We start from the raw sequence: 55,207 nt of genomic DNA, 5'->3' as shown, positions 1-55,207 counted from the left end.
GGTTGCCTTTTTGGCAAGACACGGACTAAATCATCAGTATAGTCCTTCTTTTGTTCCCTACAGGGCAAATCTTTGGGCTTTGAAAGAAATAGGAGCAAATAGAGTTCTGTCTATTTCTGCAGTAGGAGCCATAAACGAAAGGTTTAGACCGGGAGATTTTGTTATCATAGATGACTTTTTAGACTTTACGAAGGGCAGAGAAGATACTTTTTACCAAGGAGCGTATTCTTTGGATGTGCCTGGAGATGACAAACCAGCTGAGCTTTTGAAAAATAAGAAGGTGGTCCATGTGGATATGTCAGAGGCATACTGTCCTCAGATGAGAAGGTGTTTGATGGATGTTTTGGAAGAGCTAAAGCTGAGCTATCATCCTTCGGGTGTTTATGCTTGCACAGAAGGTCCAAGGTTTGAGACTCCCGCAGAAATAAGAGCTATAAAGATTTTAGGTGGGGATGTGGTAGGTATGACGGGCTATCCGGAAGTAGCCTTAGCAAGAGAGCTTGCAATGTGTTATGCCAGTCTGTGTGTGGTAGCAAACCCAGCGGCAGGAATTGCCAAATACAGATTAACCAGCGACGAGGTAATATCTTTAATGAAAAGCAAGGAAGAGGAAATAAAACTTATACTTAAGCTTTTTGTGGAAAGGCTTGAAGATCAAAGGACTTGCAATTGTCACAGAGCTTTGGAAGGAGCGGAAGTTTAATCTACATTTATCTTATCCTGAATCACGTAAGGCTTCGTATCTTTAGTCTGATAGTATATTCTAATTAAAAGCTCTGCTATTAAACCTGTGGATATAAGTTGAACACCAGCCAGTATGGAAAGAACGCTTAATATAAGCAAAGGTCTTCCACCAATGGGTTCATCCAGAAAGATCTTTAAGAAGAGAAGGTAAAGCAGTGCAAAAAGACCTGCGCTGAGCAGAAAAAAGCCTATACTACCAAACATATAAAGAGGTTTGTTTATGTATTCGTTGAGAAACTTTACAAGCATAATGTCCAAAAGCACTCTAACTGTTCGGCCTATACCATACTTGGACTTTCCGTAGATCCTTGGGTGATGTTTTACTGGAACTTCTGTTATCTTTGCTCCCTTTCTTTTTGTAAGGGCGGGTAAAAACCTGTGCATGTCTCCAAAAAGCTCAAGGTCCTTTACCACTTCAGCCTTATAAGCTTTGAGGGTGCATCCATAATCGTGAAGATGCACACCTGTAATTTTAGATATGAGCCAGTTGGCTATCATAGAGGGCAGTTTTCTTGAAAGGAAGGGGTCCTTTCTGTCCTTTCTCCAACCGCTAACTATGTGATAGCCTTCTTTCAGCTTTTCCAAAAGGGTTGGTATGTCTTCTGGGTCGTTCTGAAGGTCCGCATCTAAGGTTATGATGACCTCACCTTTTGCGTGTTCAAAACCTGCAGACAGGGCAGCAGTTTGTCCGTAGTTTCTTTTAAACCTCAAAACCTTAATCCTTTTGTCTTTCGTTGCCAGCTCCCTTAGTATATCAAAGGTAGAATCTGTAGAGCCGTCATCCACAAAGATAACTTCGTAATCTTCTCCTAAACTGTCCAACACTTTCTTTAGCTTTTCGTAGAGAATAGGGATGTTTTCTTCTTCGTTGTAAGCTGGTATGACAATAGAGAGCATAAAAATAGTTTATCAGATGTAAGCTCCGGCACCTTCAAAAATGATGCGTATTGTCTTCTCTTCTTCTTTTATTTCTTTTACCTGGTAATCGTAAAAGTTGATTTTGTGAAAATCTTCTAAGGGTAGTCTCTTTTCTGCTATATACCTTAAGGCGTAAGCCCTGTGCCTTTGTGGATTTTTTACCTTTTGGCCCTTTTTGTAGAACTCAAACCTAACCAGCTTAGAAACACTCTCAAAGCTTAAAATTTTTTCTTCTTTACTTCCAAGCAAGGATATTACAGTTTTCCCTTTGAAAAGGTCCTTGGAGATTCTTCTTAAATCTTCTTTCCACCAGTCCTTTAGACTTTTTCCGTTGCACTCATCGTCCCAAGATAAGGGAGCGTAAGGCAGTGGAGAGTTTATGCTTATCAAACCAAGGATTGGGGATAAGACCAACGAATGGTCCGATATAAAGTTTTGAACTGCAGGGGGAAGAACCCAAAACTCCAAGCTGTCCCAGAAGTTGTTTTTATACCTTCTCCACGCAGGCAAAAGGTCTTCCATACTGATCCCAAAGCAATTTATCAGCTCAACCCTTTTTGCAGTCAGCTCTTGAAATGGATATACCTCTACTCCCGCACTTATGCTTTCCTTTAGCCTTATTCTTGATTGTCGCTTCGAGGAGCCAAGAAGAAACAGCATAAGAAAAATATTAACAGAAAAGCTTCAGAATATGGGGGACCAAGAACTCTGCAAAGCTCAGCTTGTTTTCAAAAGAAAAGGGAATGGTTTGTCCGTCCTTAAAGATCAAATAACCTTCGTGTGACTCTTGACCCATTATCCCCACAGGATTGGCTACTATAAGGTCTAACCCTTTTCTTATTAGCTTTTCCTTTGCGTTTTGCAAAAGAACATGCCTTTCTTCAAGGGCAAAGCCTAAAACCCTTAGACTGCTCGGTTTTACCTTTGACACTTCTTCAAGAATGTCAGGATTTTTCACAAGTTTAAGGGTCAGTTCCTCCGATTTTTTTATCTTACCTTCTAACTTCTTTAAGGGCCTGTAGTCAGCCACTGCCGAGCTCATCACCAAAAGATCAATCTCTCCGATTCTTTTCATCACTTCCCTTAACATATCTTCTGCAGATACAACTTTTACCAGTTTAACTTCCGGTGGGGGTTTTTCCTCTGTATAAGCACTTATTAGTTCAACCTCCGCACCATACCAGCGTAAAACTCTTGCTATGGCAAAGCCCGTTTTTCCGCTTGAAAGGTTGGATATGAACCTTATACTGTCTATGAACTCCCTGGTAGCACCCACAGTTATTAAAACCCTTTTACCGTAAAGGGGCTTTTCCCTCAGTCCCCACTCTACCCAATCTAAAATTCTTTCCAAGCTTGCCAATTTACCTTTGCCTTCTTCTTCACAAGCCAAAACTCCTTCCTCCGGCTCTATTATTACTACTCCCCTGTCTTTTAGCTTTTTGACGTTTTCTTGAATTGCAGGACTATTCCACATCTCCACATTACACGCAGGTGCGAGCATCAAAGGTCCGCTGTGAGCCAGAGCGCAGTTGGTCAGCAGGTTATCAGCAAGCCCCAAAGCTATTTTTGAGAGTGTGTTTGCACTGCAGGGAGCTATTAGAAAGAGATCAGACCACCTTGGTAGGTTTATATGCAAAAAAGGATCATCTTCCCAATCAGAGTATGCTTTGTTTCCGCTCAAAGCGTAAAATGTTAGCTTGCTTATAAACTCTTCTGCCTTTGGAGTTAGCACTACCCTTACCTGGTGTCCTCTGTGTTTTAACTGTCTTACCAGCTCACAAGCTTTGTGTATTGCAATGGAGGAAGAGACTCCTAAAAGTATTTTTGCCACAAAGTTATTTTAACAGCTTAAAAACTTAAATTTGCCAGCATAGAAAGGCGTCCAGTTGTTAGCAAGACTCCTAAGGCTACAAGCACCAACCCCCCTATGAACTCTACCACCCCAAAGAACTTGCTAAAGCTTTTGACAAAGCTCAAAAAGGCAGACAGCAGTCCGCCCGCAACAATAAAAGGAATGCCAAGACCCATGGAGTAAAAGAAAAGCAGTATAGCACCTTGCAGTGCAGTCTCCTGTTGGGATGCATAAAGAAGAATGCTTCCAAGCACAGGACCTATGCAGGGAGACCAACCAAAGGCAAAGAGCATTCCAACAACGAAAGCACCAAACAAAGATACATTACTTTTCATTTCTATCCTCATTTGCCTGTAAAGTTTTTCATGAAAGCCAAAGGAGTATAAGAAAAGCACTATGAAAATGATCCCCAAAAGGTCAAAGAGCAATTTTTGACTTATGACCCCAAAAAGATGCAGAGAAACTAGCAAAGCAGAAACACCCAGAATTTCTTTAAGGAAATTCTCCCTTAGAAAGACTCCAGCAAAGTGAAGACCAAAGAAAACTATCAGACCTCCACCCACCTTTGAGATGACTTCTTGATAATCTCTTAGTAGTTGTCCCACAGTGGTTGTTCCTGCACCCAATAGGGAAAAAACCAAGGAAAAGCCAAAAACAAAAAGCACTGATGCAAGTAAGATGTTTAGATTAAAACCTTTTGAACTCCCATCAGCCCGACCTATACCAGAAATGTAAGACAGATAACCCGGAATGATTGGAAGAACACAGGGAGACAAAAAGGACAGCAAACCTGCAGTAAAGGCTATAATAAAAGATACTTCAAGCATCAAGATTAAATATAACCATTTTTATTTCCGTATAATCTTCTATGGCGTATTTTGGTCCTTCTTTGCCTACACCTGAAAACTTTACACCTCCGTATGGCATCTGATCTGCCCTAAAGTTAGGACCTTCGTTTATGAGAACTCCACCTGCTTTTATACCCCTTATAAACCTCCACGCTATTTCCAGATCTTTTGTAAATACTCCCACTTGCAAACCGTAGTCCGAGTCATTTACCATCTGAATAGCCTGATCCACATCGCTGTAAGGATTGACTACCACCACAGGAGCAAAGGCTTCTTCTCTGTAGAGTTTTGATTGAGGTGGGACCAAACTAACCACAGTTGGGACTAAAACAGAAGACACTTTGTCACCGCAGGACACTCCCCCAGTAATCAATTTTGACCCATACTGCAAGGCTTCGTCTATCCAACTTTGGATCCTTTCCACTTCACTTATGGATATCATCGGACCCACATCTGTGCTTTCTTCCATTGGATCGCCAACCTTTAACTTTTCTACTTCAGAGGAAAGCCTTTCCAAAAACAGGTCAAATATTGATTCATGCACAAAGACCCTTTGGACGGATATGCAAACCTGTCCCGCTATGGCATAGCCTCCCTGCACTGTTTTTTGCACCGCCCTTTCAATGTCAGCGTCCTTATGGACCACCACCGCTGAGTTTGAACCAAGCTCAAGAACCAGCTTCTTTATACCACACTGCTTAGCTATTATCTCTCCCACCTTTCTGCTTCCTGTAAAGGAAACTACCCTTACGTCAGGATGGGTGGTTATGACCTTACCTACCTCCCCAAACCCTGGGAGCACGGATATGGCAGAGGGTGGAAAACCAGCTTCTAAAAGCAGTTCTCCAAGCATCAAAGGTGTAAGTGGTGTTCTTTCGGATGGTTTTAATATAACCGCATTCCCAGAAGCTAAGGCTGGAGCTACCTTGTGCATGGAAAGGTTCAAAGGAAAGTTAAAGGGAGTTATGGCGCTGACTATTCCAACGGGCTCTCTTACATAAAAGCCAAACTTGCCCTTTCCGTTTGGATGGGCATCTATTGGGATTACTTCTCCCCCAATTCTTCTCGCTTCTTCTGCGGAAAAAAGTAAGGTTTGTATTGCCCTTTGGACTTCCGTTCTTGCTTCCCTTATAGTTTTCCCAACTTCCAAAACCAAAGTCTTTGCGAATTCTTCACTTCTTCTTTCCAAAATTTCCGCAGCCTTCATCAACAGCTTATACCTTTCATAGGGGGTAAGCTTTGCCATCTCTTTGGCTCCTTGCTTGGCGATCTCAACCGCTTGCAAAGCTTCCTTTTCAGTGGCAAAATGTACCTTAGCGATAACTTCTTGAGTGTAGGGATACTTAATTTCTACAAGGTTGTTTGTTTTGACCTTTTGACCACCAAGTATAAGTTCCCTTTCCATAGGTAAAGATTATATCTTCAACCATAAATATTTGCAGGATCTTTCAAGCACAGAAACTAAACTATATGCTTCTGTAAGAGTCTTGCCTGCACTAAAAACTCCGTGGTTTTTCACTATCAAAATCTTAGACCTTTTTAATCCCTGCGCCACTGCTTTGGCAAGTTCTTCGCTACCGGAGGGATAGTCTGGGATAACCTCCACCGCACCTAAGATGGCTTTGCCCTCTGAATCTTTTGGTTCTATTTTGGAGTAGTAATTTGAAAGAAAAACTGTATAAAGGGGGTGGGCATGGACTACCGCTTTGTGGGTGGTTTGTAGATAAATTTCCCTATGCACTATCCACTCAGAGGATGCCCTTTCTTTGAGCGTGTGTTCCCGATAAAGCGGTAGTTCAATAAGGTCTTCAAAGTCTAAGTTCCCAAGGTGGGAACCAGTTCTTGTTATTATGGCTTGATCTCCCAATCTTACAGAAAGGTTGCCTGCCCTTGCATCCACCAATCCTTCCTTATATAACAGCCTTCCTATCTTTACAACCTTTGCCTTATAGTATAGCACTCTAAAAAATATAATATGAGATATGCGCTTCATTCTTACTCTTGATATAGGAAACACAAGCATTGACGCCTGTACTTTTGATGGAAAGGAGCTTAGATTTTTGGGAAAGTTTGCCCATGAAGAGTTAGACAGACTACTTTTGGACTACGATCATATTTTTGTCTCTTCTGTAAAACCTTCTCTGAATTACAAACTAACCAAAGCCTACATCTTCAGCCCAGAAGAGGTGCCAATAAATACTGCCTTTGAGGGAAAGGAAAGGGTTGGTATAGACAGACTTTTAAACCTTTACGGTGCTTTGGAGTTCTATTCAGACTCTTGTCTTTTGATAAGCTGTGGCACCGCTTTGGTTGTGGATGTTATGGTGGATGGTGTGTTTGAAGGTGGATTTATAAACTTGGGATTGGGTGCAAGGCTAAGGTGTTTAAGCGAAAAGGCTGAGCTTATCCCACTTTTTAGTTTAGAAAAGGTAGATGTCCCCTTAGGAAAGGACACAAAATCTGCCATACTTGGAGGTCTAAAAAAGGAAGTTTTTTATTACATTGAAGGGCTTTTGAGAGAGCTAAAAGCACTCTATACGAAAGATTTCACGATTATAATAACAGGCGGTGATGGATGGTTTTTGAAAGACTTTGGACACTACGACCCTTTACTCTTACACAGGGCAATGCTAAGGCTTAAAAAACTCTTATAATTCGGTAATAAGTATCCCTCTGAGCGGGTTTAAAGCCCGCAGACCTTATAGCATTGACCATATCCTCCACCTTTGGAATAGAAACCCTATAGGATGTAGAGGAGATAACGTTTTCTTCTATCATCACACTGCCAAGGTCGTTAGCACCAAAGTGAAGGCCTACTATACCTATTTGCATGGTTTGAGTAACGTGCGAGCTTTGTATGTTCTTGAAGTTGTCCAAATATATTCTGGAAAGGGCAAGAACCTTCAGATAGTATGTTGATGGTGCTTCTTCAAGGTAGTCCAGTTGAGTATTTCCCTTTTTAAAGGTCCAAGGAATAAAAGCGGTAAATCCACCCGTATCATCTTGAATTCTTCTTATTCTTTCCAAATGCTCCACTATGTGCCTGGGTTCTTCTATATGCCCAAACATCATAGTTGCAGTGGAAGTCATACCAAGTTTGTGGGCGGTTCTGTGCACCTCTTCCCACTCTTCCACAGAGCATTTGCCCGGGCTTAAAAATGCTCTAACTTCCGAAGAGAGTATTTCTGCACCACCGCCGGGTAGAGAATCCAGCCCAGCCTTTTTTAATTCTCTTAGAACCTCTTCTATGGTCATTCTTTCAATCTTTGCAAGATATACTATTTCGGGTGCAGAGAAAGAGTGTATCTGAACCTGTGGAAAATGTTTTTTTATTGTCCTTAAAAGCTCTGTGTAGAACTCAAGGGGTAGGTTTGGGTTCAATCCTCCCTGCATGAGTAAAGTGGTTCCACCCCAATCTACAAGTTCCTTAACCTTGTTTAAAATCTGTTCTACGTCCAAGACGTAAGCGTCGGGAGAGTTTATTTTCCTCTGAAAGGCACAGAATTTACAACCTGCCACGCACACATTTGTATAATTTACGTTTCTATCTATGACGAAAGTTACCAAATCCTCTGGATGATGGAGCTTTCTTACCTCGTTAGCCAGATAGCCCAGCGTAGCTAAGTCTGCTTTTTCTAAAAGCTCTAAGGCTTCCTCTTGGCTTATTCTTGCTCCTTCCAGTATATGCTCAAACTTCAGAAGTCCTTTCATAGGATGTATTAATTTATTCCTGTGGGTTTAATAGGTCCATGAATATCTTTGATGGTGTAGCTCCCCTTTGCCTAAAGTATTTGCCTCGGTAAGGCTTTTCCGCAGGTTTATCCAGCTTGGCTAAAACTATCTGACATATCCTCATGCCTTTATAGAGCCTTATGGGACAGCTGTTTGCGTTGTAAAGCTCTAAGGTTATTTGACCCTCAAAGCCCGCATCCACCCAGCCAGCGTTTTCTATAAAAAGACCCAGTCTTCCCAAAGAGGATCTACCTTCCACAAAGGCTGTTATATGCCCGGGAAGCTTTATGTACTCTAAGGTTGTAGCAAGGAGAAAGGACTTGGGCTTTATAACCAAACCCTCCTCTGGAATCTGCAATCTTTGAATTGGAATACTCTCCTGTTTGACATCTATAAAGTCTGTAACATAAAAAATCACATCTTCTCCAAGTCTTAGGTCTATGGATGAGCTTTGTATGTTTTTTTCATCTAAAGGCTCTATGCTTAGCTCACCCTTTTGTATAAGTTCCTTTATGCTCCTATCCGAAAGGATCATAGCTTTCTTTTACAATGGGGGTGGAGGGACTCGAACCCTCACGGGGGATTACCCCTGGGGATTTTAAGTCCCCTGCGTCTGCCAGTTCCGCCACACCCCCAACACAATATTTATTTTAAGTTATTAAGACCTCAACCAGAATATCTGAATAAGGTTCTTTTTGATAAACATTTACTTTACCATCCTGATACAAAAACATCAAACTCAAAAGATAGGGCACAGGGTTTCTGTTTCCCACAAAGTCCAAAAAGGAGAAGACTTTGATCCCCTGACTTATCAACTTTTCAAGTTCTTCAAGAGCCTTCTCAAACTTTGACACGTGTATAGGTATAGTTTTCCTTTTTTCACTTTTTTTCTTATATCCTTTTACCTTTTTCTTAATTTCCTTTATCCGATCAACTACAAGGCTTGTTGTCTCCACACTTTGAAGATTGCTTTTTTCTTCCTCTTCAAACATCTGAACAATCTCTTCTAAGGTGTATTTCTTCTCCCTTCTTCTTTTTGGTTCAGGAAACAGCACATCCACCTGTTTTTTTAGCAAAAAGACTGCGGCATAAACCGCTCTCGCAGGTATGCGCAAGTCTAAAAGTTCCATTTTCTTTATTTCTTCTATATACATGCGCGCCAGCTGGGCTATGTCAACGTTCCATGGGTCTAAACGGCCCTCTTCCACCAATCTGTAAGCTATTGCAAAAGGATGCTCCTCTTCATATAGCACCGCAACCTCTCCTCGAGGAGGCTATATTAATTAGTTTGTTAAGCGTGTCCTTAAGCTCTTTTCTATGAACTATTAAATCTATCATGCCCTTTTCAAGAAGAAATTCTGCGGTTTGAAATCCTTCGGGAAGCTGTTGTTTTATTGTCTGTTCTATAACCCTTGGACCTGCAAAGCCAATTAAAGAGCCAGGCTCAGCCAAAATAATGTCTCCAAGAAAGGCAAAGCTGGCAGAAACACCGCCCATAGTGGGATTTGTCAAAACCGTTATGTAAGGGATTTTCTTTTCTTTTAGAAAACCCACGCCAATGGATGTTTTTGCCATCTGCATAAGGGAGATGATACCTTCCTGCATCCTTGCTCCACCGGAGGTTATGATGGCTATCAAAGGAAGTTTATGCTCTGCACTATATAGGCACGCTCTGTAGAATCTTTCGCCCACCACAGAACCCATACTGCCTCCTATAAAGCTAAAATCCATAACACAAAGCACAACTTCTTTATCTCCCAAGCTTCCCTTGGCAACTACTAAAGCTTCTGTAAGATTGGTTTCCTTTTGAGCCTGCTTAATTCTTTCTTTGTAAGGTTTAGAGTCTTTAAAATTTAAAGGATCAGAGGGGAGTATGTTTTCAAACATCAAGGAATGGTTGGACAATAGAGATTGAACTCTTTCTAAGGAACCCATTGGAAAGTGGTAATTGCATTTAGGACATACATTTAAGTTTTCCTTCAGCTCTGGCACATAAATTATAGCCTTGCAGGAGGGACATTTGGTCCATAAGGTTTCCTTTTGCTCTTTTTTTCTAAATCTGTCTAAAAGGCCCATTCGTAAAATTTTACTATAATAGTTTTTTGTGATTCTTTATATTCTTGCTGTAGCAAGCGCGATTCTTTACTTTTACAATCTTGGCAGTTTTCAGGTGTGGCAACCTAATGAAGCCTTTTATGCAGAAGCAAGTAGACGTATGCTATTTACAGGAGATTACATAACTCCTTACTACAACGATGAACTGAGGTTTCAAAAACCACCCCTTACCTATTGGCTTGTTGCCATTGGTTATTGGTTGTTTGGTGTGAATGAATTTGGACTTAGGTTTTTTCATGCAATCTTAGGTCTGGGCACCGGTTTTACAACTTTCCTATTGGCTTGGCTTCTAACAAAGGACTTAAAAATCTCTGTTTTTTCTTTCTTGATATTGGTTTTGTCCTTGCAGTTTTTTGTTAATGCCCATTATGCTTCCCCTGAGGTGCCTTTAGCTTTTTTTGTGTGTGTTAGCCTAACCTCTTGGTATGCTTATTACAAAACTAAACGCCTTCCCTTTCTGCTAATAGCCTTTTTAAGCTCCTCCTTGGGTATGTTGGTAAAGGGACCAGTAGCCTTTGTCATGCCTGCACTTATAGTTTTTACTTTCTTGATTTTGGAAAAGCCAAGGGAGCTTTTGGATATAAAGTATTACCTTCTGACAGCCTTTACACTTATGCTCGGGCTTTGGTGGCACATTTACCACTTCCTTGTATACAGAGAAACTTTTCTAAGGGTCTTTTTTGCGGAAAACATTAAAAGGATTTATGCAGGTAAAGAACCGATATACTTTTACTTTTTAGACACATTGGTAAGCTTTATGCCTTACTCTTTTCTGTTCTTTCCTGCTCTTTTTTGGTCTTTAATAAAGGTAAGGAAAGAGCTAAAATTTGTCATTCTTTGGGTAGTATCCTTTTTTGTAGTGTTTAGTTTGATAAAGAAAAAAATACCCTTATACATAATGCCCGCTTATCCCGCTATGGCAATAATAACCGCATACTTTTTGATAAAAAGCCCATGGGAGAAAATAAAAAAATGGAATGAAATTTTTATTTCCGTTTTACTCTTTGCTCTTACAACTGCGGGAGTCCTATACTTTGACCTAAATAAAGCTTTCATAGTAATTTCCCTTATCCCCCTAATTTTTCTTAAGTTTGACATCAAATATGCCCCTGCGATAGGAATGTTGATCTTTTATGTATTCCTTGCAACCGCCATACTTCCCTACTTGGAAACCTATAGACAAACGAAAAACTTAGGGCAATTTATAAAAGAACTTGACCCTAAGGGGGAATACAAAACCTATCAGGTGGGTCACTTCCACCACAGCCTTCCCTTCTATGCAGAAAGGAAAATAATAAGGGATCAGACGCCGGAGAAAAACTCTTTGGTAATCTTTGAGATAGGAAAGTTTGACGGATGCGAACCAATTAAAAGGTTTTACCTCTATAAAGGTTCTGAATCAAGACTTTTTAAATTCCTCATGGACTCCAAAAAAGGTAGAAACTTTTCAGAATTTGGGGTTTGTGTTTATCTTTAGAATTTATGAAAGAAAGGTGGAAGGCTATTGCAAGCATACTGCGGAAAGAAAGTGGTTTAGAAGTCATACCTTCTTATGAAGGATGGGGTGCAGGTTATGATCCTGTTTATATACCTGTGCTTGAAATGTGGGCAAGGGGCGAGCTGGAGGATATTCCCCCAATAGCTAAGGTTCCAAAGGGTATTGTGTTTGACGCTCGGGAGTTTTTAAAAAAAGACGACGAATATACACTAAACGCTGTAAGACACGAGTTAGCTTATCTTTTGAACACAGACCTTTTCTTGTGGAGGTTAGGTCAAAGGGAGTTTTTTAAGTTTGGCTATCCACCCACTTCTTTTGTGGTTTTGTACTCTGTGCTGGAGTCAATAAAGACAGATGAAAGCATCATCCAAGCCCATCCATCGGCAGAAAGAATCCTAAGGCTTCAGTGGAGAGAAAGGCTAAAAGCTATAGATTCCTTATACCCCCATCATCGGTTTGCCTTGGCTTTTGTTGAGGAGTGGTTAGGTTCATCAGTCCTTCCCAAAGACCTTCGTAAAGCCTTTGTAGATTACATAAAGGCTCAAAACAAAGAAGCTTACTTAATTCTTGCGGATGAAATATTCGGAAAGTATATTTCAGCGTTGGAGCGCTCTAAGGCTCTAAATCAAATAGACCTGCTTTTGGAGGAAGCAAAAGGTAGAGTAAGACGAGATGCTCACAGAGGAAGGATAATGACGGATGTTCTGAAAAAACTACCTCAAGATATGCAAAACCTACTTTTTAGCCACAAAGACGAAAATTCGGAAAGTTTGGAAACAAGGGATAGGGAAAGGATTTTGGATTATCTAAAAAGCTTGCCTGAGTGGATGAGGGAATACCTAAGGCAGATGTCTTACTTGGATATGGTGGAAAGGGACGTAAGGTTTTTTAGCCATTTTCTTCCAAAGACTTTGGAAACGGATTTGGAACACAAAGGCTTTCTTATGTTTATTCTAAAACCTTGGAGCAATAGTGGTTCAACGGAAAGCACAAGCACAAGCCCAACGCAGAGAACTCTCTCGGAAAAGGACAAAAGATACCTTAAGGAATATGGACTAAGCGAGGAGGAGTTTAAAACCTTTCATCGCATCTTGAAGGACGTTAGGGTTTATGTAGAGTCCTTTAAGAGAAAATTTGAAAAGCTTATTCCAAAGGAAGAAGAGGAGTGGGACGGTGCATATTCCTCCGGAAGGCGCATAGACTTTAAAAGGCTCCAAAGAGAGGTGCCCATAAAGAGAGGGCTTTTCTACAAAAGAAGGGAAACGCCACAAGATAAGGTATTGGCCTTTAAACTGCTTATAGATCTATCTTCATCCATGAAGAAAGAAAACAAGGCTGAAAATGCCTTCAAAGCCTTAATTCTATTTTCTGAAACTTTGAATGCCTTAGGTATGCCCTTTTCTGTATCTGCTTTTAACGATAAGGTCTATAGCCTTAAGACCTTTGAGGAAGAGTATAAGAATGCGAGGGCAAACATAATAAACGCTTTTAACCTTTTAGGTGGCGGAACAAACTTAGAAAAGGTCTTGATCGAAGGTATGGATGAGTTACAGCTTTTTTGTAAAAAACATAACATAAAGGGGGTGCTCATAGTCTTTTCTGATGGTGAGCCTACTAAGGGGCTTAAAGGGGAAGCACTTAGAACACTAATAAGAGAACTTAAGGGCAAACTACCTGTGGTAGGCATAGGAGTTGGTAAAGAAAGAAACTTTGTGGAGGAATACTTTGAAAAATCGGGAATAAGGATCTCGGAAATATCAAAGATTCCACAGGCTTTTTCTAAGGTGGTGGAAAACTACCTAAGAAGGTTGATTTCTGTTTAAATTATTATCCATGAAAGTTGTTGAATACAGTCAAATAGTGGAGGCAGTTAAAGAGATTGCTCTGCAAGCAAATTACACGCTACCGCAGGACGTAGTGGTGGCTTTCAAAGAAGCTTTAAATAGAGAGGAGTCGGAGTTGGGAAGGGAAGTCCTAAGGCAGATACTTTTGAATGCAGAGGTAGCAGAGCAGGAGCAGATGGCATACTGTCAGGACACTGGAGTAGCTGTTGTTTTTGTAGAGATAGGTCAGGATGTGCATGTGGTAGGTGGGTCTTTAACGGATGCCATAAACGAGGGGGTGCGCAGGGCTTACACGGAAGGGTATTTGAGGGCTTCTATGGTTTATGATCCTGTTTTTGAAAGAAAAAACACAAGGGACAACACTCCCGCCATAATACACTACGAGGTAGTGCCTGGAGACAAGCTAAGGATAGTTTTTGCTCCAAAGGGTGCAGGGTCTGAGAATACTTCACGCTTGGCTATGCTAAAGCCTGCGGATGGTTGGGAAGGTGTAAAGAGATTTGTTTTGGAAACGGTAAAGTTAGCTGGTCCAAATGCGTGTCCGCCATTTACTGTTGGAGTAGGGATAGGTGGAAACTTTGAGTATTGTGCATTGCTGGCTAAAAAAGCCTTGCTAAGACCGGTGGGAGAAAGAAGCAAGGATCCAATAGCAAGGAGAATAGAGGAGGAGCTTTTGGAAGATATAAACAAACTCGGGTGGGGACCTATGGGATTTGGGGGAACAACAACAGCCATAGATGTAAAGGTGGAGCTATACCCTTGCCACATAGCTTCCTTACCTGTGGCGGTCAATATTCAGTGCCATGCGTCAAGGCATGCGGAGGTAGAGCTTTGAAGTGGCTTTTTATCTTAACCTTCATAGGCCTTATAACCGTACTCTTTCTATCTGGTTTTGCCTTCAGATTGCTAAGGAGTCACTTAAGCAAGTATCTATGACCTTTTCCAAAGCTTTTCTTTGTATTTTTCTTTCATCTCCAACTCAAGCAGGAATAAATACTTCAGAAAAGTGTAGATAAAGGAAGATACCGCCACAGAAAACCCCCTTAGACCATCCAAAAAGCCCCTTTGGAGAATAAACACTTTGAAGAAGCTCCACAAAGGGTTAAAAACTAAGTTATATACCCTAAACCTTCTACCTTCTTTTTGGTATGCTTCGGCCATAATTTTTGCATACCTTATAGTTTTTTCGTATTGCTCGTAAAGACTGCCATAGGAGTAGTGGTATAGATCACCCTTTAGCTTTTTAGCTTTGCCCTTAAAGATGGTTTTTTCGTGCAGTTCTCCCTCAAAGCGCACCGTGCCTTTTTTAAAAAGCCTTACTCTCCATTCTGGATACCAAGCGTGTTTTAAAAATCCACCAAGATAGTAAGTCCTTCTGCATACCATAAAAACGTCAGCTTTTTTTGAACGTAATGCTTCTGCTATGGAGTGCTTAAGCTCTTTTGAGACCTCTTCGTCTGCATCCAAAACAAGTATCCAATCCTTAGAACAGAGTTCAATTCCCCTGTTTAACTGATTGGCGTATCCATCCCAAGGATGATAAAAGACCTTTGCACCCAAGCTTTTGGCTAACTCTACGGTGTTGTCTGTGGAACCGCTGTCCAACACCACGATCTCATCCGCTATATCTTTTACACTGTTTATTGCCCTTGGCAGGTTTCTCTCTTCGTTTTTAGTCAGTATTAAAACAGACAAACTCATCGTGCCATTAAAATTTCCCTGAGCAATGGATTAAAAACCTTTTCCCTTCCTATGGTTGTTCCTTCTCCGTGTCCGCACACTACCGATGTATCTTCTGGAATTTCTGAGATTACTCTTTGGAGAGATCTTTTTAGCTGTTGGAGGTCTCCGCCGGGCAGGTCCCACCTTCCAACAGAACCTCTAAAGAGCAAGTCTCCCGCTATGAGAACCCTTTGATCTTCAATGTAAAAACAGCAATGCCCCGGTGTGTGTCCTGGTGTGTGCAAAACTTTAAGCCTTAGCTTACCTACGCAGATCTCCTGATGATCTTCCAAAAAACCATCTGGCTCTGGACAAGGAAGATCCGCACCTACGTATTTATCAAAACCGTTCCATATTGGATCATTCAACAAAAACACATCCGCTTTGTGCATAAGGAAAGGAATTTTTAGCTGTTCTTTTAGCTTTTTTACCTGCCCCACGTGGTCTATGTGTCCGTGAGTTGCCAATATTAGCTTAGGTTCTGTGTTTTCTAAGGCTTTGAAAATGGCTTCAGCGTCCGCTCCTGGGTCTATTACCACAGATTGCCTGCTTTCCTTGTCTATGACTACAGAGCAGTTCATACTTAAGGGTCCCACAGGCAAAACTTTTAGTATCATTTTTTAAACAGCTCCGGTAATTTAAGAAGATATATGTAAATTCTCTTCCACTTACTCCACTCTATGGCCGGCAGGTTTGCTCCATAGGTTTTGTTTGGTTCCAAGTCTTTGGAAACACCCGATTTGGCAGCAACCTGCACGTTATCTCCAATATGCACATGATCTGCCACACCCACCTGCCCAGCTAAGACCACATTTTTACCAGTTTTTACACTTCCAGACAATCCTACTTGACTGACTATTATGTTCCTTTCCCCTATTTGGCAGTTGTGAGCTATCATAACCAAGTTGTCTATCTTTGTTTCTTTGCCTATAACTGTGCTGTCAATCATGGCCCTGTCTATGGTGGTGTTTGCCCCTATCTCTACGTCATCCTCTATGATCACGTTACCGATATGGTTTAGTTTAAAAATACCTTCCTTTGTTATGTGATAGCCAAAACCGTCTGCACCTATAACCGCTCCGCTATGTACCCTTACCCTTTTACCTATAACGGACCTTGGATACACCTTTACCCCGCTGAAAAGTATGCTTCCCTCCCCTACGTGAGTATAGTCTCCTACATAACAAAAAGGATAGACCTTTACTCCGTCTTCTAAAACCACATGTTTTCCAACGTAAGCAAAGGGTCCCACATAAACATCCTTTCCTATGACCGCAGATTCTTCTACGTAGGCCTTAGGAGAAATTCCAGAAGGATGCTCCTCCTTAAAGTAGAAGTCAAGAAACTTTGCCAGAGAAAGCTTTACATCCTCTACAAGTATATAGCTTTCGTGATTGACTTTTTGAGAAACCACCACCGTTATTTCTCTCTTTTCCTTTACGTTTTCAAAATCTTTAGGAGAGGGACAAAAAATTATAGTGCCTTCCTTTGGTCTTTGGACGGAGGAGATCCCTTTTAGCCTTAAGTCCTTTCCAAATAGCTTACCGCCTATACGCTGGGCTACTTCGGACGCAGTAAAGTTCATACTCACTCCTTCTTAGGAACCAGCCTATAAAACCTCTTCTTCCCTAACTGTATTTTAAGCTCTTGGAGAACCTCAATTTCCTGAAAAGGATCTTCTATTTTCCTTCCGTTTACCCTAAAACCTCCACCTTCTATAACCCTTCTTGCAGAGTTCTTTGAAGGTTCCAAGCCAAGCTCAAATAAAAGTTCGTAAGCTCTCTTTCTGTAGCCCTGTGGCAGTTCTATAACCGGTGCGTCTTGTGGAAATTCTTTTTCCGAGAAGGTTTTTACAAAAAATTCAAGCGCTCTTTCCGCTTTCTCTTTTCCGTGAAAACGCTCCACTATAGTGTAAGCAAGTTTTTTCTTTGCCTCCATGGGGTGCATATCTCTTTTGAAACTTTCTATTTCTTCCCTGCTGTAGTCCGTAAGCAAAAGGTAATAATCCCACATAAGCTCGTCAGATATTGACATGATTTTACCAAACATAATTTCTGGTTCTTCTGTTATACCTACGTAGTTTCCATAAGATTTAGACATCTTCCTAACGCCATCTAAACCTACCAGTAGGGGAAGGGTGATGCATACCTGAGGTTCCTGACCGTAAGCCCTCTGAAGGTCTCTTCCCACCAAAAGGTTAAACTTCTGATCTGTGCCCCCAAGCTCCACATCCGCTTTCAAAAACACAGAATCATAGCCCTGAAGCAAGGGGTATATAAACTCGTGAATGTAAATAGGGTTTCCTTCTTTAAACCGCTTGGAAAAGTCATCCCTTTCCAACATTCTTGCGACCGTGTATTTGCCTGCAAGTCTTATTACGCCTTCCGTTCCCAGTGTAGAAAGCCAGCTACTGTTAAAAACTACGTTTGTTTTCTCCGGATCGAGGATCTTAAAAACTTGGTGTTCGTAAGTTTTGGCATTCTCTAAGATCTCTTCCCTTGAAAGCGGTGGTCTGGTTTCGCTTCTGCCCGTTGGGTCCCCTATCATAGCGGTAAAATCACCTATTACAAAATAGACCTCATGTCCGAGCTGTTGAAACTGCCTAAGTTTTTGAAGCAAAACGGTATGTCCAAGATGTAGGTCTGGAGCTGTTGGATCAAAACCAGCCTTTATCCGAAGGGGCTTACCTCTTTTTAGTTTCTCTATAAGCTCTTCTTCCTCTATGATCTCTGATACACCCTCCTTTATCAGATTGAGCTGTTTTTCCCAATTCAGCATAGCTTCTATTTTAAGCCAAACTCGTGGTTGATGATAATTGATAAATCATTTATTCATTTTTTTATCAGTAATTATTTTTATTGATTTTTGTGAAAAATTAGCTATAAACAGATAAAAAAGTTAGCAAATCTTTTAGTTTTAACTTGACAAACCAAGAAAAATGATTTATATCATTAATAAATCTCATAAGGAGGTGCAAAGATGGCACATGAGGGGACGCACACAGCCCATCACGAAACGAGCCTTTGGGGCTTACCGGTAGGTTTAGTGCCACTTGTCCTTTCTTTAGCAGCGGTTGCTTACTTTGGTTGGGGGTGGAGCCTTGTAGGTCTCATCTTAGCAGGCGTAGCCCTCGTCCTCTTGGTCATAGGTGTAATTGGATGGGCTAACGAGCACTTCTCCAAAGAGCCTGACCAGGGACTTGGCTTTCAGGGAGTAGTTTGGTTCGTCTTCGCAGAGATCGTCATATTCGGTTCTATCTTTGCAGGCTTTTGGATGGCAAGGGTTACGCATGCTACCGAATGGGTAACTAAGTGGATCCCTGAAGGTGGAATGAACTTACCTCTTGTTGGGCTTCTTACCCTAATTCTTTGGGCATCCAGCTACACCATCTACAAAGCAGAACACTCTTTAGAACACAACGACCTGGGCGGATACCGCATGTGGCTGATAGCAACCATTGTTCTTGGAACACTGTTTTTGGTACTCCACGCGTGGGAATGGATGCACCTTTGGGCTAAAGGCTTTACCATAAGCGCCAACATGTATGGCACAGGCTTTTACATGCTAACAGGTGTGCATGCTTCTCACGTTATCGTAGGTATAGGCATGCAGTTGGTTCTTTTATTGACCAGTGGTAAAGCCTTAGGAAAGGTGACGCCCATAAAGGCAGCAAGCTTTTACTGGCACTTTGTGGATTTGGCTTGGCTTTTGGTAGCAGGCACCGCTTACATAGTAGGTTCTTATGGGACTTTTTAAGCCATGAGGTGGGTTTTAGCCCTGATTGTCCTGTTGGGGTCCGTTTGGGCTATTCCTGCGCCTAAGAGCCATGAAGGCTTCTTTGACCCGAGCATCTTACAGATAGAGGAAGAGAAATATTTGGGCAATCGTGTTGCGGATGTGGAGTTTGTAGATGAAAGAGGAAATACCCATAGGCTTTTGGACTACATCAAAGGACATCCTACCGCTCTGATCTTGGGTTACTACACCTGCGATTCTGCGTGCCCTCTTATAATCAAAAACGCCATAGAGGCTTCTAAAAACATAAATAAGGATTTCAGAGGTATTGTGCTCTCCTTTGACAAGGAGGACACTCTGAGAGACTTGCAGGAGTTCAAAAGAAAACTCGGAATCTCCTCCGACAAGTGGACCTTTGGTATTATGAAGGAGGAGGACATTAAAAAACTTTCTGAGTCCGTAGGCTATAGGTTCTTCTACTCAAGGCAAGACAGAGTCTTTGTCCATCCAAATGTGGTTATGTTCTTAGACCCAGAGGGAAAGGTATCAAGATACTTGTATGGTATATCCCCAAGGGAGATAGACTTTAGAATCGCTTTGGCAGAGGCGGAAACCTTTAGGATCACAAAAAACACCATAGTGGATGTAGCCTTCATGGTTTGCTACAAATACGACCCCAACACGGGCAAGTATGGGCTAAACCCAATAGTTTTGTTTGCTATAGCTGGTTTAAGCTTGGGTGGTTTTACCTTAGCTTACGCAATAATTAAAAGGACAAAGGAGGTGCAGCCATGAAGTATCTTTTGGCTTTGCTGGCTCTTGTGGGGTCAGTGTTTGCAGAAGAAGTGCTTGCTTATCCCAGAGTCTATTGGGAAAACTCCGTAAAGGTTTGGTTCTGGATAGCAGTGCTTATTTACCTCATAGTCGCTATTCCAGCCATCTACTTTGCCATTAAGTATCGTTACAAAAAGGGAGAGCGTGAGGAAGGAGATCACATTGAAGGAAACACAGCCCTTGAGATAGTCTGGACAGTTATACCCATCATAATAGTGCTCTTTCTTGGCACATACTCCTTTGCAAACTTTGTAAAGCAAAGGAATGCTCCGGAAGGTGCTATGGAGATCAAACTGGTTGCCTTTATGTGGGGATGGGAATTTGAATATCCCAATGGAAAGAAGGTCTACGCTTTCTTTAACCCAGAAGGCTACACCGCACCAGAAGAGCAGAAGGCATACATTCCCGCAGGAAAACCCATTAAGGTTTATCTAACCTCAAGGGATGTGATCCATTCCTTCTTTGTCCATCCCGCAAAAATCACAGAAGATGCGGTGCCCGGAAGGATCACAAAGATGTGGTTCCAGATCAACAAGCCAGGTGAATACTTCGTATTCTGCAGAGAATACTGCGGAACCTGGCACTCCCGTATGTTTGCCATCCTAAAGGTGGTGCCAGAGGAGGAGTTTAACAGGTGGCTTGGAGAAGGACAAGCTGTAGAACAAACTTCTCAGCAAATAATTCAATAAAATAAAGGAGGTGCAACCATGGCGGTAGCTAAGGCTCCTTCAATTCCATGGTATGGAGCCACTTTAAAAGAGTGGCTCTTTACCACAGACCACAAGAAGGTAGGTATGCTCTACCTTGTAACTTCACTGCTTTACTTTGCAGTAGCCGGGCTCTTTGGTTTGCTCGTAAGGTTTGAACAAACTGTACCCGGCATACAACTGCCAGACATGTTTGGCAGAACGGGAACGGACCTCTACAACTACCTGCTAACAGGACACGGTGCGGTCATACTGCTTTGGTGGGCGGTTAACGTATGGATGGGTGGATTTGCAAATATACTGGTGCCCTTGATGATAGGAGCTAAGGATGTTGCTTTTCCAAGGCTCAATGCCTTTGGATACTGGGCATTCTTTGGCGCAAGCGTTTTGGTGCTTTTGACCCTCATTCCTCAAAACTGGATCATGATGCTCTGGACAGGATATCCTCCTTACTCTCTAAACGAAAATGCAGGTTCTACAGTTCTTTACGTAATGATAGTTGCACTTTACGGTATTTCCTCTACTGCGGGTTCTGTGAATATGATCACTACCATAGTTAGCCTTAGAGCCAAAGGATTGGGATGGACAAAACTCAACCTGTTTGTGCATACCATAATGGCAGCAAGCCTTATAAACCTCTTTGGAGTTCCCGCACTGCTTGGTGCAGTTGTGCTACTGTTCACTGACAAATACCTCGGAACCAACTTCTACAATCCAGCCTTAGGTGGAGATCCACTACTGTATTAGCACCTTCTTTGGTTCTACTCCCACCCAGTTGTTTACATCATGATCTTGCCAGCCTTTGGAGTGTTTTCTGAGGTAATATCCACTATGTCCAGAAAGCCCATCTTTGGATACATATCCATGATGCTTGCCATATACGGCATAGCCTTGGTTGGGTTCTTCACATGGGTTCATCACATGTTCGTTTCTGGTGTGCCAGACTGGCTTAGAGTTATCTTTTCATACACCACACTGTTTGTTGCAGTGCCCACCGGTATTAAGATCTTCAACTGGGTCGCAACCTTGTACAAGGGAGCCATAAGGTTCAACTCTCCAATGCTCTTTACCTTGGGTGGAATTCTTATGTTCCTAATAGGAGGTCTTACAGGTATTCCAAACGCTATGGTTTCCATAGACTTGGGTGTATCTGACTCTTTGTTCGTCGTAGGACACTTCCACTACGTGCTTGGTATGGCTCTAACCTTTGGAGCCTTCAGCGGTATGTATTACTGGTATCCAAAGATCATAGGAAAAATGTATTCAGAAGGCCTTGCAAAGCTTAGCTTTTGGCTGATGCTGATAGGTGCTAACATCTTCTACTTCTTCCAAATGTATATGGGTATGGTTCATGGTATGCCAAGAAGGTATCCAGACTATCCACCTATACCAGAGTGGATTAGCCTGATGCAAATTCAAACGGTGGGTGCGGTAATACTTGGAATAGGTGTGCTCTTGAGCTTTATTAACTGGATAAAGAGCCTGTGGGGTCCAAAGGCGCCAGACAACCCTTGGGGTTCTCCATCCCTTGAGTGGACCAAGACGGACACACCCGTAGGTCCTCACAACTTCAAAGAGTATCCAATAGAAGTGCCAGAAGACTGGCATCCTTATGCTTACTACAAAGGCTATCACACTCACATATAGGCTTTATGGTGCGCCTCGTGCTGTGGCTACTTCTCCCGCCCACATCGGGCGGGGTTAACAGCTGTTCTTTGATTTTCTACTCAAACCGTGTTATGTTTATCTATGTGGATAGGAGTTAAAGAATGAAGGAGCAAATCCTTAGCTATGAGCTAACTCTTCCACAAAGAATTTATCCCCACCTTGACAGGCTTTTCTCCGTCTTTAAAAACCAAGTTAATTCCTACATCCCAAAACTTTGGAACGAAAAAGGTTTTAAGCTTTTGTCCCAAAAAGGCTCTGCTGTGGGAATTTTGAAAAAAGAATTTCCTACTCCTGAAGGTCTCCCTTCAAGAGTTTTTAGAAACGTCCTTGAGCTAACAGGACAAATCATCAGAAGTCAGATAGAAAGAAAAGAAGTGTTTGAGAAGTTGTTAAAGGGAGAAGAAATCAAAGGTTACAGCAAAAACTTTGTTTTAAACATCCAAAGACAGATAGAAAACCTTAGAAAGAAAGGAAAAGAGGTTAGTTGCTACTTTGACCTTCCACATCCAAGGTTTAACGGTCAAATAGTTATTACTTCTGCAGACGACAACCTTGAAAAAGGACAGTTTAGAAGGTTAAAAATTTCAGGAAACTTTTTGGAGTTCAGCATAAAGGTTCCTACACAAAAAGGTTGGGAGTGGATAAGTGTTAAGAAGCTTATTCCAGAAAGACTTAGAAGAGCTTTAACGAAAGCTAAGGAAGTTAAAGCGGTGTTGATAAAAAAGGTCTTGTTAAAAAGTGGATACAGCATATACAGGCTTGTTATTCCCTTAAGTTTTGAAGTAAAAGAGCCTGAAAACATAGAAAGAGTGTTAGCCTTAGACCTTTCACCTTCAGAAAAAAGGCTTGGAGTTGCGGTATTGGTAGAAGGAGAGAAAGTTTCCAAACCTTTGTTCTTTAAAACGCAGATGTTAAGAAAGATAGAAAGACTACACTTTGAAGTATCAGCCCTTGAGAGAAAGATAGACAACATCTACAATAGCATAGAAAATACAGCTTGTAAGCGAGAAAAAGAAAGGCTTTGGGAAAGGTTAAGACACTTGTTTGTTGAGCAGAAACTAAGGCAGAGGAAGATAAAGCAGTTAAGAAAAGAAATACTTGAGACTTTTACCAATTTTGTCATAGCACACGCAAAGGTTTATGATTGTCAAGCCATAGTGGTAGAGGACCTAAGCTTCAAAGAAGTTCCCGATTGGAAGGACAAGAAAGCTTTAAGAAGATTTAGCCAATGGTTTTATTCAAGGTTTGCAAGCAGGCTTGAAGAGAAGGCAAGGCTTTACAACTTAAAAGTCATAAAAGTAAATCCCGCACATACGTCAAGAATTTGTCATAAGTGTGGTAAGGAAGGTAAGACAGAAAGGTTAGTTTTTAAGTGTTCTTGTGGGAAATATGATAGAGATTACAATGCAAGTGTTAATATAGCATTTCGCCTGACAAAACCCAAAGCCCAGAGGGCAGAGGGTATTCCAGGCAGGTTTCCGTCCCGCCTGGTGCAGGTGGAATGGAAAGCTATTTTAAGCTTTATCTCTTTCTCAAAACTTCTTGCTTGGTTAAGGATAGTTGAAACTTCTCAGCTCAAACTCAAGAAACTACTCAAATGGGTAGGTTCGGATAAGTATGGTTAAGGAAAAATGGAACGGACGGCTTTGTAAAGGAGGAATCCTATGGATGAATCAAGGCAAAGAAGGGTTAGGATAGTTGGAACGCTTGTGGGACTTTTTGTTCTTGCCAGTTTTCTAACTGGACTTCTTGGTATGGCTCTTTCAGAGAAAAATAGGGAGTATTTCATGTACAGGCTCAAAAATATAAGAAAACTTCCTTTATTTAAGCCTACAGAACTACCAAAGGAAAACCGATGAGTGAAGTCGGTCATCTTTTGATATTTGCTTCAAGGCTCTTTGAGGTCTTTGGTTTTCTTATGGTAATCCTTTTTATCTTCAAAGGTATAGCTCTTAAATACGTGTTCATTACCGCAGGAATCACCACCTCTGGCATTCTTTTTTCTTTGTTTGGTTTTTTGAGCGGAAGGATTTCTGCCCTTCAGTCCTTTGCGATAGAGGGTGTTTTTGCTGTGTTTATATTAGCTTTGGCTTTCCACGCCTTTATGGAAAAGAGGGAAGAGAGGCGGAGACTTCCCAAACCACCAGAAAAGGTTAGGTGTCCAGTTTGTATGGGTTTTGTAAAAAAAGAAGATCAATACTGCGTAGCCAGAGAAGGAAAAGACTTACTCTACTTTGACACAGAAGAGCACTTAAGGAGATTTTTAGAAGACTTAGCAGAATACAAAAAACTTAGAAAGCTAAACATTAAAAAAATAGAGGACGTCTATGTTAAAGGTTGGAGCCAGTGGAAAAAAGTTGAAGAATACTTAAATGGCAATTAAAATACAAGGGGGGAGGTTAAGCTATGAGGAGGTTTTTGATCCTTTTACCTATGGTTCCAGCCTTTGCCCAACCTGTTATTGAACCAAAGTTTGCGGATAGGATTTTCCCTTACGTGAGCTATTCGGAAGTATGGACTGGCACCCCTGCAATGCTAAAAGATGTAGCAGTTCCAAACGTGCTGATTGTATATGGAGTGAATGAAGACACAGATGTGGTAGCTCAAGCAGGGAAAATAGCCTTTTATCTTGGTCAATGGGTAGAGGACATAGGCTTTGGGGCGGAAGAGGTAAAGCAGTCCAAAATTCCACCTCTTTTGGTAAGCGACAAACAGCTAAAAAACGTGCAGTGGAAGAACATCATAGTGGTTGGAACAAACAACGACATAGTTAAAGAGCTTGGGCTTAGCTTTGAAAAGCCAACCATAAAGTTAGTGGAAAAAGACGAAAAGAAAATGTTGATAGTGGGTGGGCAAAATAAAGAACAGGTCCTGCAGGCTATCAAATACCTTGCGGACGTTAGACTAAACTTCAAAGCTGGAGCATACAGGACTTTCTTTTCCTTTGTAGCCCTTAGAGGCCACATAGAAAAGGGAGAATTTGATACTGCTCTAAGGCTTGTTAGGAGTCCCATGGGGCTTTCTGCCTGTGGCAAAAACATGGCTTTGGCTGGACCTATGATAGCCCAATGGCCTGATGAGCTAAAGGCTGTAGTCAAGAAAAGAAACGCCATTCTTTACGTAGAGCTACCAAAGGCACTGGAAGAAAGAAACAAGGATAAAGCGGTAGAACTTTGGAAAGAGGCTATGTTCACCTGTTATCAGTGTCACCAAGGCATAGGCATACCTCAGGTAAGAAAGTTTAAGCCTGTGGAAGAAATACACGCAAAGCATCAAAGAATAGCAGAAGCCTTTGGTTTGGTAAAGGTAGTAGGGAACGAAAAGTCCTGTGTAGCCTGCCATGCTGGACAAACTCAAATAAAAGGCTACAAATGAAGAGAGTAATAGCTCTGTCCTTTTTCTTTCCCTTTCTTTTAATCTTTTTGTGCGTCAGGCTTGCCTTTACTGAGTTTTTTGTAGAGCTAAACTACAGGTTTGGAAACCTTCCACCAGACAGATGGGGGATGGACCAAGAAAGAAGACTTGAAATAGCCAAGCTGGGGCTTAGGTCCGTTCTTTCCGATAAAGGTATGGAAGAGTTTATAAGCTCTGGACTATTTAGGGAGAAGGAAATAAAGCACATGCAGGATGTTAAGAGACTGCTTTCTGTGATATTCAAGGTTCTTTACTTTGGTCTTCCCCTTTGGCTTTTCCTTTTTTTCAGCCTAAGGGATAAAAAGAAAATGGGGCTTGTCCTCTTTTCTGGCGCGCTTCTTACGGAGATTTTGGTAATTTTCGTTCTGGTGTTTTCTCTTTTAAACTACGACTTACTCTTTGAGGTTTTCCACAACTTCTTTTTTGACCCACATTCATGGAGGTTTTTTGACCAGGACATGCTACTCAGGGTTTATCCTATGAAATTCTGGTATAATGCTACCCTTTGGGTATGTGTCTTTTCCCTTCTTTTAAATTCTTCTTTCCAGGCCCTCGGACTTATTCTTTGGAAGAAAGTTTCTTGAGCTTTTCTTCCAAAGGTTCTGGCTTTCCAAAGTAATAACCCTGTGCGTAGTCTATGTCCAACTCCTTAACTACCTCCAAGACCTCATCGTTTTCTACAAATTCCGCAACGACTTTGATCCCCATTTCCTTTGCCACATTCACAATGCCTTTGATGAAGATTCTGTCTGTGCGTGAGTGGGTAAGATGTCTTATGAACTCACCTTCAATTTTCAAAAAGTCTGTGGGCAGGTATTTCAGGTAATAAAAGGAGGAATAACCAGAGCCAAAGTCGTCTATGGCAAAACGAAAACCCTCCTTTTTTAATTCCCTAACAAAGTCGGCAACTTGCATAATATCTTCAATGGCTTTTCTTTCTGTAATCTCAAATACAATATTGCTGATGGGAACAGAATACTTATCCGCAAGGGCTCTGACCTTCTCCGCAAACTCCACTGTGGCGTTGTCTGGCACCATGTTAATAAATATGAAAATGTTATACTGGTTTCCAAAAAATTTATAACTTTCAAAAACCTTTTCCATAAGCAAAAGGTCAAGCTTTGGCATGACACCGAGCCTTTCTGCCACATCCACAAATTCTCCCGTACTCAAAATCCTACCGTTAAACTTTATCCTCATAAGCACCTCAAAACCAAAGACAGACATCCTTCTGAGGTCTATGATCTCGTGATAGTAGGGTATGACAGAGGACTTTTCTATACTTTCCACAAGGGACCTTTCGAGCTCCTTTACCACAGAGAACTTGTGAGGAATATCACCTGAGCTTAGAATTATACCTTTTCCTTTCCTTTTTACTTCCCTCATTAAGTACTCCGCATAGGTTATAAGCTCCTCTGCGCTGGTTCCGTCTTGGGGGTAAGATACTACAACCGCACTTACGCTTAAAGAAATGTTTCTGTCTTCTATCTTCAGGGGCTCGGAGGAGAGTTTGCTTATAAGTCTTTGTGCTATAGCATGGGCGGTATCCTTTGAAATGTATGGCAAAAGCACTGCAAACTCATCTCCCCCAAACCTTGCGGGTATATCCATCTTCCTGACGCTCCTTTTCAATCTTTCGCTTAGCTCCTTTAAGACCATGTCTGCAGTTTGGTGTCCATAAACGTCGTTTATAAGCTTGAAATTGTCAATGTCTATGAGCACCATGGAAAGCAAGGAACCAGTCCTCGAGACTATTTGGATGTTATCTTTAAGATACCTTTCAAAGGTTCTTCTGTTATACAGCATAGTAAGTGGGTCATACTCGGAGAGAAACTTAATGCTAAATTGGGCATTTTGTAAATCCTCTATAATCTTCATCAATCTTATTACGTGGAACAGTTGGTTGGAAATAGTTTTGAAGAAAGCAAGGTCTCCCTTATCAAAGGGTTCCTTTAGCCTAACGCCCACAACTCCAACTTGATACTGACCATACTCAAACTTGGCAAAACAAAGGTTATTTTTTGTATCAAAAATGTTTGGGTTAGCTCGAACCTCAGCAAGGAGCAATTTAGGGTCTTCCTCCCTAAAGTTCTTTAAAAACATAGAGGAGATGACGAGTTTTTCCACCTTTTCTGCGTTTTTATCAAGCATGTAAAATAAGCTACCGTCCATACGGAGGACTTGGTCCAACCTATCCAGCACTTGCTTTGAAAAGGTCTCTATGTTATTGTATGCTTGAACTACATATTCGGAAGTTTCAAGCATAGCCTGTAGTATCTCAATTTCCCTTAATTTCTCTTTGAGTAGCTCCTCATAGTTTTTGTGCTGTAGGAAATAGGAAAAGAGATGGCTTTCTATGTTCATTATGTGGGTAATTATTAGGGGATTGTCTATGTCCGTATGAACCCTGCTGAGCAATAGATAACCCTCTTCAACACGAAAGCGCCGTCCATCCTTGGTAAAGCCCATTTTTTTTTTCTGAAAGCTTATCCCAGTCCTCAGGCGGTTTTAGGTCCTCCTCCCTTTCCTTTAGCCCATAAAAGTATGCCCTCAGCTCCTTAGTTTTTAGGTCGTATATGCACAAGCTTTTTATGTAACCCTCTTCAAAGGAATTGCCCAGCGCAACCTTTAGTACATCACTCTCCCATCTGGGCACAGCTTTTGCCAAAGAGATCAAAAAAAGCCTTGATCGCCTTAATATATCTTTGCTTACATCCACAATTTCTACCTTGATAACACCATAGGCAAACAGTGCATAAGCCAAAACCCTGTAAAAGGAAACAGCTACCAAAATTATGTCCCTGAAGTGTGTGTAAAAGATGGGAAGGACACTGCCAATGCCATAAAAGAACATCCCTAAGCTTACGTATTTGCTTACCTTCTCTCCATAAACCTTTTTCTTTAATATAAGGTAAAGAAGCCAAAAGTTCCAAAGAGAAAGACCAGCCCAAAGCACATCGGAAAAAATAGTTGATCCTACACCTTTTATGTAAGTCTTTGGAAGCAACGGGTAGTAAAGCACTATAAAAAAGGAAACCGCAAGAGAAGAAAGAAGCAAAGCAAAAAACTTAGGGTATGGAGCGGTGCCTCTTTTGTGGAATATTCCAAAAGTTATGCCAAGCAGTGTGTATGCTACAAAGATTATGTGTAGCCAAAAGACCTTATCTCTATGATTTGGTGTTATAAAGTCAGGGAAGAACACAAAGGAAAGTATGTGAAAAGCTTGTGGGATCAAAGAAGGGACAACAAAGAGGGCGGTATAGTAAAATGTCCTTTTAATAAGGTGAGGACCTACAAGAAGCGGGGCAAGCACAGTACTTGCAAACAGAAAGAAAGCAGGGATGCGGGTTATGGCAATAAGATAAGAAAAGGACCCCGGATCTAAGATAATTTTGTCGTGTATGAGAATTATAAAGAGAGCGGACAAAGCCCCAAGGATCATAAGAATCATCGCTCTAAGATCCATAATCTATACTCACCCCTCCTGGCTTGTTTTTCACTATTTCTATTAGAAACTCTGCTACCTTTTCGGGTGGTTTTAAGGTGAGGGGATCCTCCTGTGGGTAAGCCTTTGCCCTCATCTGGGTCCTTGTGGCACCCGGATTTAGGGCATATACCTTTATACCTTTTTGTTTTAGCTCTTCCGCCAAAAGCAATGAAAACCCTTCTATCCCAAACTTAGATACCGCATACGCTCCCCAGTAAGGTGCAGGTCTTTTGCCAGCACCCGAAGATAGGTTTATTATAACTCCTCCCGCTTTCATGTAAGGAATGGCATACTTTGTTATATAAAAAACACCGTTTAGGTTTATCCTTATCACTTCCTCCCAAATATCCTCTGGGTAGTGTTCTATGCTTGTTCTTTCTCCCAATATGCTTGCATTGTTTATAAGCAAGTCAAAACTCTTAAGGTTTTCTTGGCAAAATTCTACAAAGGCTTTGGCAGATTCCCTGTCTCCTACGTTGCACACTTTTGTATATAGGTTTTTTGGATGTTTTAGCTCTTCCTTAAGTCTTTTTAGACCTTCTTCGGACCTTGCGCAGGTGCATACGTTCCACCCTTCCCTTAGAAAAAGCTCAACTACCGCCCTCCCTATACCCTTTGTTCCACCCGTTATTACCAAGTTGGGCATTATAATAAATATATGGAAAACATAGAAGTTTTTGAAGGGCTTACCTTTGACGATATACTACTGATCCCTCAGTATTCCGAAGTGCTTCCTCATGAGGTAGATGTCTCTACCCAACTAACCAAAAGGATCAAGCTAAACATTCCTATAGTTTCCGCTGCAATGGACACGGTCACGGACCATAGAATGGCAATAGCCATAGCAAGGGAAGGAGGCATAGGCATAATCCACAGGAACATGAGAATAGAAGATCAAGCTAAGGAAGTGGAGAGGGTTAAAAAATCTGAGAGTGGGATGATCGTCAATCCGGTTACGGTAAGACCGGACACCAGTGTTAAAAGTGCGTTGGAAATCATGGAAAGATATAAGATCTCCGGCGTGCCTGTAGTTTCTGACGGAAACAAGCTTGTGGGAATTTTAACCAACAGGGACCTCAGGTTTATAAAACCTACCGATTATAACAAACCAGTATCCATGTTTATGACCAAGGAAAACCTGATAGTAGCCAAAGAAAGGATCACCTTAGAGGAAGCTAAGGAGATCCTACACAGACACAAAATAGAAAAGCTTCCCATAGTAGATAAAGAGGGGAATCTTGTGGGACTTATAACCATAAAGGACATTGTCAAAAGGCAAAAATATCCCAATGCGTGCAAGGATGAGATGGGTAGGTTAAGGGTGGGCGCAGCGGTTGGAACTGGACCGGATACAAAGGAAAGGGTTTCTGCGCTTGTTTCCGTCGGTGTGGATGTGATCGTGGTGGATACAGCTCACGGCCATTCAAAAAGAGTTTTGGATACGGTCCAAGAAATAAAGTCTTTATATCCAGACGTGGATGTTATAGCTGGAAACGTGGCAACCGCAGAGGCAACAAAGGATCTGATAAAAGCTGGTGCGGATGCGGTTAAGGTAGGGGTAGGACCAGGTTCCATATGCACCACCCGGATAGTGGCAGGGGTGGGTGTGCCCCAAGTGAGCGCCATAATGTGGGCTTACAGCGTGGCAAAAGAGTATGGAGTGCCCATAATAGCGGACGGTGGGATAAGGTATTCGGGGGACATAGTCAAGGCTTTAGCGGTGGGCGCTAGTGCGGTTATGCTGGGCAATCTGCTTGCTGGAACAGAGGAAGCTCCGGGTGAAATAATATACTATCAGGGAAGGGCATACAAAGCATACAGAGGCATGGGCTCTTTGGGTGCGATGATGAGTAGAATGTCTGCGGATAGATACGGACAAGAAAGGGCAGAGAAGTTCGTTCCCGAAGGTATAGAGGGAAGGGTGCCATACAGAGGAAGGCTTTCGGATGTGCTCTTTCAACTTGTGGGAGGTATAAGGTCCGGTATGGGATACTTAGGTGCAAGAAACATAGAAGAGCTAAGAAAAAAAGCAAAGATAGTTAAGATAACTTGGGCAGGATACAAAGAATCCCACGTGCATGACGTGATAATAACTAAGGAAGCACCCAACTACTGGATAGAATGAAGTTTTTTCTTATCCTTCTTGCCTTTCTCTCTCTTCTGCCAAACTTAAGCGATTACGTTTTTAGAGTAGAGGAGCCTTTAAGGGTATACGTTGCCTACCATATGGCAAAGACGGGCAACTATCTACAGCCTTATGTCCTTGGAGAGCCATACTACAACAAGCCACCCCTTTTTAACTGGCTAATAGCTCTATACTCCAACTTTATACCCTGGAGTGAGCTTACTGGAAGGGCAGTTAGTCTAACCTCTCTCATGCTTTGCGTGTTAGTTGTCTTTTTATTTTCTCGGCGTCTTTTTGGGGACTTTTCCCTTTCCGTTCTATCCTCTTTGGTCTTTCTAACCTTTGGTAACGTGCTGTTCTTTTACGGCTACTTAGCGGAAATAGACACCACTTACACTCTATTTGTTTTTATAACTGTATCCTCCCTTTACATTTGGTCTTTTGGGGGTGGTTTTATTTTTGGGATTTTAGCTGCGGTCTTTGCAGGTCTTTCTGCCCTTCTGAAAGGTTTTCCTTCTTATGCCTTTTATTCCCTTACCTTGCTTGCTCTCAGCCTTTATCACAAAAGACTTGATCTACTTTTTGGTAAAAAAGCTATGCTTATGCACTTTATCACCTTGGCTATACCACTTTTGTGGATTGTAAATACAGAAAATCCAATAGTCTATATAAGGACGCTTTTTTACGAATCTTTCAGCAGGGTAAAAGACCAAGAGTTTTCAAGGCTTATGCACCTGTTTACTTATCCCCTTGAGAACTTTAAAGACCTCATGCCCCACAGTATGTTTTTTTTGATTTCTGTTTATGCTCTTTTTAAGGAAAGAAAACTGCATCTGCCAAGCCCGATAAAGGCTCTTTTGCTTATCTTTTTACTTAACTACCTTCCCTATCTCTTTGCCAAATCTGCAGGAAGATACATAATGCCCCTGTATCCTTTGCTTGCCCTTGTTTTTTCTTACTACATACACAGCGCATTCAGTTTCAAATGGTTCAAAAAAGCTTTTTATGTGGTGCTAATAATTGCCATCGGCCTAAGATTTGCCTATGGACTTGTTTATATGCCCTACAAAACCAACAGGGAGAACTCCAAAAAATTTATAGCGCAAAAAATCATAAAGAGTATAGACTTAAACTCCAACGTAGAGTGCAACTGTAGGCAAGAGTTGGCTGTTTGCTTGTATGTTAGCTTTGCAAAGGATGAGCCTTTAAGGAAAAAACTGCCAAAGGCAGACTACTCAATCACTTGTAACGATGAGGAAAAGGGAGAGGAAATACTGAGCTTTGACGTGAAAAAGCCATACAAGATAAGAGTTTTGAAGTTAAATCAAAGTATGAGCATTCCATCTCCATAGCTGTAAAACCTGTATCTTTCCCTTACTGCTATTTGGTAAGCCTCCATTATAAAGTCCTTTCCACCAAAGGCGCATACCAAAAACAAAAGGGAAGATTTTGGAAGGTGAAAGTTTGTGATCAGGGCATCCACCACCTTAAACTCATACCCTGGGTATATGTAAAGCTCGGTCCAACCTTCGTAAGGTTCAAAGGGTTTTGTCTCCAAAGCTCTTACCACAGTGGTGCCTACCGCAACGACCCTATTACCCCGTTCTTTGGTTTCCTTTATGAGCTTTACCGTTTCCTCGGGAACCTTTATATACTCTGGATCTACCTTATGCTCTTCTATCCTTTGGGTTTTTACAGGCTTAAAGGTGCCGTAAGATACATGAAGAGTTATAAAGGCTATGTTTATGCCCCTATTCTGAAGTTTTTCCAAAAGTTCCTCCGAAAAGTGTAAGGATGCTGTAGGGGAAGCTACAGAGCCTTCCTCCTTTGCAAACACTGTTTGGTAATAAACCCTATCTATCTCTTCTTCCTCTCTTTCTAAGTATGGTGGTATTGGGATTTTTCCCCATTTGTCCAAAGCTTTTAGAGGATCCTGAGAATGGAGATAAACTTTAAACTTTCCACCTTCTATGTGCTCTAAGATCTCCACTTGCAAGTCTTCTCCGATGAATATTTTTAAACCGCTCTTTATGTTTTTCCCTCCCACCAAGGCATACCATACGTGCTTTTCTATGTAGTCCGTAAGAAGGATCTCCACTTTACCGCCTGTTGGTTTCCTTCCATAGAGCCTTGCAGGCAAAACCTTTGAGTTGTTAAAAACCAAAAGGTCACCTTTTTTTAAGTAATCCGGTAGGTTCCAAAATACATCGTGCCTTATGGACCTATCCTTCCTGTTCAACACCATAAGCCTTGCGTTGTGTCTTGGAATAGTTGGATACTGAGCTATGAGCTCTTTTGGAAGATGGTAGTCAAACTCGTTCAAAGTTAGACCTTGCTCTTCTGCGCACATACTCCTTTCTGAGGTTTAAAGATATTATAGCAACCATCGGGACGTTCCCAAACCCCCTTGACAAATGAGAAAAATTTGCATATAATATCTATTAACTAAAACCTTATAAGGAGGTAAGAGCCATGAGCAAGAGCTTGGTAGGCACCAAAACTTTGGAATGCCTCAAGGAAGCCTTTGCAGGCGAGTCTCAAGCCAACAGAAGGTACCTTTACTTTGCCAGAAAGGCAGACATAGAAGGGTACCCAGACATAGCCAACGTGTTCAGAGAAACCGCAGAAGGTGAAACCGGACACGCCTTTGGACACTTGGAGTTCTTGGAAAAGTACGGCGGTGGAGACCCAGCCACAGGAAAGCCCATAGGAACCATGGAAAAGAACTTGGAAGCTGCCATAGCAGGAGAAACCTACGAGTACACTGAGATGTATCCGGGATTTGCAAGGATAGCAAGGGAAGAAGGCTTTGACGACATAGCTGAGTGGTTTGAGACCCTTGCAAGGGCTGAGAAGTCCCACGCAGGAAGGTTCCAAAAGGCTTTAGAAAGCCTAAAAGCCTGAAAACCTTCCGCGCCCCGCTAACCGCGGGGTGGAAAATAAAAAAAAAATAAGGAGCGGAACATGAAAAAGATAGAAAGAAGCGAAATTCTAAACATTTACGAATACGAGAAAGTCCGGGAACAAAAACGGAAAGAAATAATAGAGCTTAAGAAAAACAGGAGGGTTTTTGTTGGAGATTTAGTTCATTTAGTTTTTGAAAACAGAGAAACCGTATGGTTTCAAATTCAGGAGATGATAAGGGCTGAAAGAATGGTAAAGGAAGAAGAAATAAACCAAGAGATAGACATTTACAACGAACTAATACCGGACAAAAACGAGCTTTCCATAACTATGTTTATAGAAATCCCCGATGAGCAGGAGAGGAAGAGATTATTACCCCAACTTGTGGGTATTCACGACCACCTGTGGTTCCATATAGGCAACAAATACAGCGTAAGAGCCATCGCTGACGAAAGAAGTCAAAAAGATTATCAGTATGGCAAAGCAGCAGTGGTGCATTTTCTAAAATTACCGCTTACTCCAGAGCAGGTGGAGGCCTTTATTAATTCACCTGTAAAGATAGAAATAAACCATCCCAACTATAAAGCTATTGTGGATGTGCCAGAGGAAGTAAAAAAAGAGCTTATAAAAGACCTTGAAAGCGATTAATTTTCTAAAGCTTAGCTCTTTTTTAGCCTTTGTGCTGACTTATTCTTGCGGAATAAAGGCAAATACAAAACCCTTAGAAAGTCCGGTGGTAGAACTAAAGCGTATAGGCAGTAAGGTGTTTCTTAGAAGCTTAGAGGGAGAGGTTGTTCCGGAGGGATTTATTAAAATAGAAAACTACTGGCTTAGAGAGCAAGCTCAACCTTTTTGCTTTGCGGTCAAAAGGATAGAAGGTAAGGAAAGGACGGAGTGCGTTGGAGGACTTACAGAGGAAAGGGTTAGCTTAGATTTAACTTATTACGAAAACAGAGTAAGGCTAAACCTAAAAGGTTTTGACACTTACGAAGTTTATGAGTTAGAGGGAGAAAGACTAAACCCATGGACCGGAAAGAAAGCGGTAGATGGGCTTGAGCTCAACAGAGATTATATCAAAAGATGTTATCTTGTGGTGGGTAAAAGGCAAAATGCTTATTCAGAACCTACCGAGTTTTGCGTAGAAGCCCTCCCTCATCCACCTATAAAAGAAGTGGAAAGATTGGATTATAGAGTTTTTGGAGACAAGCTATACCTCATATGGTCCTACGAACCGGACAATTTCTTTAAAGAATTTGTAGTGCTTGAAGATGACAGAGAGATTGGAACTACAAGGACCCACATATTTGAGCTAAAGAGAAAAGATAAAAAGGTTACTTACAAGGTAAAAGTCAGAAGCATTTACGGAAAGGAAAGTGACGGCGTTAGCCTATCCTATAGTCCGTAATAGGCAGCTATGGCTGTTGATATAGCCAAAGCTATGCTTTCTGGATCGGCCTTACCTTCTATCTCAAAATCGTAAGTTGGTAGTTTTTCTTCTAAAAACTTTATACCAAAGTATCCACTTCTAAAGTCTGGGTCCCTGATGATTTCCCTGTGAAGGGGGATATTTGTTGGAATCCCCCTTATAATAAACTCGTCTATAGCCCTTTTAGCCCTTGCCAACACCCTCTCCCAAGTCAAAGCCCACACACTAAGCTTTGCTATCATAGAATCATAATAAGGAGGAATTACGTAGTCTTTGTAAACGCCCGCATCCATTCTAACTCCTGGACCACCAGGAGAGTAATAGGCAGTAATCTTTCCTGGAGCAGGAGCGAAATTTTTTCTTGGGTCTTCTGCGTTTATCCTAAACTCAATGGCATAACCTCTGAAAGTTATCTCGTTCTGAGTGAAGGGAAGGGGCTCACCCATGGCTATCCTTATCATAGTCTCCACTATGTCTATTCCAGAAACCATTTCAGTTATGGTGTGCTCTACCTGAAGTCTTGTGTTCATCTCTATAAAGTAAAACTCGCCTGTCTTTAGATCAACAAGAAATTCAAGAGTTCCTGCACTTTCGTATCCCACATGCATCATTGCCCTTACAGAAAGACCCAACATCTTGTTCCTTATGTGGTTTGGCAAAACGGGACAGGGAGTAATCTCTATGATCTTTTGGTGCTTTCTCTGCACTGAACAATCCCTTTCTCCCAAATGCACCACGTTACCATACTTGTCTCCCAGTATTTGCACTTCTATATGTTTTGGATTTTCCAGGTATTTTTCTACAAATAAATCACCTTTTCCGAAAAAGGTTTCCGCCTCTCTGTATCCAGATTCAAAAAGTCTGGGAAGCTCTTCTGCAGACCTAACCACCCTCATTCCCCTACCACCTCCTCCGTAGGCGGATTTCAAGATCACAGGAAATCCTATTTCTCTTGCGTAGTGCAGGGCATCCTCGTAGTTTCTTAGTGGTTCTGGAGAACCTGGTATGATGGGTATGCCCAGTTCAGCCATCTTCTGCTTAGCCTTCACTTTATCTCCAAATAGCTCTATGTGTTCCGGTGAAGGACCTATAAAGGTTATTCCCTTTTTCCTGCAGTATCTTGCAAAGTCTGCGTTTTCAGCAAGAAATCCATATCCCGGATGTATGGCGTCTGCCCCAACTGATTTAGCAAGATCCACTATTCTTTTGTAGTCCAGGTAAGCTTTTACAGGATCACCGGGTATGAGGTATGCTTCGTCTGCTTTCTTTACATACAAAGACCTGGCATCTGCCTCTGAATAGATAGCGACGCTCTTTATTCCGAGCTCCTCACAAGCCCTTATTATTCTGAGCGCTACTTCCCCTCTGTTTGCAACTAAAATCTTTTTAAACATAAAAAATATTTTAAGGCCTCAGAGCCTCAGACCAATCTGCGAAAAAGCCAAGCCAAAAACTAATTTTCATCATACAGTATGCCAACCTTCGTTTTAAATTCTATAGAAAAATTCACTCATAAGGAGGTAACTTATGCTTAGGGCAGAGTGGGTAGAAGCAAGGAAGAAGTTTAAGAACAAAACCCAAATGCATCTTGCCCGGCAGGGCATTATAACCGAGGAGATGGTTTATGTAGCCAAAAGGGAAGGTCTGCATCCTGAATTTGTTCGCCGGGAAGTGGCAAGGGGTAGGATGATCATTCCTGCAAACATAAACCATCTACACCTTGAACCTATGTGCATTGGTATAAACTCAAGGGTTAAGGTAAATGCCAACATAGGAAATTCTGGTCTTGCATCGGACATACCCACTGAATTGGAAAAGCTAAGGACTGCTATAAAGTACGGTGCAGATACTGTGATGGATCTTTCTACGGGAGAGGCGATAAAGGAAACGAGGGAAGCCATCATAAGGGAAAGCACCGTGCCGGTGGGAACTGTCCCCATATACGAAGCGCTAAAAAGGGCTAAGGGTCAAGTCAAAAACATGACCGTGGATCTAATCTTGGACGTGATAGAAGAGCAGGCTCAGCAGGGTGTTTCTTACATGACCATTCACGCTGGCATTTTAAGGGAGTTTTTGCCCTTGGTTCAGCACAGGGTAATGGGCATAGTTTCCCGTGGTGGTGCCATCATCGCTCAGTGGATGATTGAACACGGAAAACAAAATCCGCTTTATGAACACTTTGATAAGATATGCGAAATATTTAAAAAATACGATGTGTCCTTTTCTTTGGGAGACGCCCTAAGGCCGGGTGCTATAGCGGATGCGTCGGACGAAGCTCAACTGTCAGAGCTCAGAGTCTTAGGTGAGCTGACAGAAAGGGCTTGGAAACACGACGTGCAGGTGATGGTAGAAGGTCCAGGTCACGTGCCATTGGATCAGATAGAGTTCAATATGAAAATACAACAAAAGCTGTGTCATGAAGCACCCTTTTATGTGCTTGGTCCGTTGGTAATTGATGTAGCAGCAGGATACGACCACATAGCGTCCGCCATAGGTGCAGCCCTTGCTGGATACTACGGTGCAGCTATGCTGTGCTATGTCACACCCAAAGAACACCTTGGACTTCCCAACGTGGAAGACGTAAAGCAGGGTGTAATAGCTTACAAGATTGCAGCGCACGCAGCGGACGTAGCAAAACACTTTCCCGGTGCAAGGGAGTGGGACCTTGAAATGTCCAAGGCTCGCTTTGCCTTTGATTGGAACAGGCAATTTGAGCTTGCCATTGACCCAGAAACCGCAAGGGCCTATCACGACGAAACATTGCCACAGGAAGGATACAAAACCGCCAAGTTCTGCTCCATGTGTGGTCCCGAGTTTTGTGCTTACAAGATCTCCCAAAACGTATCTGACAAGATGGAAGAACTCCTTCAGCAGGAAAACTGGATAGCCCCTTAACTTATATACTTTTCTATCTCCTGCTTTATGGAGGGGTTTATGCCAAGTCTTCTGAGATACCCCTCCTCTGCCTTTAAAAGCTCATAGAGGTTTTCAAAGTTGTTGTAAATGATCCTCCTTTTTACCTCCCCTATACCTTTTATTTTACTAAGCACGTCCTTTAGTCCTTCTTTTAGTCTCAGCTTTCTGTTGTAGGAAAGGGCAAAGCGGTGGGCTTCGTCCCTAATTTGCCCAAAAACTCTATAAAGGATCGGATGGTCTTTTAAGGGTATCTTGTCTCCAAACTCTGTATATAGGATCTCCTCTCCCTTTGCCAAAGATAAAACTTTAATGGGAAGATTGTATCTATCCCTTACTTTTGTTGCTACTGTAAGATGTGCCAAGCCTCCGTCTATAAGCCACAGGTCTGGCATAGGATCTTTCCCTTCCTTCAACCTTATCGCCCTTCTGGTTAAAACCTCCTCTAAGGAAGCATAATCATCTATTTTTTCAACGGTTTTTATACGGTACCTTCTGTATCTTCTTTTGTTCATTGCTCCCTCTTCCCACACCACACAGGAAGCTACAGTGTAGTTCCCATAAAAGTGGGAAACATCAAAACCCTCTATCCTACTGGGGGCAGTAATTCTTAACACCTTTACAAACTCCTCTCTCAGAACTTCGTAGGGGACAAAGTGTCCGAGGTTTTCTTTAATAAGCTTTTCAAGGTTCTCCTCTATGCCAAACAGGAAGGTGGGCTTACCCTTTTGCAAAAGCCAGTTTTGAACTTCTTCCGATAACTCAAAGTTCAGAAGGATGGTTTCTGGAATAGGGTTGGAGTAATAAAAGCCGACTATTACCTCCTCTACCTCTTCCTCTCCTTCCAGTATAAGAACATCTTTATCCACAAGCTTAGAGGACCTTATTAAGAACAGTCCTAACATTCTCCCCATTTTGTAAAACACGTCTGCATTTTTGTAAGTCAAACCGCTGACGTTTTGACCTAAGGAAAGCTTTTCTAAGGACCTTATTTGGTCTCTTAAAACTGCACACTTTTCAAATTCAAGATTTCTCATATATTCTTCCAACTTTTGGTAAAGCTCTGGAAGGACCTCAGAAACTTGTCCAGAGAGCAAAGATTGGGCAGACCTAACGGAAAGCATGTAATCCTTTTCTTTTATCAAACCTGCACAAGGTCCACTGCAAAGTCCTAAGTGGTAATCCATACAGGGTTCCTTCCTTGTGGGCATAGGATCGCATGTGCGAAGTTTAAAAAGTTTGTGGATCAGTCTTTTTACCTTGTAAGCCTTTTTGGCTGTAAAGAAGGGACCAAAGGCCTTCCCCTCACACTGCGCACCTCTAACCACCTTTACCGTAGGAAATCGGTCTTCTGTAATAACTATTAGTGGATAACCTCCACCGTATTTATGAAGCACATTATACTTTGGTTTATGAAGCTGGATTAGGTCAACCTCCAAGACTAAAGCTTCGTATTCGTTTTTTGTTATTATCCAATCCACGCTGTCAGAATTGCTGACTATGGACCTTTCCTTTAGGTTTTCTTGAGCTTGCTTGTAGTGTTGCAAAAGTCTTTCTCTTATGTTTTTAGCCTTTCCTACATAAAGGACCTTGTTGCCCTTTTTGAACAGATAAACACCACAAGCTTGTGGCGCACTTCTTATAAGCTCAAGCATAGCTTTATAATATATTACGCAAATGAAATGGTTTAAGCGGTTTTTTATTGTTCTTATAATGCTACTGATGCTTGGCCTTTTAGCAAACTTATTTTCTCGCATACCCGTAGGAGACAGAATAGCCATCTTAAGGATAGATGGGATAATTTTAAATGCGGAACCTATAGTTCGTAAGCTGGAAGCTTTAAGAAAAGATAAAAGTGTTAAAGCCTTAGTAATCAGAGCAGAAAGTCCGGGCGGTTCAGTGGGCGCTTCCCAAGAAATATACAGAGCGCTGGAACGCTTCAAAGAAACGGGCAAACCCGTAGTGGTCTCTATGGGAAACGTGTGTGCCTCTGGATGCTTTTACATATCAATGGTAGGAGACTACATCTATGCTAACCCCGGCACCATAACTGGAAGCATAGGCGTTATAGTTCAGCACACCAGTTTAAAGGACTTGCTCAGCAAGTTAGGAATAAAAACCACATCCATAAAAACGGGAAAGTTCAAAGATACCCTATCTCCCACAAAAGAGCTGACAGAAGAAGAAATAGCATACCTTCAGGCACTTATAAACAAAGCCTACGAGCAGTTTATACAGGCTATACTAAAGTACAGGAAAGAAATTGACCCCTCCAAACTGAGGGAAGTTGCAGACGGTAGAGTCTTTAACGGAGAGGATGCTTATAACCTAAGGCTGGTGGATGGAATAGGAGGATTGCAAGATGCCATAGACAAAGCGCAAGCTTTGGCAAAGATTGAAAAGCCAAGGATATTTTACATAGAAGAGTCCAAAAGCCTTTTAAGGAGACTCTTTGAAAATCGCCTAAGCTTAGAATTTGAATCTCAGTCTCCTCTGATGATCTACTACATTCTCCAATGAAAAGGAAGAGCGTGCTGATTACCGCCACAGACACCGGAGTGGGAAAAACCTTTATATCTTACAACATCGTGCTTACGCTAAAAGAAATGGGTATTAGGGTAGGTTATTTTAAGCCTGTGGAGACGGATGTAAAGGATGTGCCTGCAGATGGTTCTCTTTTGTGCAGTATTACCGGCCAGGATTTGGAGGAAGCGGTTCCCATAAGATACAGCTTGCCCCTTTCCCCCTACGCCGGCATACTGGAGGAGGGTAAGGACTTTTCCTTAGATGCTTTGAAAGAACAATATTTAAAACTTTTGGAAAGGTATGATTTTTTGGTGGTGGAAGGTGCTGGTGGTATAGCTGTGCCCATAAAGAGGGATTATAACTACGCGGATTTAGCTAAGGATTGGGGGCTTGACATAATAATAGTTTCCCGTGCAGGCCTTGGCACCATAAATCACACTTATCTTACTTACTTCTATGCGATAAGCAAAGGCTTAAATGTTTTGGGTATTGTGATGAACGGTTTTGAAGGTAGGGATGTGTCCGAAAGAACTAACCCCATTATAGTGGAAGAGCTAACCGGTATAAAACCTATCAAAGTTCCCAAAGTGGAAGGTTTAGTTCTTGACCGCTCTGTCAGAGAAAAGCTTGTTACCCTTGCAACTAATCTTTAGTCTAAATTAAAGCGTTGAGTTGGCTTAGCTTATTAACGTCCCTAACCTCTACCAAAGAAGGTTTTTGTGGTAAAATATAACTTTTAAAATCCAATTTGAGAGGTGAGAAAAATGAAGACATACAGGATAAGACCTGAAGATGTGGTGCGGAATTGGTGGGTTGTGGATGCAGAAGGAAAAATATTGGGTAGGCTTGCGAGCCAGATTGCAAAGATCTTGATAGGGAAGCACAAGCCCTACTACCAACCGGACGTAGATTGCGGGGATTTTGTGGTAGTTGTAAATGCAGAAAAGATTAGAGTTACTGGGAATAAGCTGGAAAAGAAGGTGTATAACTTTCACACCAACTACCCTGGGGGGCATAAAGTAAGGACCTTGAAATGGATGCTGGAAAACAAACCAGAGGAAGTTATCAGGTTGGCGGTTAAAAGAATGTTACCAAAAAACAAACTTGGACATAGGATGCTCAAAAGACTAAAGATAGTCATAGGACCCGATCATCCATACCAAGCTCAAAAACCGCAAAAGTTGGAGGTTGAAGGATGATAAGGCAGTTAAAAGACTTTAAAATAACTCCTGACAACTCTTTTTACGGCACAGGAAGAAGGAAAGAAAGCATTGCAAGGGTTTGGTTGGTAAAGGACACAGACAAACAGATAGTAAAGGCAAAAAACAGTCAAAAGGAATTCTATTTGAAAGACTACGTTCAAAGGGAGACCCTATACTACAAAGTGCTGTATCCTTTAAGACTTACGGGTCTTGAAGGAAAGTTTGGTATATACGCTACGGTAGAAGGCGGTGGTATATCCTCTCAAGCTGAAGCCATAATGTATGGTATAGCCAAAGCTATTCTAAAATACAATCCAGAGTTGAGGCAAACGCTTAAGAAAGCTGGTCTCTTAACAAGAGATGCAAGGGAAAAAGAACGCAAGAAGTATGGCTTGATGAAAGCAAGAAAAGGATATAGATGGAGCAAGAGATAAGGGTTGCGGTCTATGGAGCTACCGGATACACCGGTATAGAGCTAATAAAGATTCTTCTTAGGCATCCGAAGGTAAAGATAGTTGCCCTTACCTCCCACTCTCACGCAGGAAAGAAAATAGCAGAGGTCTTTCCTTTTTTTGAAGAATCCTTAGGTAATTTAGTGCTTACTCAAGATGTTGAAGAAGAATACGACTTGGCTTTTCTATGTTTGCCACACGAAAATTCCCTTGAACTTGTGCCAAAGCTTTTAAATCAAGGTAAAAAGGTTATAGACCTCTCGGGTGCTTATAGAGTAAAGCGCCCGGAAATATATCCAGAATACTATGGCTTTGAGCATGGATATCCGGATATTTTGAAAAAAGCTGTGTATGGACTGCCAGAAATATACAGAAAACTTATAAAAGACGCTCAGCTAATAGCAAATCCTGGATGTTATCCTACCTCTGTTCTGTTGGCACTGTATCCCCTCCTCAAGGAGAAGATAAAGGTTGAAAAAGTAGTTGTTACGTCCCTTTCTGGTGTCTCTGGTGCTGGAAGAAAACCAGTTCAGCATTTTCACTTTCCCGAAATGTTTGGCGATTTTTTTGCTTACTCTTTACACAAGCACCGACACGTGCCAGAAATGGAAGCCGTGATTCAGGAAATTGGGGGAGTAAGTATCTTTTTAAGGTTCTCTCCCGTAGTTGTACCCGTCTCAAGAGGAATGCTATCGAGTATCTCTATCTTTTGTGAGAAGGTTGAACCAAAAGAACTCTACACAGAAGTGTATAAGGATGAAAAGTTTGTAAAGATAGTTTCTGAACCCCCTCATATAAAGTATGTCTTGGGCACAAACCTATGTCTTATACACCCAATCTGGGACAGTAGGTCTAACTGTCTGCAGGTTATATCCGTTATAGACAATTTGGGTAAAGGTGCATCATCACAAGCGGTGCAAAACTTTAACATCATGATGGGCTTGGAGGAGGATATAGCCTTAGACTCAATGCCAAATTTTCCATAACTAACTAGTCAAATTAGATTTAACTATTTCAAGCAAAGTTAAAAGAGCCTTTTTTACGCTTTCTTTATCTATAGCCGATACGGGAATAACGGGAATGCCTTCTTCTTCGCTTATGTCCAATGCGATCATAACATCCCTTGGGCTCCAGGCGTTGGGTAGATCCTGCTTGTTAGCTCCTACAACCATAGGCACGGGAAACCTGGACTGGAAGAAGTTTATTATTTTTCTAGCTTCGTGGAACGTAGACGGATCTGTGCTGTCCACTAAGATAATTATTCCAAGTGCTCCTTCCCCTAAGATCTCCCACATAAAGTCAAATCTGAATTGACCAGGCGTTCCAAAAAGATACAGTTCGTGCTCATCATCTATGCGTATTTTACCAAAGTCCATCGCAACTGTAGTATAATCCTTAACAGACTTCTCACTTGGTTGCTGGGTCCTTCTTTCAGTCTTTACAGTCTTTATCTCACTTACTGTGTTTATAAACTGAGTTTTTCCTGCGGCAAAAGGCCCAGCTACAACTATTTTTATCTTCTTTATTGTCTTCATCACAAGCCCTTTATTCTCTCTATTATTTTTGTGAGAAGCTCAAGGGTTATGTTAGCCTGTTTTGGCTTAACTTCTTTTTTCTTACGCCTTATAAGACCAAGGGCTAGAAAAGCATACAAAGCTCTATCTACCACCAAACTTTCCAACCCTGCGGATTGTCTTATTTCGAAAACAGTTTTATTACCGTTTACGAGCGAAAGAACGCGCTCTTCAAACTTGTTTATTTTAGCCTTAGACAGAATCTCCTCTGTGCCCGGGATCCTTTCAAAAAGCAGCATGTCGTCAGATATTTTACGTTGAACCTCCTGCGGAGCCAGATGCCTAGAGGCAAGAACAATAAGGTGTTCTATAGGATACTCAACAGGATAGTCCGAGCCATACTTTATAAATCCCGGTGTAAAAGAAAATATACCTTCTTTCATACCAAGCCTGGATATTAAGAACCGCTCCACAGTCCTGGGTAAGCTTTCTGGACCCATACGCAGTTTGTTCAGCAATAGGTCAAAGTCTTTGTCTGCATATACTCTGTAAACCTTATCCACAGGTCTGGAAAAGATAAACTCACCGTCCTTTACGTAATATGCACAGGTTAGGTCTTTCCATTCTACGAAAAGAATACCACTCTTTTTATCTCTTCCAATGATTTGGAATATATCCACAAAGTTAAAAGTGCTTAGATCTCCGGTTAGGGCCATTACCCATCAAACTTATAGCAAGGCTTTTATTTTTTCTTGAGCTTTTTTTATTTCCATTAACAAAAGCCCCAATTTAGCATTATTGTCCGCTAACACCACCATAACCGCATCTGAACCAACTCCGGTCATTATTACATACCCATTCTGCCCCTTTATGGTTATCTGCTCAAGATGTCCCTTAGCCAGCTCTTCTGCCACCCTTTCACCTAAGGATAGAATAGCGGCGCTCATAGCAGCTATCCTATCTTCTTCCATACCAGGTTTTAGAACTGAAGATATAGGCAAACCGTCTGCGGAAACTAAGGAAGCACCTTCAAGCCCCGTGTTTCTTATTAGCTCCTGAAGAACTTGTGAATATCTGTCCATTGTTCCCTCCTTTTAAGTATTTTAATGCTTATTTATAGAAAAGTATATCGTAAGCAAAACCGGTCACGATAGAAAACAAAAACCATCCTGTGGTATAGAGCACAACTATTCTCTTTGGGAGAAAAGACATAACCGCAAAGATTGTTGGTAAACAAACACCACTGCTTGATAGCATAAAGGTCATAGCTTGGCCTGTGGTAAATCCTACATCTAAGATAGCTTTCCCCAAAACTACATCCTCTCCAGAGCACACGTAGATCGGTATTGCTACTAAGGATATAAGAGGATAAACAAGCGGACTTTGGGAGATGCTGGCAGTAAGCTGGGGAGGTATGTAAGTTTTCATGATTGAGGCTATGAATATTCCAATGAGCAGATACTTAACCACGGGTAGTTGGTCCTTCAAACCTTCAAAAAACGTAGATATCTTTTTAGGTTTTTCAGTGTGGCTACTTAGCCTTAAAGTTATGGGTTTTTTATGCACATAATCTGCAATTAAGCCCAAAGACAGAGCAAAAAAGAGGGAAGCAAACAGCCTGTAAAGGGACACCTCCCATCCAAACAAACCGTAAGTTAAGAGTAATATAACAGGCGAAAGGGTTGGAGCGGTTACAAGAAAGGCAATAACCGGCCCATAACCCTTAGAATAGCTGTTTATAAAATTTGCCAAGGGTATCATAGAGCAAGAGCACAAAGGCATAACTCCACCCAATAGGGCAGTCAATACGGGAGCATACACTCTGTTGGACAGGATCTTCAAAAACAAAGAAGGTTTTACTGTGGTTTTAAGTAGGGCACTTATGAAGACAGCCAGTATGAAAAAGGGGATTATTTCAGCCAAGTAGGAGTAAAAATTTTTTAAAAGTTCCATAAGTAAGATAATATTCCTACTTACGCAGAGAGTTTATGACAACGCTTAAAGAAGAGAGAGCCATAAGCAAGCCTGCAAACTCAGGCTTTATAAAAAAGTGTGGATAAAATACACCGCTTGCGATAGGAATAGCCAGTATGTTGTATCCGAAAGCCCAAAGGAGGTTTTCCTTTATTCTTTTTCTTACCACCTCACTTAGTGCAAAAAATTCTTTTAAACCCACAAAGCCTGAGTTTAGCACTATGTCTGTGGAAAACTTTGCCACATCTGTACCAGAACCTATTGCAAAAGACAGGTCAGCCTTTGCAAGCACAGGGGCATCGTTTATACCATCTCCCACCATACCTACCTTGTATCCCTTGCTTTGTAGTTCAGAAAGTATGCTAAGCTTTTGTTCGGGCTTCATCTTAGCATACCATTTTTCTATTCCAAGAAGCTCTGACACCTTTTTTACCCTTTCCTCCTCATCCCCACTTACCAGAATTACCTCAATTTTTCTCTTCTTCAGAAATTCCAAAACTTCCCTTACCCCTTCCCTTATGTTTTCCTCAAAGTGAAATTCCGCTAAGGTTTTGCCATCTTTGGCTAACACAGTTTTTCCTCCTTCCCCTCTTCCAAGCATGTATCCATCACACAAGACCCCCACGCCCACTTCTTCTTTGCAGTTTTGCAAGGGAACCTCCTTAGCTCCCAAGCTTTTACAATACTCCCTTATGGCTACCGAGTATGGATGATTAGACTTTAAAGATAGGCTGTATGCAATGTCTAAATGCTCTTGGGAAATGTTTGTTTTGCTTACCTTTGGTTTCCCTTCGGTAATGGTTCCGGTTTTGTCCATAAGAAGTATGTCTATCCTTTTTTCAAAGGCTTCTGGCTTTTTGATGAGCACACCTTTCCTGTAAGCTCTGTTTAACCCAACTGTTATCGCAAGAGGCACCGCTATGCCAAAGGCACAGGGGCAAGAAATTACCAAAACCGCTAAGGAAAAGGTTATAGCCTTCTGAAAGTCACCAGTTTTCAAAAACCAAAACAAAAATACAAGAAAAGAAAGACCAATAACAAACTGGACAAAGTAATGTGAAACCTTATCCGCTATTCGGTGTATTCTTGGTTTTTCCAAAAGGGCCTTTTCCAAGAGCTTTATCAAAAGAGAGGCGTAACTTCTTGAAAAGGTCTTTTCTACTCTCGCAATACAGTATCCATTTATCACAAGACTACCAGAGATTAACTCATCTCCTACCTCTTTCACAACGGGCATACTTTCTCCGGTTATCATTGACTCATCAACGCTTAGCTTTCCTTCCACGAGCCTGCTGTCCAAAGGAATCATGTCCCCACTTCTGAGCACTATCCTGTCCCCTACAAACACTTCATACACACTCTTTTCCTCTTCTTTCTCTTTTAGCACCCTCACTTTAAGAGTTTGCAAGCCAAAAAGCTTCCTCAAACTTTCTGTAGCCTTCTTCTTTGCCCTCCCTTCCAAAAATTTTCCAGTTCTAACAAAGGTAATAAGTAGCATGGAAGTTTCAAAAAGAGGCTCTTCCGGTATTATGTTTAAAAGGGCTAAATAGCTGTAAAAGAGGGCAGCAGTGCTTCCAAGGGATATGAGCAAGTCCATGTTTCCGATCTTTGCTTTCAAAGAGTGATAGGCGGATCTGTAAAGTCCGTATCCCCCAACTATTTGCACAAGGGTTGAAAGCAGTGCTTGTAAAGGATAGTTAAATTCTGTTTGGAAAAACATAAGAAACATTACTACCGCACTTGCTGTCCAACAAAAAGCAAGTATGATTAGACTGTAATCTTTTATTTTCTCTTTTTCCACTTGATAGCCAAGAGATTCTATGGTTTCTTTTATGCTCTCCAAGCTCAAAATATCCTCGTCAAACTCTACCCAAACCCTACCAAGTTCAAAGGACACTTTAACGTCCAAAACACCGTGAAGTCTTTTAAGAGATAGCTCTATGGCCTTCGCACAGTTGGCACATGTCATACCAGAAACAGTCAAACTGGCTTTCATAAAGGTGAATTCTAAACTTAGAACCATGTTAATTCAAGCGGTTAAATTTATGATGTTTGTAATGTAAAATAATAAAAAACAGATGAATAAAGACATAAAAAAAGAACTCGTATTAAAGTATTTGCCTTTGGTAAAATCCTTAGCGCACAGAATACACAGGCATTTACCAGATACTGTTGATGTAAATGACCTCATAGGGCAGGGTATTCTGGCAGTTTTAGAATCTGCCCAAAGGCTGGATAATACCAAAAATCCAGAGGCCTATTTAAAGCTTAGGATTAAAGGAGCCATATACGATTACTTGCGAAGCTTAGATTTTGGGAGTAAGTCGCTTAGAAAAAGGGAAAAGGAAATAAAACAAACCTTAGAAAGACTCACGCAGGAGTTGGGTAGAGAGCCCACGGATGATGAGCTTATAAGTGCTTTGGGAGAAAAACCAGAAACCTTTTACTCTGACCTTCAGAAAATATCCGCATCATACATTCTATCCTTAGATGATATATTCAGGGAAGGAAGAAGTTACGAAGAGGTGCTTTCTGCAAAATTAGGATCTCCGGAAGAGAATGTAATGGAAGCGGACCTAAAGGAAAAGATAATTTCTGCAATAAAACGCTTGGAACAAAGGGAACAGCTTGTTCTACAACTTCTATTCTACGAAGAAATTCCAGCCAAAGAGGTGGCAAAGCTTTTAGGTGTATCTACTGCCAGAATATCTCAAATAAAGGAGAGTGCCATAAACAAGCTTAGGGAAATGTTGAAAGATGTGGTATAATGTAGCTTGGAGGTAAAGGAAGATGGCAAAGGTGAAGATGAAATCTAACAGGTCCGCAAAGAAGAGGTTTAAGATAACTGCCACGGGCAAGATAAAAAGGTGGAAGTCCGGAGGAGCCCACTACAACACAAAAAAGTCAAAGAAGAGGAAAAGAAGTCTAAGAAAGCCAGATTTTGTGCATCCAGGTTGGGAAGACAAAGTTAAGGGAATGCTAAAAGAATTTTAAACCCTAACCAAAAAGCTCTCTCCACAAACCTTTAGCCCACTCTTCGTATCTTTTGGCCGTTGTCTCCTTTCTCTTGTTGTCCTCTCTGTGTGAAGGAATAAATCTTTTATTGATGTTATCATACCTAAAGCTCGTCTCCACCATAATAGCTTCTCTATCGCTTACCGTTGCATAGCATACCATCTGCATATACTCTTCTTCAACCTTTTTACCTTTTATTCTTGCGTTTATTATCTTTGCTACCAATTTGCCTTCAGAATAGGCCACATATCCGCTCTTTGGAAGGTAGCTTTGGGCTGCATCCCCTATCACAAACACGTTTGGTATTTTCGTTTCAAAAGTCAAAGGATTTACATCAACCCACTTTTCGCCCTTTTTCAAGAGTCCTATGTGTTCTAACAGAGAGCTTGCTTTCATGGGTGGAATGATGCACGCCAAATCGTAGTTAAAATCTCCATGAGTGGTTCTCACAAACCTCTACTGTCCCCTTTATAAGGTCCCTTCTGTTAACAGTAAATGACTTGTCCAACATACTTGCTTACCTCCATCACTTTGCACGACTCCACTAATTCTTTTGCCTTCGCAGTTGATCCGTAAGCTTCTCTCAATTCTCTTTTGTAATTATCAAAGAACTTATCAAATTGATCCACTCCAAGTATGCCTATGGCGTAAAACTTTCCACCTTCCTCCTGTATAACCACAGAGGCTAACGGAAACTCTGCTGGACCATCAATTACCTTTGCTCCTTCCTTTGGGTCATAAAGGGCCAAATGGGCACAGCATTGAATTATTCCTGCCTTTTTTGTAATCTCAGAGGGCTTTTCTGGAGGATAGTAGTTTATGAAAGAATACTTCTTGGTTGGATAGCTCCATTGATGGGCACAGATAGCAGAGTATGCAACTATACTTTTTTTGCTTCCCACCCCACCTTGCCAGTTGTATTTCTTACCGTTCCTTAGTGTAACCTCCACAGGTTTAACCTCTTCTCCAAGATTAATAATATAACAAGGTGTGCTTGCGTAGGGATAGAAAAATATGTAGTTTGTGTGCGGTTTTAGGTCCTCTTCTGTGAGGGGAGAGCCATCCTCTTTTAACAGAATGGCTTTTTTGTATGCTTTGAACATTCCCTCTTGGGCTGAGATAAGCCCAGAAAATACAGATGGGTCTATCATAGAAGCTACCGCTATGGTACTGCATGCTTTTATAAAACTCCGCCTGTTCATGATGTTTCCTCTATATTTTTGTGCCCCCGGTAAAGGGGGCTTGGAATATTAAGCGAACATGTCCCTATACATAGACTTTGCCCATTCGTAGGTGGCTTTCGCCAACGCCTGTGAGCGCTCGTTTATAGCTTTTGGCTTTGGAACTATCTTTTTCTCCTTTTCGTTGTATTCGTAGGTCACATTAATGACTATTGCCTCTTGAGGACTGCCGTTTACCATAGAATAGCATGTGTTGTCCGGTAAAGTAGGCTTAACTTCTTTACCCGCTATCCTTCCCGCTATTATCTTTGCGACTATCTTTCCTTGGGAGTTTGCCATGTGTCCGCTCTTTGGATAGGGAACACCGCTTACCACATCTCCCACCAAGAATACGTAGGGGTCCGCCTTAGCTTGGAAGGTTAATGGATCCTGGTCTGCCCATCCTGTGGGTTTGCCTTCTTTGTCCTTTGCTATCAGGTCTGCCATCCAAACCAGGCTACCTGCTTGATGGGGTGGAACCAAGTTAGCATCATCAAACTTAAAGTCTCCGGCGGTGGTCTTAATTACCTTCTTGACTGGATCCACTTCCTTTATGGTCGCATTGGGCACATACTCCACTAAACCAAGATAAACTTGCTCATACGCAGCTCTAAATCCAGGACCCTTTGGCGCTATATCTGGCTTTGGATCAAGGATTATAACTCTACCATTTACTTTATTTCTTTTGAACACTTCCGCTATCATACAAGCTCTTTCGTAAGGTGCGGGCGGACATCTGTAGGCTCCTGGTGGAACTGTAATTATAAAGTCTCCCTTCTCAAACTCCTCAATCTTTCTCTTTAGAGCTAAATGTTCAGAACCGGGTATGAAAGCGGGCGGATAGTTGATTCTGGCATAATTTGCCATCTCCTTGTCATCCTTAAACCAAGCGGAGTAGTTATACCTTATTCCAGGTGCCAAAACCAAGTAGTTGTATTCTATATAACCGTAGTTGGTATAAACCCTCTTTCTGTCCCTTTCTATTCCCAAAACCACAGCGTTTATAAACCTATAACCATACTTTGCCGCAGGTTGGTTGTAATCATGAGATATAAAGTCAAGGCTTACCAAACCAGCTAACCAAGGGTTGGATATGGGACAGGAGAAGAAGTTTGGCCTCTTTTCAATAAGGACCACATCAATGTTGGGGTTTTCTTTCTTGAGATACTTTGCTACAGTAAGTCCAGCCCATCCCCCACCGCATATTACTACCCTATTGCCTTTTGGTGGCGGAAGCATAGCTTCCATTTTTCCCACCTTTTCTGCAGCTGCAAAGGTGGGCTTAGAGGATAGACCAACCGCTATGGCACCTACACCTGCCAGTTTAAAAAGATCCCTTCTGCTTACGCTCATGCTTTTACCTCCCTATTTTGTTGAAATGATATTTTAAACTCAAACTCTTTATAAGCAACTAAAAAGTTTTTAAAACTGTATAAGTTAGCTTTATATAGAATTTTTTGTAATATTTACATATACTTATTTGCTACCGCAAACGTAACATACGCCGCTTTCAGTCTTAGCCCAATGGAGGGTTCCTGCCTTTATTTCCAAACTATCTCCTTCCTTCAACTCGTAAATACCCTCCTTTGTGCCTATTACTATGGATCCTTTATAGACCACTCTTATTTCATCCTCGCTGTGCATGTGCCAATCGTAGAATGTTCCTGGTGGATCACACCAAGTATATATGTTTTTGTATCCCTTTCTTTTCAGTTCTTCAATTATTGGCTTTGGGTCCATAAGGTTAAAATTTTAACATGAACGGGAAAAGCTTTTTGGCTTTAACTATAGGCTTTAACATAGTTGGTGGTGTAATAGCTGGGCTTTTTGTGGGCTATGCTTTTGATAAATGGCTTATGGAAAAGTTGTTTAAGATAGAGACCTTTCCTTTTGGATTGCTGTTTTTCTTTTTTATAGGCATCATCTCTGGATTTAGGAATGCGATAAAGGACTTGAAGAAGTTGGAATAAAGTTTAAAATTTACCAACTCAACTGGAGGTAAGTCATGGACAGATGGGAAAAGTTTTTGATAGATGTTTCCAATAAAGTTGTTGAAGGTGAAAAGCTAAGTAGAGAGGAAGCCCTAAAAATTTTGCGCACACCGGATGAATACATAGCCTTGCTGGTGTATTGTGCCCAAAAGGTTAAGAGCAAGTTTCATGAGGCAAACAAAATAGAACTATGTTCCATCATAAACGCAAAGAGCGGGGCTTGTTCTGAAGACTGTAGTTTTTGCGCCCAATCCAAGTTTTACAAAACACCCATCAATGTGTATCCACTGGTGCCTGAGGAAGAGATAGTAGAAGGGGCTTACAGGGCAGTGGAATTTGGGGCTAACAGATACTGTGTAGTTTTGAGTGGAAAGTCTGCGACACAGGAAGAGGTGGAAAGAATAAAGCAAAGCGTGGAGAGGATAAAGCAAGTGGAAAAGCTTCCCATAAACGTGTGCGTGTCTGCAGGAACTTTGGATGAGGAATCCCTCAAAAAACTAAAGGAAGCTGGAGTAAAGAGAGTAAATCACAATCTGGAAGCTTCTAAGAGCTTTTTCCCAAAGATTGTAAGCACCCACAGTTGGGAAGAAAGATACGAAACTATAAAAAGAATAAAGGCTTTGGGACTATCCACCTGCTGTGGGGGTATATTTGGAATGGGAGAGTCGGACGAAGACAGAGTGGATTTAGCCTTAACATACCAAGAGCTTGAAGTAGATTCCATCCCTCTGAACTTTTTAATGCCCATTGAAGGCACGCCACTGGAAAAGGCTCCGGGGGTATCACCCTTAGAAGCACTGAGGATCATTGCCATGTTTAGGCTAACAAACCCTAAGGCAGAGCTAAGGCTGTGTGGAGGAAGGGAACAAACTTTGAGGGACTTTTACGGTATGGCTGTTCTTATGGCAAACGCCATGATGGTGGGAGGCTATTTAACCAGAGCGGGAAGGGACATAAAGAAGGACTACCAGCTTTTAAAAGACCTAAAGCTTGAAAAACTTCAGGTGGTTTTTGAATGATTGAAGTGTTAAGTGGCACTGAAAACATGAAAAGGGACTTTCAGAATCTTTTGAAGGCTGAGGAGGGTATGGGACCCCTTTTTAGGCTTTACGCTTGGAAAGAGCCTACGGTAAGCGTTGGGCTTTTTCAAGAACTTAGGGAATTTCCCGTTTGTGTGGTTAGAAGGCCCACAGGTGGGGGTGCCTTACTGCACGGATGGGATATATCCTTCTCTGTCGCGGACCTTAAGGAAAGGTGGGGGAAAAATTACAAAGTTATTTACCTAAGCTTTATGAACTCTTTAAAGAAACATCTTGAAAAGTTTGGGATAACATTAGAAATTTCCAAGTATAGCGGTGCATACGATGGATACTTTTGCTTTTACCATCCTACCTTTGGTGAATTAACCTACGGGGGAAAGAAGATCGTAGCCTGCGCTATGAGGGGTCTAAAGAGGAGTTTTTTGTTACACGGAAGCCTTTTTTTAAGATTTGATTACGATTTTGCTCAAAGAATAACGGGTGTGCCAAAGGAGGTTCTCAAGGATAGACTGATAAGTTTTGAAGAGTTAGGAATAGGTCAAAAGGAACTGTTGAATGTGCTCGGCGATTTTTTCGCAAGCTTGAGGCTCCGCAAAACTTCTGATTCCCTTTGAAAACTTTTCTCTATCCGACAATAGTTTATCCATAAGCTTTAGCGCTTTTGTAAGGTCTGCGTCCTCTTGTCTGAGGACAAAACCTCCCCCAAGCTCTTCTATCTCTTTTGCGTTGTAATATTGATGGTTCTTTACCGCGTAAGGATACGGAATGAAGAGGGATGGAACGCCGTAAAGAGAAAGCTCAGCAATAGAGCTTGCACCAGCCCTACTTATGGCAATACTACAAGCTCTGTATATCAAATCCATCCTTTCTGTAAAAGGAAGCACCAGCACGGGCATACCCTCATAAGCCCGCTTTAAACTTTCGTATTCCTTTTCTCCCGTTATGTGTATGCCCTGAAGTCCAGTTTTTTTGAAAATATCCACCGCCAAATTGTTTAAAAAGGATGCCCCTTGACTTCCACCAATAACAAGGAGAGTTTCCCTATCTTCCAAGTTAAGCTTTTCTCTGGCTTCCCTTTGAGAAAGCTTTAAACCTTCCAACAAAGACTTTCTAACAGGTATGCCCGCTTTCACCGTTTTTTCCGAAGGAAAAAATCTTTTGGAGTGTTCAAAGGATAAAAAGATCAACCTTGCAAACTTGCTTAAAACTTGGTTGGTAGTGCTCGGAATGGAATTCTGCTCGTGTAAAAAAAGAGGGATTCCCTTTAAAACAGAGGCAATGCCTAAGGGGAGGCTCGCGTAACCACCAAAAACTACGCTAACGCTGTTGCTCCTTAGATCTTGGTATAGTCTTAAGGAAGAAAAAAACAGGCTAAGTAAGGACCTAAGCTTATCCCTCAAAGACTTACCTAAGAATGGATGAACATTAAGGAAACGTTTTTCTACGCTTATAAGATGACTTAGCTTCTTTTCTATACCTCTTTCTGCACCGAAAAACTCACAGCTTAGCCCTTTTTCAGTTAGGCACTCCACCAAGGCAAGTGCTGGGAAAAAATGTCCACCCGTTCCTCCACCGGATACGTAAAACTTCTTATCCATCCAACCTAAAAGAATACCAGATCAAACCCAAATGCTCCCTCAAGGCTTTGTAGCTGTCTGCCATTACACTCATCTTAGGCAAGAAACTGTAAAGGTTATACCTTAGATCCCTTTTAAAATCAGTAGGATAGGGAATTACTTCCAAACCTGCCTTCTCAAAGGACATTACAGCCCTTTTCATATGGTAAG

Annotated in this window: 60 protein-coding genes, 1 tRNA gene and 1 pseudogene (2 of these 62 running past the window's edge); 30 read left to right on the top strand and 32 right to left on the bottom strand. The window is 41.6% G+C overall.

Features of this window, described 5'->3' with window-relative positions:
* Positions 1 to 703: the 3' portion of an S-methyl-5'-thioadenosine phosphorylase gene (mtnP, locus tag K217_RS0101880; RefSeq protein ID WP_029551444.1), read on the top strand. Its footprint begins 131 nt before the window's first position; the window shows 703 of its 834 coding nt (coding positions 132-834); the start codon falls outside the window, past its left edge; the stop codon is at positions 701 to 703.
* On the opposite strand, the gene K217_RS0101875 is transcribed toward mtnP, so the two are convergent.
* The 6 genes from K217_RS0101875 to K217_RS0101850 are packed head-to-tail and all read right to left on the bottom strand — an operon-like array spanning position 700 to position 6,355.
* Entirely contained in the window at positions 700 to 1,641 is a 942-nt protein-coding gene (locus K217_RS0101875; protein WP_029551443.1) for a glycosyltransferase family 2 protein, read from the bottom strand. The genes mtnP and K217_RS0101875 overlap by 4 nt on opposite strands.
* Before the next feature lie 12 nt (positions 1,642 to 1,653).
* Positions 1,654 to 2,322, bottom strand: coding sequence for a peroxide stress protein YaaA (gene yaaA, locus K217_RS0101870; protein WP_029551442.1), 669 nt, complete (start codon positions 2,320 to 2,322; stop codon positions 1,654 to 1,656).
* Between the two features lie 10 nt (positions 2,323 to 2,332).
* Positions 2,333 to 3,493, bottom strand: coding sequence for a bifunctional phosphopantothenoylcysteine decarboxylase/phosphopantothenate--cysteine ligase CoaBC (gene coaBC / locus K217_RS0101865; protein WP_029551441.1), 1,161 nt, complete (start codon positions 3,491 to 3,493; stop codon positions 2,333 to 2,335).
* Positions 3,494 to 3,510: 17 nt separating this feature from the next.
* Positions 3,511 to 4,341, bottom strand: coding sequence for a cytochrome c biogenesis CcdA family protein (locus K217_RS0101860; protein WP_029551440.1), 831 nt, complete (start codon positions 4,339 to 4,341; stop codon positions 3,511 to 3,513).
* The gene (locus tag K217_RS0101855) at positions 4,334 to 5,767 is read right to left on the bottom strand and encodes an aldehyde dehydrogenase family protein (RefSeq protein WP_029551439.1); all 1,434 of its coding nucleotides are present in this window, start codon (positions 5,765 to 5,767) and stop codon (positions 4,334 to 4,336) included. Before K217_RS0101855 ends, K217_RS0101860 begins: the two co-directional genes overlap by 8 nt.
* A gap of 9 nt (positions 5,768 to 5,776) precedes the next feature.
* Positions 5,777 to 6,355, bottom strand: coding sequence for a class II aldolase/adducin family protein (locus K217_RS0101850; RefSeq protein ID WP_052178033.1), 579 nt, complete (start codon positions 6,353 to 6,355; stop codon positions 5,777 to 5,779).
* Here K217_RS0101850 and K217_RS0101845 point away from each other — a divergent pair.
* Positions 6,345 to 7,016 (top strand): type III pantothenate kinase, encoded by a 672-nt coding sequence (locus tag K217_RS0101845; protein ID WP_029551437.1) that lies wholly within the window; start codon positions 6,345 to 6,347, stop codon positions 7,014 to 7,016. The two genes, K217_RS0101850 and K217_RS0101845, sit on opposite strands and share 11 nt — an antisense overlap.
* Here K217_RS0101845 and mqnC read toward each other — a convergent pair.
* The 5 genes from mqnC to accD form a co-directional block, all read right to left on the bottom strand.
* Complete coding sequence (gene mqnC / locus K217_RS0101840) at positions 7,000 to 8,073, bottom strand: cyclic dehypoxanthinyl futalosine synthase (RefSeq protein WP_029551436.1); 1,074 nt, start codon at positions 8,071 to 8,073, stop codon at positions 7,000 to 7,002. The genes K217_RS0101845 and mqnC overlap by 17 nt on opposite strands.
* Before the next feature lie 13 nt (positions 8,074 to 8,086).
* Positions 8,087 to 8,629: a dCTP deaminase gene (dcd, locus tag K217_RS0101835; protein WP_029551435.1), complete on the bottom strand. Its 543-nt coding sequence runs from the start codon at positions 8,627 to 8,629 to the stop codon at positions 8,087 to 8,089.
* Between the two features lie 15 nt (positions 8,630 to 8,644).
* Positions 8,645 to 8,729 (bottom strand) — tRNA-Leu (locus K217_RS0101830).
* A 15-nt stretch (positions 8,730 to 8,744) separates the two neighbouring features.
* On the bottom strand, positions 8,745 to 9,347 hold the full coding sequence (locus K217_RS0101825; RefSeq protein ID WP_029551434.1) for a chromosome segregation protein ScpA: 603 nt from the start codon (positions 9,345 to 9,347) through the stop codon (positions 8,745 to 8,747).
* The gene (gene accD / locus K217_RS0101820; RefSeq protein WP_029551433.1) at positions 9,337 to 10,170 is read right to left on the bottom strand and encodes an acetyl-CoA carboxylase, carboxyltransferase subunit beta; all 834 of its coding nucleotides are present in this window, start codon (positions 10,168 to 10,170) and stop codon (positions 9,337 to 9,339) included. Before accD ends, K217_RS0101825 begins: the two co-directional genes overlap by 11 nt.
* A 28-nt stretch (positions 10,171 to 10,198) precedes the next feature.
* Between accD and K217_RS0101815 the strand changes: the two genes are divergently transcribed.
* From K217_RS0101815 to K217_RS0101805, 3 genes are read left to right on the top strand one after another with little or no spacing between them, the layout of a single operon-like run.
* Complete coding sequence (locus K217_RS0101815) at positions 10,199 to 11,686, top strand: ArnT family glycosyltransferase (protein ID WP_255326808.1); 1,488 nt, start codon at positions 10,199 to 10,201, stop codon at positions 11,684 to 11,686.
* Positions 11,687 to 11,691: 5 nt separating this feature from the next.
* On the top strand, positions 11,692 to 13,530 hold the full coding sequence (locus K217_RS0101810) for a vWA domain-containing protein (protein WP_029551431.1): 1,839 nt from the start codon (positions 11,692 to 11,694) through the stop codon (positions 13,528 to 13,530).
* 10 nt (positions 13,531 to 13,540) lie between these two features.
* Positions 13,541 to 14,386, top strand: a complete 846-nt coding sequence (locus K217_RS0101805; protein ID WP_029551430.1) for a fumarate hydratase — start codon at positions 13,541 to 13,543, stop codon at positions 14,384 to 14,386.
* Between the two features lie 95 nt (positions 14,387 to 14,481).
* Here the strand turns inward: K217_RS0101805 and K217_RS0101795 are convergent, their stop codons facing one another.
* From K217_RS0101795 to tyrS, 4 genes are read right to left on the bottom strand one after another with little or no spacing between them, the layout of a single operon-like run.
* Positions 14,482 to 15,252 (bottom strand): glycosyltransferase family 2 protein, encoded by a 771-nt coding sequence (locus K217_RS0101795; RefSeq protein ID WP_029551429.1) that lies wholly within the window; start codon positions 15,250 to 15,252, stop codon positions 14,482 to 14,484.
* A complete protein-coding gene (locus tag K217_RS0101790) occupies positions 15,249 to 15,890 on the bottom strand; it encodes an MBL fold metallo-hydrolase (RefSeq protein ID WP_029551428.1) in 642 nt (213 codons plus the stop codon). The genes K217_RS0101795 and K217_RS0101790 overlap by 4 nt, the downstream gene beginning before the upstream one ends.
* A complete protein-coding gene (gene lpxD / locus K217_RS0101785) occupies positions 15,887 to 16,858 on the bottom strand; it encodes a UDP-3-O-(3-hydroxymyristoyl)glucosamine N-acyltransferase (protein WP_029551427.1) in 972 nt (323 codons plus the stop codon). Before lpxD ends, K217_RS0101790 begins: the two co-directional genes overlap by 4 nt.
* 2 nt (positions 16,859 to 16,860) lie before the next feature.
* Positions 16,861 to 18,051 carry a tyrosine--tRNA ligase gene (gene tyrS, locus K217_RS0101780; protein WP_029551426.1) on the bottom strand — a complete coding sequence of 397 codons (1,191 nt, stop codon included), beginning with the start codon at positions 18,049 to 18,051 and terminating at the stop codon, positions 16,861 to 16,863.
* 201 nt (positions 18,052 to 18,252) lie between these two features.
* Between tyrS and K217_RS0101775 the strand changes: the two genes are divergently transcribed.
* From K217_RS0101775 to K217_RS0101735, 9 genes and pseudogenes are all read left to right on the top strand, one after another.
* Positions 18,253 to 19,029 carry a cytochrome c oxidase subunit 3 gene (locus K217_RS0101775; RefSeq protein WP_029551425.1) on the top strand — a complete coding sequence of 259 codons (777 nt, stop codon included), beginning with the start codon at positions 18,253 to 18,255 and terminating at the stop codon, positions 19,027 to 19,029.
* A 3-nt stretch (positions 19,030 to 19,032) separates the two neighbouring features.
* On the top strand, positions 19,033 to 19,803 hold the full coding sequence (locus K217_RS0101770) for an SCO family protein (RefSeq protein WP_029551424.1): 771 nt from the start codon (positions 19,033 to 19,035) through the stop codon (positions 19,801 to 19,803).
* The gene (gene coxB / locus K217_RS0101765) at positions 19,800 to 20,531 is read left to right on the top strand and encodes a cytochrome c oxidase subunit II (protein ID WP_029551423.1); all 732 of its coding nucleotides are present in this window, start codon (positions 19,800 to 19,802) and stop codon (positions 20,529 to 20,531) included. Before K217_RS0101770 ends, coxB begins: the two co-directional genes overlap by 4 nt.
* Before the next feature lie 18 nt (positions 20,532 to 20,549).
* Positions 20,550 to 22,196 (top strand): annotated as a pseudogene (locus tag K217_RS07435) (cytochrome c oxidase subunit I).
* Between the two features lie 122 nt (positions 22,197 to 22,318).
* On the top strand, positions 22,319 to 23,842 hold the full coding sequence (locus K217_RS0101755) for an RNA-guided endonuclease InsQ/TnpB family protein (RefSeq protein WP_029551422.1): 1,524 nt from the start codon (positions 22,319 to 22,321) through the stop codon (positions 23,840 to 23,842).
* A 39-nt stretch (positions 23,843 to 23,881) separates the two neighbouring features.
* A complete protein-coding gene (locus K217_RS07430) occupies positions 23,882 to 24,076 on the top strand; it encodes a hypothetical protein (RefSeq protein ID WP_038028060.1) in 195 nt (64 codons plus the stop codon).
* Positions 24,073 to 24,600 carry a hypothetical protein gene (locus tag K217_RS0101745; RefSeq protein WP_029551421.1) on the top strand — a complete coding sequence of 176 codons (528 nt, stop codon included), beginning with the start codon at positions 24,073 to 24,075 and terminating at the stop codon, positions 24,598 to 24,600. Before K217_RS07430 ends, K217_RS0101745 begins: the two co-directional genes overlap by 4 nt.
* A gap of 23 nt (positions 24,601 to 24,623) precedes the next feature.
* Entirely contained in the window at positions 24,624 to 25,592 is a 969-nt protein-coding gene (locus K217_RS0101740) for a cellulose biosynthesis cyclic di-GMP-binding regulatory protein BcsB (RefSeq protein ID WP_029551420.1), read from the top strand.
* Positions 25,589 to 26,215 (top strand): TIGR01906 family membrane protein, encoded by a 627-nt coding sequence (locus tag K217_RS0101735; RefSeq protein ID WP_029551419.1) that lies wholly within the window; start codon positions 25,589 to 25,591, stop codon positions 26,213 to 26,215. The genes K217_RS0101740 and K217_RS0101735 overlap by 4 nt, the downstream gene beginning before the upstream one ends.
* Here the strand turns inward: K217_RS0101735 and K217_RS0101730 are convergent.
* Genes K217_RS0101730 through K217_RS0101720 form a run of 3 tightly spaced genes read right to left on the bottom strand, consistent with a single transcriptional unit; the run spans position 26,190 to position 29,764 of the window.
* Positions 26,190 to 28,100, bottom strand: coding sequence for a putative bifunctional diguanylate cyclase/phosphodiesterase (locus K217_RS0101730; protein WP_029551418.1), 1,911 nt, complete (start codon positions 28,098 to 28,100; stop codon positions 26,190 to 26,192). The two genes, K217_RS0101735 and K217_RS0101730, sit on opposite strands and share 26 nt — an antisense overlap.
* Complete coding sequence (locus tag K217_RS0101725; protein ID WP_029551417.1) at positions 28,063 to 29,097, bottom strand: MASE3 domain-containing protein; 1,035 nt, start codon at positions 29,095 to 29,097, stop codon at positions 28,063 to 28,065. The genes K217_RS0101730 and K217_RS0101725 overlap by 38 nt, the downstream gene beginning before the upstream one ends.
* Positions 29,087 to 29,764 (bottom strand): SDR family NAD(P)-dependent oxidoreductase, encoded by a 678-nt coding sequence (locus tag K217_RS0101720; RefSeq protein WP_029551416.1) that lies wholly within the window; start codon positions 29,762 to 29,764, stop codon positions 29,087 to 29,089. The genes K217_RS0101725 and K217_RS0101720 overlap by 11 nt, the downstream gene beginning before the upstream one ends.
* A 12-nt stretch (positions 29,765 to 29,776) precedes the next feature.
* Here K217_RS0101720 and guaB point away from each other — a divergent pair, with 12 nt between their 5' ends.
* Positions 29,777 to 31,243 (top strand): IMP dehydrogenase, encoded by a 1,467-nt coding sequence (guaB, locus tag K217_RS0101715; protein ID WP_029551415.1) that lies wholly within the window; start codon positions 29,777 to 29,779, stop codon positions 31,241 to 31,243.
* Positions 31,240 to 32,595 (top strand): ArnT family glycosyltransferase, encoded by a 1,356-nt coding sequence (locus K217_RS07760; protein WP_029551414.1) that lies wholly within the window; start codon positions 31,240 to 31,242, stop codon positions 32,593 to 32,595. The genes guaB and K217_RS07760 overlap by 4 nt, the downstream gene beginning before the upstream one ends.
* On the opposite strand, the gene queA is transcribed toward K217_RS07760, so the two are convergent.
* Entirely contained in the window at positions 32,568 to 33,593 is a 1,026-nt protein-coding gene (gene queA / locus K217_RS0101705) for a tRNA preQ1(34) S-adenosylmethionine ribosyltransferase-isomerase QueA (protein WP_029551413.1), read from the bottom strand. The two genes, K217_RS07760 and queA, sit on opposite strands and share 28 nt — an antisense overlap.
* A 122-nt stretch (positions 33,594 to 33,715) precedes the next feature.
* On the opposite strand from queA, the gene K217_RS0101700 reads away from it, so the two are divergent.
* From K217_RS0101700 to K217_RS0101690, 3 genes are read left to right on the top strand one after another with little or no spacing between them, the layout of a single operon-like run.
* Positions 33,716 to 34,147 carry a rubrerythrin family protein gene (locus tag K217_RS0101700; protein WP_029551412.1) on the top strand — a complete coding sequence of 144 codons (432 nt, stop codon included), beginning with the start codon at positions 33,716 to 33,718 and terminating at the stop codon, positions 34,145 to 34,147.
* A gap of 60 nt (positions 34,148 to 34,207) precedes the next feature.
* On the top strand, positions 34,208 to 34,795 hold the full coding sequence (locus tag K217_RS0101695) for a DUF3501 family protein (protein WP_029551411.1): 588 nt from the start codon (positions 34,208 to 34,210) through the stop codon (positions 34,793 to 34,795).
* Complete coding sequence (locus tag K217_RS0101690; RefSeq protein ID WP_052178031.1) at positions 34,782 to 35,552, top strand: hypothetical protein; 771 nt, start codon at positions 34,782 to 34,784, stop codon at positions 35,550 to 35,552. The genes K217_RS0101695 and K217_RS0101690 overlap by 14 nt, the downstream gene beginning before the upstream one ends.
* Here K217_RS0101690 and K217_RS0101685 read toward each other — a convergent pair.
* Positions 35,540 to 36,967, bottom strand: coding sequence for an acetyl-CoA carboxylase biotin carboxylase subunit (locus K217_RS0101685; RefSeq protein ID WP_029551409.1), 1,428 nt, complete (start codon positions 36,965 to 36,967; stop codon positions 35,540 to 35,542). The two genes, K217_RS0101690 and K217_RS0101685, sit on opposite strands and share 13 nt — an antisense overlap.
* Positions 36,968 to 37,100: 133 nt before the next feature.
* Between K217_RS0101685 and thiC the strand changes: the two genes are divergently transcribed.
* On the top strand, positions 37,101 to 38,468 hold the full coding sequence (gene thiC, locus K217_RS0101680; protein WP_029551408.1) for a phosphomethylpyrimidine synthase ThiC: 1,368 nt from the start codon (positions 37,101 to 37,103) through the stop codon (positions 38,466 to 38,468).
* Here the strand turns inward: thiC and uvrC are convergent.
* Positions 38,465 to 40,141 (bottom strand): excinuclease ABC subunit UvrC, encoded by a 1,677-nt coding sequence (uvrC, locus tag K217_RS0101675; protein WP_029551407.1) that lies wholly within the window; start codon positions 40,139 to 40,141, stop codon positions 38,465 to 38,467. The two genes, thiC and uvrC, sit on opposite strands and share 4 nt — an antisense overlap.
* A 58-nt stretch (positions 40,142 to 40,199) precedes the next feature.
* Here uvrC and sppA point away from each other — a divergent pair, with 58 nt between their 5' ends.
* The 5 genes from sppA (at position 40,200) to argC (ending at position 43,652) form a co-directional block, all read left to right on the top strand.
* On the top strand, positions 40,200 to 41,006 hold the full coding sequence (gene sppA / locus K217_RS0101670; protein WP_231476968.1) for a signal peptide peptidase SppA: 807 nt from the start codon (positions 40,200 to 40,202) through the stop codon (positions 41,004 to 41,006).
* A complete protein-coding gene (gene bioD, locus K217_RS0101665) occupies positions 41,003 to 41,665 on the top strand; it encodes a dethiobiotin synthase (protein WP_029551405.1) in 663 nt (220 codons plus the stop codon). Before sppA ends, bioD begins: the two co-directional genes overlap by 4 nt.
* A gap of 111 nt (positions 41,666 to 41,776) precedes the next feature.
* Positions 41,777 to 42,211 carry a 50S ribosomal protein L13 gene (gene rplM / locus K217_RS0101660; protein ID WP_029551404.1) on the top strand — a complete coding sequence of 145 codons (435 nt, stop codon included), beginning with the start codon at positions 41,777 to 41,779 and terminating at the stop codon, positions 42,209 to 42,211.
* Positions 42,208 to 42,648, top strand: a complete 441-nt coding sequence (gene rpsI, locus K217_RS0101655; RefSeq protein WP_029551403.1) for a 30S ribosomal protein S9 — start codon at positions 42,208 to 42,210, stop codon at positions 42,646 to 42,648. Before rplM ends, rpsI begins: the two co-directional genes overlap by 4 nt.
* Complete coding sequence (gene argC, locus K217_RS0101650) at positions 42,633 to 43,652, top strand: N-acetyl-gamma-glutamyl-phosphate reductase (protein ID WP_029551402.1); 1,020 nt, start codon at positions 42,633 to 42,635, stop codon at positions 43,650 to 43,652. Before rpsI ends, argC begins: the two co-directional genes overlap by 16 nt.
* Here the strand turns inward: argC and K217_RS0101645 are convergent, their stop codons facing one another.
* The 5 genes from K217_RS0101645 to K217_RS0101625 are packed head-to-tail and all read right to left on the bottom strand — an operon-like array spanning position 43,653 to position 48,150.
* The gene (locus K217_RS0101645; protein WP_029551401.1) at positions 43,653 to 44,201 is read right to left on the bottom strand and encodes a GTP-binding protein; all 549 of its coding nucleotides are present in this window, start codon (positions 44,199 to 44,201) and stop codon (positions 43,653 to 43,655) included.
* A complete protein-coding gene (locus tag K217_RS0101640; RefSeq protein WP_029551400.1) occupies positions 44,201 to 44,896 on the bottom strand; it encodes a DUF4388 domain-containing protein in 696 nt (231 codons plus the stop codon). The genes K217_RS0101645 and K217_RS0101640 overlap by 1 nt, the downstream gene beginning before the upstream one ends.
* A 12-nt stretch (positions 44,897 to 44,908) precedes the next feature.
* Positions 44,909 to 45,262, bottom strand: a complete 354-nt coding sequence (locus K217_RS0101635) for a roadblock/LC7 domain-containing protein (protein ID WP_029551399.1) — start codon at positions 45,260 to 45,262, stop codon at positions 44,909 to 44,911.
* A gap of 28 nt (positions 45,263 to 45,290) precedes the next feature.
* Positions 45,291 to 46,133 (bottom strand): permease, encoded by an 843-nt coding sequence (locus K217_RS0101630; RefSeq protein WP_052178029.1) that lies wholly within the window; start codon positions 46,131 to 46,133, stop codon positions 45,291 to 45,293.
* 16 nt (positions 46,134 to 46,149) lie between these two features.
* A complete protein-coding gene (locus tag K217_RS0101625) occupies positions 46,150 to 48,150 on the bottom strand; it encodes a heavy metal translocating P-type ATPase (protein WP_029551397.1) in 2,001 nt (666 codons plus the stop codon).
* 82 nt (positions 48,151 to 48,232) lie between these two features.
* On the opposite strand from K217_RS0101625, the gene K217_RS0101620 reads away from it, so the two are divergent.
* A complete protein-coding gene (locus K217_RS0101620; protein WP_029551396.1) occupies positions 48,233 to 48,922 on the top strand; it encodes a sigma-70 family RNA polymerase sigma factor in 690 nt (229 codons plus the stop codon).
* Positions 48,923 to 48,944: 22 nt separating this feature from the next.
* Positions 48,945 to 49,148 carry a 50S ribosomal protein L35 gene (rpmI, locus tag K217_RS0101615; RefSeq protein ID WP_029551395.1) on the top strand — a complete coding sequence of 68 codons (204 nt, stop codon included), beginning with the start codon at positions 48,945 to 48,947 and terminating at the stop codon, positions 49,146 to 49,148.
* A gap of 3 nt (positions 49,149 to 49,151) precedes the next feature.
* Here the strand turns inward: rpmI and K217_RS0101610 are convergent, their stop codons facing one another.
* The 4 genes from K217_RS0101610 to K217_RS0101595 all read right to left on the bottom strand — a co-directional run bounded on the left by K217_RS0101610 (position 49,152) and on the right by K217_RS0101595 (position 52,129).
* On the bottom strand, positions 49,152 to 49,619 hold the full coding sequence (locus tag K217_RS0101610; protein ID WP_029551394.1) for an FCSD flavin-binding domain-containing protein: 468 nt from the start codon (positions 49,617 to 49,619) through the stop codon (positions 49,152 to 49,154).
* A gap of 35 nt (positions 49,620 to 49,654) precedes the next feature.
* A complete protein-coding gene (locus K217_RS0101605) occupies positions 49,655 to 50,371 on the bottom strand; it encodes a Rieske (2Fe-2S) protein (protein ID WP_029551393.1) in 717 nt (238 codons plus the stop codon).
* Positions 50,372 to 50,419: 48 nt separating this feature from the next.
* The gene (locus tag K217_RS0101600) at positions 50,420 to 51,742 is read right to left on the bottom strand and encodes an FCSD flavin-binding domain-containing protein (RefSeq protein ID WP_029551392.1); all 1,323 of its coding nucleotides are present in this window, start codon (positions 51,740 to 51,742) and stop codon (positions 50,420 to 50,422) included.
* 123 nt (positions 51,743 to 51,865) lie between these two features.
* Positions 51,866 to 52,129, bottom strand: coding sequence for a cupin domain-containing protein (locus tag K217_RS0101595; protein WP_029551391.1), 264 nt, complete (start codon positions 52,127 to 52,129; stop codon positions 51,866 to 51,868).
* 17 nt (positions 52,130 to 52,146) lie between these two features.
* On the opposite strand from K217_RS0101595, the gene K217_RS0101590 reads away from it, so the two are divergent.
* Genes K217_RS0101590 through K217_RS0101580 form a run of 3 tightly spaced genes read left to right on the top strand, consistent with a single transcriptional unit; the run spans position 52,147 to position 54,034 of the window.
* Complete coding sequence (locus tag K217_RS0101590) at positions 52,147 to 52,359, top strand: AtpZ/AtpI family protein (protein ID WP_029551390.1); 213 nt, start codon at positions 52,147 to 52,149, stop codon at positions 52,357 to 52,359.
* Positions 52,360 to 52,394: 35 nt separating this feature from the next.
* Complete coding sequence (bioB, locus tag K217_RS0101585; RefSeq protein WP_029551389.1) at positions 52,395 to 53,399, top strand: biotin synthase BioB; 1,005 nt, start codon at positions 52,395 to 52,397, stop codon at positions 53,397 to 53,399.
* Positions 53,396 to 54,034 carry a lipoyl protein ligase domain-containing protein gene (locus tag K217_RS0101580; protein WP_052178027.1) on the top strand — a complete coding sequence of 213 codons (639 nt, stop codon included), beginning with the start codon at positions 53,396 to 53,398 and terminating at the stop codon, positions 54,032 to 54,034. Before bioB ends, K217_RS0101580 begins: the two co-directional genes overlap by 4 nt.
* Here the strand turns inward: K217_RS0101580 and murG are convergent.
* Positions 53,948 to 55,018 (bottom strand): undecaprenyldiphospho-muramoylpentapeptide beta-N-acetylglucosaminyltransferase, encoded by a 1,071-nt coding sequence (murG, locus tag K217_RS0101575; protein WP_038028058.1) that lies wholly within the window; start codon positions 55,016 to 55,018, stop codon positions 53,948 to 53,950. The two genes, K217_RS0101580 and murG, sit on opposite strands and share 87 nt — an antisense overlap.
* Positions 55,011 to 55,207, bottom strand: the end of a protein-coding gene (locus tag K217_RS0101570) for a YdcF family protein (protein WP_029551386.1). It continues 529 nt past the right edge of the window; only the last 197 of its 726 coding nucleotides appear in the window; its start codon lies beyond the right edge, outside the window; the stop codon is at positions 55,011 to 55,013. Before K217_RS0101570 ends, murG begins: the two co-directional genes overlap by 8 nt.

This window comes from Thermocrinis jamiesonii (assembly GCF_000702425.1).
GTDB lineage: Bacteria > Aquificota > Aquificia > Aquificales > Aquificaceae > Thermocrinis > Thermocrinis jamiesonii.
The sequence above is the reverse complement of the archived record's forward strand: the minus strand, read 5'-3'. Positions and strand labels throughout refer to the sequence as shown.

Bases quoted from the DNA above. Each gene is read 5' to 3' on its own strand.
- rpsI (WP_029551403.1), top strand. From the start codon at position 42,208: ATGATAAGGCAGTTAAAAGACTTTAAAATAACTCCTGACAACTCTTTT.
- K217_RS0101775 (WP_029551425.1), top strand. From the start codon at position 18,253: ATGGCACATGAGGGGACGCACACAGCCCATCACGAAACGAGCCTTTGG.
- lpxD (WP_029551427.1), bottom strand. From the start codon at position 16,858: ATGAACTTTACTGCGTCCGAAGTAGCCCAGCGTATAGGCGGTAAGCTA.
- K217_RS0101685 (WP_029551409.1), bottom strand. From the start codon at position 36,967: ATGTTTAAAAAGATTTTAGTTGCAAACAGAGGGGAAGTAGCGCTCAGA.
- yaaA (WP_029551442.1), bottom strand. From the start codon at position 2,322: ATGCTGTTTCTTCTTGGCTCCTCGAAGCGACAATCAAGAATAAGGCTA.
- K217_RS0101595 (WP_029551391.1), bottom strand. From the start codon at position 52,129: ATGGACCCAAAGCCAATAATTGAAGAACTGAAAAGAAAGGGATACAAA.
- K217_RS0101720 (WP_029551416.1), bottom strand. From the start codon at position 29,764: ATGCCCAACTTGGTAATAACGGGTGGAACAAAGGGTATAGGGAGGGCG.
- bioD (WP_029551405.1), top strand. From the start codon at position 41,003: ATGAAAAGGAAGAGCGTGCTGATTACCGCCACAGACACCGGAGTGGGA.
- K217_RS0101620 (WP_029551396.1), top strand. From the start codon at position 48,233: ATGAATAAAGACATAAAAAAAGAACTCGTATTAAAGTATTTGCCTTTG.
- K217_RS0101860 (WP_029551440.1), bottom strand. From the start codon at position 4,341: ATGCTTGAAGTATCTTTTATTATAGCCTTTACTGCAGGTTTGCTGTCC.
- tyrS (WP_029551426.1), bottom strand. From the start codon at position 18,051: ATGCTGAATTGGGAAAAACAGCTCAATCTGATAAAGGAGGGTGTATCA.
- K217_RS0101770 (WP_029551424.1), top strand. From the start codon at position 19,033: ATGAGGTGGGTTTTAGCCCTGATTGTCCTGTTGGGGTCCGTTTGGGCT.
- K217_RS07430 (WP_038028060.1), top strand. From the start codon at position 23,882: ATGGATGAATCAAGGCAAAGAAGGGTTAGGATAGTTGGAACGCTTGTG.
- K217_RS0101640 (WP_029551400.1), bottom strand. From the start codon at position 44,896: ATGGCCCTAACCGGAGATCTAAGCACTTTTAACTTTGTGGATATATTC.
- rplM (WP_029551404.1), top strand. From the start codon at position 41,777: ATGAAGACATACAGGATAAGACCTGAAGATGTGGTGCGGAATTGGTGG.
- K217_RS0101635 (WP_029551399.1), bottom strand. From the start codon at position 45,262: ATGGACAGATATTCACAAGTTCTTCAGGAGCTAATAAGAAACACGGGG.
- accD (WP_029551433.1), bottom strand. From the start codon at position 10,170: ATGGGCCTTTTAGACAGATTTAGAAAAAAAGAGCAAAAGGAAACCTTA.
- K217_RS0101810 (WP_029551431.1), top strand. From the start codon at position 11,692: ATGAAAGAAAGGTGGAAGGCTATTGCAAGCATACTGCGGAAAGAAAGT.
- mqnC (WP_029551436.1), bottom strand. From the start codon at position 8,073: ATGAAAGGACTTCTGAAGTTTGAGCATATACTGGAAGGAGCAAGAATA.
- K217_RS0101805 (WP_029551430.1), top strand. From the start codon at position 13,541: ATGAAAGTTGTTGAATACAGTCAAATAGTGGAGGCAGTTAAAGAGATT.
- K217_RS0101735 (WP_029551419.1), top strand. From the start codon at position 25,589: ATGAAGAGAGTAATAGCTCTGTCCTTTTTCTTTCCCTTTCTTTTAATC.
- K217_RS0101755 (WP_029551422.1), top strand. From the start codon at position 22,319: ATGAAGGAGCAAATCCTTAGCTATGAGCTAACTCTTCCACAAAGAATT.
- guaB (WP_029551415.1), top strand. From the start codon at position 29,777: ATGGAAAACATAGAAGTTTTTGAAGGGCTTACCTTTGACGATATACTA.
- K217_RS0101850 (WP_052178033.1), bottom strand. From the start codon at position 6,355: ATGAAGCGCATATCTCATATTATATTTTTTAGAGTGCTATACTATAAG.
- K217_RS0101795 (WP_029551429.1), bottom strand. From the start codon at position 15,252: ATGAGTTTGTCTGTTTTAATACTGACTAAAAACGAAGAGAGAAACCTG.
- queA (WP_029551413.1), bottom strand. From the start codon at position 33,593: ATGTGCGCAGAAGAGCAAGGTCTAACTTTGAACGAGTTTGACTACCAT.
- K217_RS0101645 (WP_029551401.1), bottom strand. From the start codon at position 44,201: ATGAAGACAATAAAGAAGATAAAAATAGTTGTAGCTGGGCCTTTTGCC.
- bioB (WP_029551389.1), top strand. From the start codon at position 52,395: ATGGACAGATGGGAAAAGTTTTTGATAGATGTTTCCAATAAAGTTGTT.
- K217_RS0101695 (WP_029551411.1), top strand. From the start codon at position 34,208: ATGAAAAAGATAGAAAGAAGCGAAATTCTAAACATTTACGAATACGAG.
- dcd (WP_029551435.1), bottom strand. From the start codon at position 8,629: ATGATCCTTTCGGATAGGAGCATAAAGGAACTTATACAAAAGGGTGAG.
- coxB (WP_029551423.1), top strand. From the start codon at position 19,800: ATGAAGTATCTTTTGGCTTTGCTGGCTCTTGTGGGGTCAGTGTTTGCA.
- K217_RS0101630 (WP_052178029.1), bottom strand. From the start codon at position 46,133: ATGGAACTTTTAAAAAATTTTTACTCCTACTTGGCTGAAATAATCCCC.
- thiC (WP_029551408.1), top strand. From the start codon at position 37,101: ATGCTTAGGGCAGAGTGGGTAGAAGCAAGGAAGAAGTTTAAGAACAAA.
- K217_RS0101600 (WP_029551392.1), bottom strand. From the start codon at position 51,742: ATGAGCGTAAGCAGAAGGGATCTTTTTAAACTGGCAGGTGTAGGTGCC.
- K217_RS0101730 (WP_029551418.1), bottom strand. From the start codon at position 28,100: ATGGGCTTTACCAAGGATGGACGGCGCTTTCGTGTTGAAGAGGGTTAT.
- K217_RS0101700 (WP_029551412.1), top strand. From the start codon at position 33,716: ATGAGCAAGAGCTTGGTAGGCACCAAAACTTTGGAATGCCTCAAGGAA.
- K217_RS0101745 (WP_029551421.1), top strand. From the start codon at position 24,073: ATGAGTGAAGTCGGTCATCTTTTGATATTTGCTTCAAGGCTCTTTGAG.
- K217_RS07760 (WP_029551414.1), top strand. From the start codon at position 31,240: ATGAAGTTTTTTCTTATCCTTCTTGCCTTTCTCTCTCTTCTGCCAAAC.
- K217_RS0101740 (WP_029551420.1), top strand. From the start codon at position 24,624: ATGAGGAGGTTTTTGATCCTTTTACCTATGGTTCCAGCCTTTGCCCAA.
- K217_RS0101580 (WP_052178027.1), top strand. From the start codon at position 53,396: ATGATTGAAGTGTTAAGTGGCACTGAAAACATGAAAAGGGACTTTCAG.
- K217_RS0101625 (WP_029551397.1), bottom strand. From the start codon at position 48,150: ATGAAAGCCAGTTTGACTGTTTCTGGTATGACATGTGCCAACTGTGCG.
- argC (WP_029551402.1), top strand. From the start codon at position 42,633: ATGGAGCAAGAGATAAGGGTTGCGGTCTATGGAGCTACCGGATACACC.
- sppA (WP_231476968.1), top strand. From the start codon at position 40,200: ATGCTACTGATGCTTGGCCTTTTAGCAAACTTATTTTCTCGCATACCC.
- K217_RS0101855 (WP_029551439.1), bottom strand. From the start codon at position 5,767: ATGGAAAGGGAACTTATACTTGGTGGTCAAAAGGTCAAAACAAACAAC.
- K217_RS0101725 (WP_029551417.1), bottom strand. From the start codon at position 29,097: ATGGATCTTAGAGCGATGATTCTTATGATCCTTGGGGCTTTGTCCGCT.
- murG (WP_038028058.1), bottom strand. From the start codon at position 55,018: ATGGATAAGAAGTTTTACGTATCCGGTGGAGGAACGGGTGGACATTTT.
- K217_RS0101790 (WP_029551428.1), bottom strand. From the start codon at position 15,890: ATGATACTAAAAGTTTTGCCTGTGGGACCCTTAAGTATGAACTGCTCT.
- uvrC (WP_029551407.1), bottom strand. From the start codon at position 40,141: ATGCTTGAGCTTATAAGAAGTGCGCCACAAGCTTGTGGTGTTTATCTG.
- K217_RS0101605 (WP_029551393.1), bottom strand. From the start codon at position 50,371: ATGAACAGGCGGAGTTTTATAAAAGCATGCAGTACCATAGCGGTAGCT.
- K217_RS0101875 (WP_029551443.1), bottom strand. From the start codon at position 1,641: ATGCTCTCTATTGTCATACCAGCTTACAACGAAGAAGAAAACATCCCT.
- K217_RS0101845 (WP_029551437.1), top strand. From the start codon at position 6,345: ATGCGCTTCATTCTTACTCTTGATATAGGAAACACAAGCATTGACGCC.
- rpmI (WP_029551395.1), top strand. From the start codon at position 48,945: ATGGCAAAGGTGAAGATGAAATCTAACAGGTCCGCAAAGAAGAGGTTT.
- K217_RS0101590 (WP_029551390.1), top strand. From the start codon at position 52,147: ATGAACGGGAAAAGCTTTTTGGCTTTAACTATAGGCTTTAACATAGTT.